The organism is Ulvibacter litoralis, from assembly GCF_900102055.1.
GTDB lineage: Bacteria > Bacteroidota > Bacteroidia > Flavobacteriales > Flavobacteriaceae > Ulvibacter > Ulvibacter litoralis.
Genome location: NZ_FNBA01000006.1, coordinates 57,672 through 115,342, shown reverse-complemented (window position 1 = coordinate 115,342; position 57,671 = coordinate 57,672). Strand labels below are relative to the sequence as shown.

Genomic DNA, 57,671 nt, shown 5'->3' with positions numbered 1-57,671 from the left:
CCGCATCATTACTTGCAACAACAAATCAATCATACTATTTCCCTGCCTTTTTCCATAGCAGAACAACACAGGAACTAGGGTATTTATAAGTAGTAAATCCACAAACTTCTTGGTCATTTTTTTACTTCTTTTTGCTGAAACGACGCCAAAATTATAATGTGTATCCCAATAAGAACTCGCAGCAACAGTTAGCAATGCATAGAGTTTTTTAATAATTTCTTCGGAAACTGCTTCGGAAGCGATTCCGACCACGGTCGAAAATAATTTTTTATGGGTTATATATAAGGTAGCCAATTGTGACAATCGTATCGTCGGAAAGTTTGGCGGTCGTAGTCGGAAGTATTTTGGCTGAATTACAGTGTGATTGGATACCTGAAACTTGTGCTTTATATATTCGTAGTTCTGCTGAAGGGCCTTGTAATAAACATCTTCCAAACCTCCTTCTAACAAACCTGCTTGCCCCAACAACAAGCTTTCTAAATCTATTTGATGGTGACTGCATTTCTGAATGACCGAAAAATCGACCGATTGCGCAATGCTCAAAAATGAAGCTCCGTTTACTTTTAATCCGAAGTTTTTACACAACAGCTCAAACAACACAGCTTCCCAATGATTGTGATGCGCCTTCAGTAGTTGTTCAATTTTAACTGCTTTTTGCTCTAAACGTTCTACATACAACCGTTCTAACCAATGTTTCAGTAAAAAAGAATCGATTTGAGCAAAGTCGTCTTCACAATTAATCCATTTGTGTTTTACTTTAAAGAGCTTCTGATAGGCTTCAAACACTTCCGAAGCAATACAACTTTTCACCTCTAAGGTTGAAATTGTAGTTTCATCCTTTCTGAATATTTCGGAATCATACTCCCAAACTACATGTAATATGACACTGTCGTAAGCCGCATCTTTTTGATGTTGATGCGCGTACCAATCTGAAGCTTTTATATGTATTTCTACATTTCCAGCCCATAATTGCTCCCCAATGGTAAGTTTCGCATTAAAAAAATCGGGACCCGAATTTAAATTGTGTTGCCCAACCGCAACCACAGAAATTGGCTCTCCAGAAATGGTTCTTAATTGCGTATTTGTAAACTTTTGAAACTTCCAGACGTAGTGAAGAAAATCCTCATTCATATCATACTCTATAATGAGGGAGTCGTGAAGTTATACTAAGATACTAAAAAAATGAGAATGACTCCTTTTTCAACAGAAAACGAAAGGGACGTCTTTATTTTATTGTTTTTCAACAACGTCACTTTGGTCTACTGACTTTTTAATTTCTTCAGAAGTAATCTCTGCAGATAGAACGCGGCTCCATTTATACAAGCGTCTTTTTAGCAAGATAAATCGACCGATTCCTATTGCTAAAAAACAGACACAAATAACCAACGCAGCATATCCCAACCAATGAATGCTTTCGAAATCCTCTAATTGTAGTAACGCCAACCCTCCAAGTAATAAATATAGAGAAGCCCTAATATATGCCAACAATGTACGTTCGTTGGCAAGTTTCGTGCGTTCCAATGCCAAAATTTCTCTTGTATTGATAGGAACTGGCTTGGTGCGTAAAAAGCGAAATAATTGAAATTTTTTATCTTTCATTTTTCTAAAAATAAAAAAATCCTGCGATTTGCAGGATTTTTTTAGTCTTTATTTAAGTCTTAAAGAGCACTTATAATATCGTGCTTTGTTATAATGTGATATTTCCCGTCGCCAAGATCTACAAGTACAGCATTGTTTTCCTTATTCATCAATTTTGAAACATCTTCAACAGACGTTGTTTTCTGAACAATTGGAAATGGCTTACTCATCACATCTTTAATAGGCAGATCTGAAATATTTTTATTCGCCATATACTCCCGAAGCAAATCAGTTTCATCCAAGGCTCCAACAAATCCAGTAATATCTTCTACAGGAATTTGAGAAATCTTGTATTCCTTCATACGTTCAATGGCGTGACCTACCAACTCTTCAGTACGAACAGTAATCAGTGGTTTATTGGCATGTTCTTTAATTAAATCGGCCGCAATTGTTGCTTCGTCTTCAATAAATCCGCGATCGCGCATCCACTCATCATTGTACATTTTACCTACATAACGACTTCCATGATCGTGAAATAACACTACAACCACATCATCTTTCGTGAATTGGTCTTTTAGTTGCAACATCCCTTTCATAGCAGCTCCTGCTGAATTCCCTAAAAACATTCCTTCTACTTTAGAAAGTTTTTGAGTGTAAATCGCCGCGTCTTTATCAGTTACTTTCGTAAATCCGTCAATCACTGAAAAATCTACATTTTTAGGAAGAATGTCTTCTCCAATTCCTTCGGTGATGTATGGATAAATTTCATTTTCATCAAAAACACCTGTTTCGTGGTATTTTTTAAAGACACTTCCATAGGTATCGATTCCCCAAACTTTAATGTTCGGATTTTGTTCTTTTAAGTATTTCCCAACACCGCTTATCGTTCCTCCAGTACCAACACCTACTACAAAGTGTGTGATTTTACCTTCGGTTTGTTTCCAAATTTCGGGTCCAGTACTTTCGTAATGTGCTCTTGCGTTACTTGGATTGTCGTACTGGTTTACATACCAACTATTTGGTGTTTCTTCAGCAAGACGTTTTGATGTGGAATAGTACGATCTAGGATCGCTAGGATCTACATTGGTTGGACATACCACCACTTTACTACCTACAGCACGAAGAATGTCCATTTTCTCTTTGCTTTGTTTATCGCTTATTACACAAATCATTTTATAGCCTTTAATAATCGCTACAAGTGCAAGTCCCATTCCCGTGTTCCCTGAAGTACCTTCAATAATAGTCCCTCCTGGTTTTAGGCGTCCATCTGCTTCAGCATCTTCTACCATTTTTAACGCCATACGGTCTTTTACCGAGTTCCCTGGATTAAAGGTTTCGTATTTCGCCAATACTAGCGCTGGAATTTCCTCGGCTAGTTTATTGATTTTTACCAACGGTGTATTTCCGATGGTTCCTAATATATTTTCTGCGTATTCCATGGTGTTTTTTTAACGGTGCAAAGGTATGGTTTCGCTGTGGATGCTACAACCATTTTTTCCGTTAGGGATAGCGGCGGCATCCCCACCTTCGCGGAGCGGTATGGTGGAATATAGCTGAAAGCCTACCTTTGTCGGCAGACAGGCCCGATCCGCCTAGTAACTGGGAACGCCCAACTACTCGAAACGAATTGCCTTTACAGGAGATATTTTTGAAATGATATACGACGGAATCAGTAACATTAACAAGCACAAAGCGAAAGTTCCTGCATTGAGAATTAATATGTAGCCGAAATCTAGATAAACAGGCGCTTCAGAAACGTAATAAGTATCTGGGTTTAATGGGAAAAACTTACCGTATTTCTGAAGCAACAGGAGTCCGATGCCGATTACATTTCCCCAAAATAATCCTACACCGATAAGGTACATAGCATTGTATAAAAACACTTTACGCACACTCCAATCACTGCATCCTAACGCTTTTAGAATTCCAATCATTTGAGTGCGTTCAAGAATTAATACGAGTAGTGCTGTAATCATATTGATCCCTGCCACGAGGATCATAATCCCAATAATTAGGGCGATATTGAAGTCGAATAAGTCCAACCATTCGAAAATCGCGTAGTATTTATCGCGAATGGTTTGTGTATCTAGTGTGCTTCCTGTTTCGTTGTAAACGGCATTTCCAATGGTTCCGATGTTATCAAAATCGTCTACAAACAACTCAAAAGCACCAATTTGGTCTTCTTCCCAATGATTGAGTCGTTGAATGTGTCGAATGTCTGCAATGATAAATTGCTCGTCAAATTGTTGAAATCCGCTATTGTATATCCCAACGATGGTAAAACCTCTGCTTCGGAAAGCGCTTTTGCTTTCACTATCCCAGAAAAACGTTCGAATGGTTTCGCCTACTTTTAAATGAAGTCGGTTCGCGAGGTATTCGGAAACAAGTACTTCTTCGTTTAAACCTTCTTGAAAATTCGGAAGTTTCCCTTCTGTCAAGAACTCCGAAAAATACTGCCAATCATAATCTTTCCCAGCCCCTTTAACAACTACTCCTTCAAAATCGGTTTCGGTTCTAATTACTCCTCCTTTTGAAGCGGTAATTTGTATGTGATTCACACCATCCACCATATTAAAATCTGGATAGAAATCTTGGTTTTTAGAGATTGGAATGTTAGAATCGTTCGAGAAATTGGTATCGAAATTGGTAATAATAATATCTCCATTAAAAGCAGAGACCTTTTCACGAATCTTTTTTTGAAGTCCAACACCCGTAGCGATAGATATTAGCATCATTATAAGCCCCAATGCAATTGCAGTAATTGCAATTTTTATTATTGGAGCCGAAATACTACTTTTATAATCTTTGGCGGCTATGATTCGCCGGGCGATAAAAAACTCGAAATTCACGCTTTGTCTATGAAATTATCTTTTGTCAAAAATACATTAATCTTAACGCTTTTGGTATGTTTTTCTTGCGGAAGTAAAAGTCAGAACCAAAACACAAAAAATCAATCGGAAGGATTGTTCCTAAAAGACGAAACTATTCCAGCGATGACGGAAGCTTCTATTGTGTTGGGAGCAGATCGTTTTCAAGAATACCTTCCTTTGCTCGCCAACAAAAAAGTTGGAATTGTTGCCAATCAGACCTCTGTAGTAAACAACACACATTTGGTCGATGTATTGCTTGATTTAAAAGTTTCTATCACAAAAGTATTTGCACCCGAACATGGTTTTAGAGGAACTGCCGATGCTGGTGAACTTATAAAAGACGGGATTGATACCAAAACGGGATTGCCTATTATTTCGCTCTACGGAAAAAATAAAAAACCATCGCTACAACAACTGCAAGGAATAGATGTGATAATATTCGACATTCAAGATGTAGGCGCACGCTTTTATACCTATATATCTACCTTACATTATGTGATGGAAGCGTGTGCCGAAGCAAACATTCCTGTAATTGTGTTCGACAGACCAAACCCCAATGGTCATTATATCGACGGTCCTATTTTAGAACCTGAACACAGTAGCTTTGTGGGAATGCACCCGATTCCTGTGGTACACGGAATGACGATTGGAGAATATGCAAAAATGATCAATGGTGAAGGTTGGTTACAAAACAAGGTTTTATGTGATCTTTCTGTGATTTCAATGGAAAACTACAACCATCAAATTCCCTATTCCCTGCCTATTAAACCTTCTCCTAATTTACCCAACGACACGGCTATAAATCTATATCCAAGTCTTTGCTTTTTTGAAGGCACATTTGTAAGTGCTGGTCGCGGTACCGAACTACAATTTCAAATTTTTGGAGCACCTTCTTTAGATGCAAAATTATATCCTTTTTCGTTTACTCCAAAAGCAAATGAAGGGTCGAAATATCCTAAATTTAAAGACGAAAAATGCTACGGAATGGATCTTCAGAATGTTGAAAAATTGCATCAAATAAACCTTGACTGGCTTATAGACACGTATGCGAGTAGCCATGAAAAAGAAACCTTTTTTATTCCGTTTTTTACAAAATTAGCGGGAACAGAAAAACTTCAGAAACAAATTGAAGCAGGACAAACTTCTCAAGAAATTCGGAAAAGTTGGGCTGCCGACTTGCAAGCTTACAACCAAATGCGCCAACCGTATTTGCTTTATAAATAAGTTGCAATTACATTGCCCCTACTTTTTCAATCTCTTTTTCATTTCCTCAACAATATTATACGCCGCAGGACAAATGGCGACATTTTGTAAGGTAAGGTCTGTAATTTGCTGAAATTTCTTTCGGTTGGTGTGCGGAAACTCGCCACATGCTTTTGGTCGCACATCATAAATACTGCAATAATTATCGGCACCCAAAAAAGTACACGGCACTTGCTGCAACACAAAATCGTTATCTTCATCTACACGCAAATAGGTCTCGATAAATTTTTGCTCTTTCATTCTAAAATGTTTCGCAATACGTGCAACATCTTTATCGGTAAACAAAGGTCCAGTCGTTTTACAACAATTGGCACATGTTAAACAATCGGTGCGCTCAAACTCATCGTCATGTAGCTCTTGCATCAACACATCGAGATGTTTTGGCGGTTTTTTCTTCAACGTATTGAAGAACTTTTTTGTCTCGTTATGCGTATCTTTGGCGCATTGTGGGAGTTGTTTTAAAATTTCGTCCATACCAATTTCAAAAGTAATCATTTCTTCTCAATGAAAGATATATTAGGCACCGCATTGCTCGATTTTTACCACGGAAAGTATACCGAGGACATCATCACTGAAACTAATATTAGTGAAGAAGACATATTACCGCTACCCTATTTTTTCAGAACGCATGCTGAAATGCCTCAGATAGAGCGAAAAGCGTTGCAATTGTCTAAAGGAAAAGTACTCGATATAGGTTGTGGTGCTGGTTGCCATGCGTTGTACCTTCAAGAAAAAGGACTCCCTGTTACTGCCATAGATACATCTGAAGGTGCCGTAGAAGTCTGTACGCTTCGCGGAATTAAAGATGCGAGATGTATTGATTTAATTCGTTTGGAAAACGAGAAGTTCGATACCATTTTACTCTTAATGAACGGAACTGGAATCTTTCAGAAGTTAGAATTTATCTCCGTATTCTTAGATCATTTAAAGTCATTACTTACACCTAAAGGTCAAATATTAATCGATTCTAGCGACTTACGATATATGTACGACGAAGGAGAAGACGGCGGAATTTGGATCCCTGGCGATTCGTATTACGGTGAACTTGAATTTTCTATGAAATACAAAGGGGAAGAAAGTGATGTCTTCGACTGGCTGTATTTAGACGAGCGTATTTTTGAAACCGCTTGTATTGCAAGTGGCTTACATTTTGAAGTACTTACGCGCGGTGAAAATTTTGATTATTTAGCTCGAATTACTGTTGCGGAGAATAACCCTGCTTAATTAAATCACCCATTTTAGCGGCAAACAATTCACGACTCCAGTGTCCAGATATTTCTGAAATATCTACTGAAAGTTCAGCACGTTTACCTTCAATTTTTCGCCCCAATTCGCTATCAAAAAAGGCTGTCACCTTATCGTTATCTTCTTGGGTTGTTTCTGGCGATCTTGACACCATTCGCTGCGCAGCTTCACTTTTATAGAAGGTTGCCATTTTTTTAATTTCAGCTTCGGTAAAGTGCTTTCTGTAAGCAAATGTTAGAAAATTTACTATTTCCTCTATACTTTCAGCTTTATTATTTTTTAATTCAGCCCAAACTGAGGCAGGAACATCGGCAGTAGAAAATTGATTTTTTAATACATCAAACATTTGGTCGTACGCATCACTATATTGCGCTTTGGTTCCGTTGTTATTTAAGTAATCAATAATATTTTCTTGAAAGGAATCAACTTGTCCTGAAACAGAGATACTAATTGCACAAAAAAGCGTTAAAAAAAGTGTACGTATTTTCATAATGAACATATTAAAGGTATGTTTGTTGCTCGCAAATTTATAATAATGAAACATTTTAACCGCACTTTCTTTAGTTTATTATTCGTCTTTTTATTGGTAATCTCCTGTAAAAAAGATGATAACACTAGTTCTGTTGAGGACTTAAAAGCGGAAAACAGAAAGGCGTTAGGTGTTTCTGCGGAAGATATTTTATCGGACGATACGTATTCTAGTCTTAGTGTTGAATTGGTCTATCCTGAATTTTCGAAACCCACAGATGAAGCTATCGCTAACTTTAGAAGTTTTTTAGAAGAACGATTGAATAAGCCTGGCGGGATTACTTTTACCGAAACCCAAATTACAAGTCCGACAGGCACTCCGTACGACATCGATGAGATCAAAACCATTGAGGACGAAAACAGAACTCTTTATACAGAAGGAGACGATATTTCAGTGTATATTTTCTTTGCAAATGGGAATTCAACTAATGATACCAGTACTTCTGTAACATTAGGAACTGCTTATTTAAATACTTCTATCGTTATTTACGAACGTACTCTCCAAGACTTTGCTGCCAACAATCCAACGATTAATCTAATCGATTTAGAAACGGTAACTTTAGAGCACGAGTTTGGGCATATACTAGGACTGGTAAACATTCAAGGAGACGATATTCACTCAGACCACGAGGACCCTGCTCATGGGAAGCACTGTGTTGTTGAAGAGTGTTTAATGTATTTTGAAAGTAATACAAATCGACCAGCGGCTATTGTTGAATATTTCTCAAACCAACGCAGAAGTGTTTCTGGCTTAGACCCACTATGCATTGCCGATTTACAAGCAAAAGGAGGAAAATAGCTAAAGCTACAATCCCCTTTAAATTCAATAAAATAGCAGATAATTCTTGTTTTTTAGTTTTATTTTTTGTGTTAAGGCACTTTCTTTCTTTTTCGAATAAAAACTCGTTGAGATTTGTATTTTGGCTGAATACCATAGTTGCGTTAGACATTTTTCTCACAATACTTTAATTTAAAGTATGAGGAAATTCCCAAGTAATAATTAACTATCTTTGCTTCGGAAAATAACACTACCCTAAACTGCTAAATCATGCATCACACTGTGCATAACAAGCAATAACAAATCCCCTAACCAACGCTATTATGGAAAAGAACGAATTTTTAGAGAAACATGTTTTTGTAGATTTAAAAAACACCAACGATGGTTTTAATTCTGAAGAAATTCATCACTTTTCTGAGTCCGATTTCGGGATCCTTTTGAAAAGAGCTGCTAAGTTCGGAATAGGAATCTATAAAATTGAACCTTGGTTGAATGGAAAAGTCTTTGGTTCTAAAACAAACGAAGATTACAACAAAAAAGCCACCAATTCGAAATGGTATATTAGTGCCTTTTCAGATTTTAAAAGAGAAGAATCTGATCTTCAATATTCAGCAACATTTAAGCTTTCTGAAAAACTACTCAACAAAGAAAATTTAAATTTTTAAAGTTCGAGCACGTTTAGCTTCAGAAGTAATAACTGATATTTTAAAAAACAATTGAAACGACCCCATGTATATTTCTTCATTGAAATAGATATGGGGTCGTTTTTTATTTCGATAAAACGAAAACCTTTCCGAAGTAAAAAAATTACTCTTTACTATACACCAAAGCTCCGTTTACAAAAGTTGCAATCACTTTCACTTTCGGGATGCTATCTTCAGCAATGGTCATAATATCTTGATTTAGTATGGTGAAATCGGCAAATTTACCTGCTTCAATACTTCCTTTTTCGTTTTCTTCAAAATTAGAATAAGCTGCCCAAATCGTCATTCCTTTTAGGGCTTCTTCTCGACTTAAGGCCTCTTCTTTTCTGAAACCATTTTCAGGATACTGTTGCAAATCTTTACGAGCTACAGCCGCGTAAAATGTGTACATCGGATTTACTTGTTCTACAGGAAAATCGGTTCCTAATACCACAATTCCAGCTTTATCTAATAACGTTTTATAAGCATACGCACCTTTTATGCGCTCGGCTCCTACTCTATCTTCTGCCCAATACATATCGCTCGTTGCATGTGTTGGTTGCACCGACGGAATGATATTATTCGAGAAATAATCGAAATCTGAAGGACTTACAATTTGTGCGTGTTCTACTTTCCAACGGGCATCTGTTTTCCCTGTCAGTGCTTTTTTATAGGCACGTAATACCGAAATATTTGCCGAATCCCCAATAGCGTGTGTGTTCATTTGAAAACCAGCCGCTGCAATTTTCTCAGCTAAAAACGCCAAGCTATCCGCATTTGTAATCATCGCTCCAAAATGTCCATCTTTATCGCTATACGGCGCACGCATAGCAGCTCCTCTCGATCCTAAGGCACCATCGCCATACACTTTTACCGAACGTACATTTAAACGCTCTGTTTTTACAATTCCGTTGTTTAAATAGTAGTCTAAATTTTCAGGAGTATTTGAAACCATCGCATAAACCCGCAACGACATATCTCCTGCTTGTTGTAAGCTATCAATCAATTCAATAGTCATTCGGTCGAGTCCTGCATCGTTTACAGTGGTAAGTCCATTCTCTAGGCAGATTTTTTCAGCAGCTAGCAAGGCTTCAGAAGCTGTTTCACTTGTCATTTCAGGAAAGGTGTTCCATAGTAATTCCATCGGACTGTCAATTACAATTCCGCTAGGCGCTCCGTTTTCTAACACTACTTCGCCACCTTCCATCTTGGTTTCTGCAGTAATACCTGCCAATTCTAATGCTTTTGTATTTGCAAGTAATGCATGGCCATCTACGCGCCCTAAAGCAACAGGAGTGTCTGGAAATAAAGAATCTAGTTCTTTTTTGGTCGGGAATTCTTTTACGTCCCAATCGTTTTGATCCCAACCACGACCTATTATATAGTCTCTATTTTTTTCTTTCTGAAAGGCCACTACACGCGATAAAACCTCATCATAACTCGTGGTTCCTACTAAATCTACATGTTGAAGCATCGCTCCTAAGTTGAATAAATGTGCATGCGCATCAATCAATCCAGGGACAATTGTTTTTCCTTTGGCATCGTAGGTTTCAGCAATTGCATATTTCAACTCAAGCTCAGGTTTTATGCCTATTTCTAGAATCTTTCCATCTTTAACTACAAAGGCATTGGCTGTATCAAAATTTTCGTTTACCGTATAAATAGTAGCGTTTTTTACGAGCAAATCGGCAGGAATCTTTTTAGGAGCACAAGAGATGACACTAAGTATCACAACAAGAAGTAGAAGGTTTTTCATCTGAATATATTTTCAGTAAAAGTAAAGAAAAACCGCTCTAAAAAGCAAGAATTAATCAATTTGTAAGGTGACATTGATTGAGTACGATTTAAAAAACGCACTAGTGTGAATACTTAATCTGTTTGTCTGGACGAGCCTGCCTTTATCATCAGACAGGCGCAGTCGAGACCTATTGGGTATATTGTTTTACTTACACGTTCTCGACTCCGCCCGAACTGACAGTAATACTACCAGTCAAATTTATAGGTCGCACCAAGCAGTCCTTGTATGCTTTGTACCTTGTAGTTTGCCCATTTTTCATAGCTATCGCTTAGCAAATTGCTTCCTTTTACAAAAACAGACAAGCGATCACTTACTTTATACCCTAAATGTACATTTGCATCAACGTACGCATCAAGGGTGATTTCTGTTGCTACACTACTAATTGGGTCGTATAAAGGTCCGCCCTCAGTATATAAATCTTTACGCTCTCCCACGAAAAACAACGAAGCACCTCCGTATAATTTTTCTGTAATACTGAATGTAGAAAATACAGACGCTTCAAGTTCTGGTAGGTTCCATGCTTCCATTTCTACTTGAGTGTTGTAGTTGTAATAACTTGCGTTAACCCCTAAGGTAAATGCATTCGAAACCTCAACCTTCAACTCACCAAACACAGACAAGGTTTTAATATCGTCGTACACCACTTGAAACGAATTCCCATTTTCGTAGCCTTCGTTTGCTTCCGAAAAACCTCCAAATCGATTCAATCTGAAAAGTGCTTTGTTTTCGTCTTTTCCGTAGGAAGCACGAACGTTATACCCTACTGAGTTTGATAACTTTCCTTTCAATCCTCCAAAAGCTTCGTACAATGCGCTTGTTGGAGCTACTAATAAGGTTGGTGACACATACGGATTTTCTTCTTTGAAGTTATAGTAGGTGTTTTGCTCTAACGACCCTTCGGCACCTCCGTAAGCGATTAACAACTCATCGATCAAGCGATACGAAACGGCAAGTCGTGGGTAAATAAAGAAATCTGTATTGCTATTTTCACTATCCAATCCTAGGTAAGCTGCAGCACCTATAGACACAGTTAAATCGTTGTTTATGTAATCGATGGAAGGAATAATTCCGGCGTTTAAAAAGCTGTATTGATTTGCTCCATCTAAGAAATATCCTTTATCAAAACTTCCTGTTAGGTAATCGAAATCGGCTCCTACTTTCAATGTCATATCCGATAGTGGAAATTGAAATTGTGGCTGAATTCGAGCGTTAAATTCTGAACTCGAATATGAATCGGTTAAATAACGAAGGGTTGCAGATACCTTTTCGAAATACGAATCTTCCACAGAAATACTTCCGCCTACATATCCACTAATATAATTTTGGGATGAGTCTATGGATTCTAGAAGTTCGTCTGAAGCAGTTTCAAACTCTTCATTCAATCCATACCAATTAAATAGTTGATGCGACACGCCTGCATCTAGTCGATAGGCAACATCACGCTGTCTGCTGGTATAATTTGCATCCAAACTAGTGTCGTAAAATTTATCGTCTAAAAGCACACCATCGATTCCTCCTTGTGACGAATTATGTTTAAAGAAAAACCCAGCATTGTCGGTTCTACTGATTTCAAAATTGCTGTACAACTCGCCTAAAATACTGGTATAGTTTCCGAAGCCAAGCGTCGCATAATTATCGTACAATTTAATCGGTTTCACTTTTTCAACAGCAGTTGCTTTTCCTTTCGCTGGTGTAAATGTAGAAGCTACAGGAACAGAAAAAATACTGTACTCCACCTTCTTTTTTGCCGTAGTAATTGAATCGTTAAGCACAGGCGTTTCTTTTACTTTAAACGCATCTGAAATCGTCGGCGTGTACGGTTTTACAATATTTACTACTTCCGATCCCAAATCGTCTTCTTGTCCGAACAGGGTGGTCGAGCTAAAGAAGAAAAGAATGCATATCGTTGCTCCTGTCCACTTCGGAAGGAATGCCGTAGCCATTATATTTGAGAAACACTGTTGCATATTTTTTACTTGCTTATGTTGCATAATGAGGTTTTATTTCTGAAAGTTGGGGTTGTTAGTTTTCTTCTGTTTCAACAGACGAGTTTGTTTTAGCTTCTGAAGCTTTAATCACAGTCAATTCTGCTTTTGCTTCTTCTACAACTTCTGGATATTCTGTAAAGTTTGAAATTACACTTTCCAAAATGTATGTCGCTTGATAGGCATCTTCTAGTCCATAGAAATTTTTCGCCATCAACACCAATCCTTTGGCTCCATAAAATTTATAACCAGAATAGTTTTTAGCCAATACTTGGACCGACTCATTAGAGCCAGCAAAGTTTCCTTCTTTGTTTTTAAAATATGCTTCGTAATACAAAGCTTCCGCAGCCAATTGCCCTGTTGCTATTTTGGCAACCTCAGCATAAGCAGTTTTTGCTTTCGGTTCGTTATTGGTTTTAATAGCAGATCGTGCGATGATGATTTGCGCATCACTTTTAATAGCATTGTCAATTTTAGTATTTGCTAATACTTTATCGGCATAGGCAACCGCTTCTGCATATTGCTTTAACTCATAATGCGCTTTCATACTATTGGTTTGCGCAAATATGATGTTCTGCGGAAAGTCAGCTTCGGTTTCTAAACGAGTTAGATACGTCAAGGCATTTTTGTAATCTTTTTTCGCTAAGTACAATTCAGAAATACGTGCCAAGCCTTGTTCTGTAAACTCGCTGCGTTCTTTTGAAACCACAAAACTGTAATGCGGAATCGACTTGTCATTCTTCCCGTCGGTAAAGTACATCTCTCCTAAATAGAAATGTGCTTGCAATGCGTGATTCCCATTCGGAAATTGCTTTAAATACGCTTCAAATCGCGTAATTGCCTGACTCACCTTGTTTTCTAAATACGGTTGCTCTGCAGCTTGATACGTAGCATCGTCCAACTCGGCATCTTCCACTTCCACAAAATCTAAGGTCTTTACCCAACTTGCGTATTCATTCACCTTTCCTTGATCGATGTAAATAATTTTTGCTGAAGAAACCGCTTGCATCGCTTCCGGTGTCGATGGATATTCGTTGGCAACCCGCTTAAACAATCCTAAGGCTTCACTACTTTTCCCAGTATTGTCTAAAATCAACGCCTTTTTCAGAAGTGATTTAGACACAAAACTACTTTTTGGCAATTCTCTTGTTAACTGATCGTAGGTTTTAATCGCCTCGTTATTTTTGTTTTGAGACACATAGGTATTTCCTAATTCGTACAACGCGTCATCTCTGTACACCGATTTTTGATATTTTGAAATAAATGCGGTCAACTCCGATATTTTTGTGTCTGTTCTATCTACAAAACCATAACTAATGGCTTTCTGAAACTGTGCATAATCATTGTCTGAAGCACCCATCTCAATCGCTGCATTGTAGTTTTCCATAGCAGGCCAGTACTGACTTGTTACAAAATAACTATCTCCCAAACGCAAGAATGCATCTTTTTTACGAGCAGCATCTGTATTCGATTTTGCTACGTAGCTTTTAAAATTCTGAATGGCTTCGGAATAGTTTTTTAATTTGAAATTATTGTACGCTACATTATACGAACTGTTCGCAAATTCAGGGGTTGCTGAAGCGCCTGGCAGTTGCAAAAACTGTTTATATCCAATTAAAGAAGCTTCAAAATTAGACAGTTGAAAATCACTTTCTGCCTTCCAATAGGTCGCTCTTGCAGTAAAAGCGCTATCGCGAGGTTCTTTTAACGACTTGTCGAAAAACACAATCGCCTCTTGGTAGTTTGCTTCGTTGTACAATTCGATTCCGCGGTAAAACGCCACCTTCTGATACGCCAATTTATTCTCAAACGACTTGTTGTTCTCTAACAAGTCCATCGCTTCTTTGTAATTCTTGGAAGTAATGTACGAATCAATCAATAAATCTTTTAACGCTTCGTTGTTCTGATTGTTTGGGTATTTTTCAATAAAAGACAACAATACCTGCGGAACACTTTTATAGCTATTTCCAATTTCATAACTCAGCTTGGCGTAATTTAACCACGCATCTTCTTGGATTTCGGCACTGAATTCCATTTCTGAAGCATTTTTAAATGCATTTAACGCCTGTGGTTTTTGATCAAGTTTCACATACGACTCGGCCAAATGATAGTATGCGTTTTGCGCTACAGAATTACGTCCATCCACAATTTTATTAAATTCATTGATGGCATTTTGATACTGTCCTTGCTTGTAATACGCATATCCCAATTGATAATAATCAGTGTTGTTCCACTTGCCACGCTTTCCTTTGTATTCTTTTAGATACGGAATGGCGTCTGCATATTTCTGAAGGTTGAAATAACTTTCTCCTATAATTTTAGACAATTCACTTTTTTCTGAAGGATTGGAGGAAGTGTATTTCTCTTTCCCAAGTTCAATGGCTTTTTCAAACTTTCCGAGTTTAAAATTCATATCTGCTTGGTAATACGACAACCCTTCCGAGTAGCGTTCTTCTCCTTTTACTTCTTCAAAAAGCTCATTCGCCTCTTCGTACTTATCGCCTTCATATGCGATAAAACCTAAATAGTATTTCGCTTGCGACCCGTAGGTTTTAGAGTCATTTACGCGATTGAAGTATTTTTTAGCTTCCGAATAGCGCTGTCCTTTAAAAAACACATACCCTTTATTGAAATTGAATTTCTCTGTTTCACTTCTACTCAATCCGCTTTCATCTACTTTGTCGTACCATTTTTGAGCATAGGAATACTTTCCGTTATCGAAATAATAATTCGCAACGTCTATGTAAGCAGAGTTTCGTTTGATACTTGTTGGGTAGGTCGTTACAAACTCCTCCATTAACTGATCGGCATCTTGCTGATTTAAACGAACGGCACAATTGGCAATGTAATACGAACAATCACTTTTTACAGTTTCCTGTTGGGCGGTTTCTTCTATCTTGGTAAAAAGACTTTGCGCTGCCAAAAATTGATTGTTGTTGTACAATTCTAAAGCTTGGTTGTAAGCTACCAAATCGTTTGTATAAGCCGCTGTTTGCTGCGAAAATACTGGAAACGAAAGAAGTAGGTAAAGGGAAACGATTATGAGGTTTTTAAACATTTCTTTTAGTGTTTTTGAAAGTATAAAGGTATTGCATTTATGCTTTAACTTAGAAGGAAGATTTATGAAAATTAACAATTTATGAACGGGTTATTAAAAGAAAAAACGCGCTGCATTTGCATCATAAAACATAGTGCCGACTAGTCCATAAAACGATGAATCGCGTTTTTTATTGAAACGTTTGTCAAAATAATATGCTAAATAATTGCTAAAAAAAGACAGGAAAGAGGTTTCTAATTTTCAAGGGGAAGATTTTATAAGAGAAAGTTGCTATTTTTTTCTTCGGAAAGGGCTTCTTTCAAAAATAACTGTAATTTTAAGGCTACATCGTATCGTAACACCTCCTATTATGAAAAACATACTATTAATTGCCCTTTTATTACTTTCAACAATAAGCTTCGCACAGCGTAATAAATTTAAGAATCTTACTGAAAAGGATGGAAAAATAGGAATTGGCACCGAAACCCCCGACCAATTACTCACAGTAAAAGGAACCATTCACACCCAAGAAGTTGTGGTCGATTTAGAAGGGGCTGTGGCTCCCGATTATGTTTTTGAGTCGTATTTTGAAGGTGTTTCAACATTAAAACCAACATACGAGGTTCCCACTCTAGAAAGTATCGCCGCTTTTATTGAAGCGAACTATCACTTACCTGGCGTTCCTTCCGCAGAAAAAATGAAAGAAGAAGGAGTCGCTTTAAAAGAAATGAATTTACTCCTTCTCGAAAAAGTTGAAGAGTTAACATTATACACCCTTGCACAACAAAAGGAATTAAATACGTTAAAAGAGAAGGTCGCGGCACTCGAAAAAACTATGGAAGAATAATTCTTTTAGAAGTATTGCCGTTTGCCGAATTCAAATTACTTTTGATTATTATTAAAACTCAACTCCAAAATCAATGTCCGAAACTGTTTTAAATTTAAAAGATGCTTCTATTTTTCAACGTGAAAACCTCATCCTTTCCGATGTAAACGTATCTATTGAAAAAGGTGAATTTGTCTACTTAATTGGAAAAACAGGAACCGGAAAAAGTAGTTTTATGAAAACACTTTACGGAGATTTACCGCTTACCAAAGGAGAAGGGAATATTGTAGGTTACGACTTGCCAAGTCTGAAAGAGAAAGACATTCCGTTTCTTAGACGGAAATTAGGTGTTGTTTTTCAAGATTTCAAATTGCTCAACGACCGAACCGTAAAAGACAATCTACTTTTTGTGTTGAACGCTACCGGCTGGAAAGACAAATCTGCGATGGAAACTCGAATTGACGAGGTCTTGGACAAGGTGGGAATGAAAACCAAAAACTTTAAATATCCGTATCAATTATCGGGAGGAGAACAACAACGTATTGCCATTGCAAGAGCGTTATTAAACAATCCTGAATTGATTTTAGCCGATGAGCCTACTGGAAATCTCGATCCACAAACAAGTGTGGAAGTGATGGAAGTGCTGCAAGAAATCAACAAAAACGGAAACACCATCTTAATGGCGACGCACGATTACGCACTATTATTAAAGCACCCTTCAAAGACGCTAAAATGTGATGCGAGTCAGATTTTTGAAGTGGTTCAAAAGACCATGTAGGTTTCGACTGCGCTCAACCAGACAATAGCTAAACTCTAACTCTTGTTAGCTTTTGCAAAAACGCGCCAGTTTAAGTTTGTCCGTTCGAGCCGAGAACTAATCATTTACTATACTAGGATCTCGAAGACGTAATTCACATTCTTTTTGAAGCGTCGGATCTATGGAAAGTTTTATGTTACCTGAACTATTCGGCTTCAAATTTGTATTTGCGCTTAATACAATTTGCTTTCGTGCATTTAACGATAGTGTTGCCGCATCGCTAAAGGTTTGGTTTTTCAGCACTACTTTTTCAGAATAAGAAGTCAGTTTAAAATCCCATCGAGAAAACCGCTGATTTTCAATTGTAACTGTTTCCTTTTCAGAATACAACTGATACACCATTTTTACAGCTCTACCTGTGTGTAACATTCCAGATCCGTACATCCCCGCATAAGGTTTATTCACTTCAATATCATCAATATTAGTAGAAGTCATTTTTAAAATACTCTCTACTTCGGTCGCTGGAAGACAAGGAGCTAACGAAAACATGAGTCCGACAGTCCCTGTAATTAAGGGAGCTACACCAGATGTTGGTGAGTCTTCGCTCACATCTGTCAAATTATTATTTTCAGGCTTTTCGCCATAACGATACAATCCAACAGCAGGTCCTAAAATATCTATTTTAGAATTAAAATTTCGAATACTCTGCGGATAAATATAGGGTGTTTGTGTAGTGTCATTATCTTTAAATCCAGCCGTTCTCCCTACATATCCACGAATATTTTCAGCATAAAAATTATTCTTACCCGCTTCTAATAAAATATGATCGTTGTATTTCTCATAACGGTGCATGACCGAAGATATAGCAATTACATTATCTAATGAGGCTGGATAATAAAACAGGTTCCCTTTCGATTGTGAAAATGACATATTATGTCCAATCGCCACCACAACCGTTCCATTGTCTAACATTTTATTAATAGCATCTTGCGAAGATTGGTAGAAACCAGTTCTTCCCCAGCTACAATTTATCACTTTAACGCCAGCCTCTGAAAGCTCTAATAATTGTTCATACGTTCTAGGGTTATCGTACGTTGTAGCGTAAATACTACAATCAAAACAAACACCTGCAATTGCATATCCATTATCCCCTTGCCCCGCCGCTGTTTCAGAAACAGAATACCCATGTCCTTTTGCAAAACGCGACTCTCTAAAAATTTTAGATTTTCCTTTCCATTCAACATCTGTAGTATCTATACCTCCATCAGATATTCCGATAATAATATCACGAGAGCCTGTGGTATAATACCAAGCCTCTGGAAGTCCTAGGAAGTCTAAATAATCCAAATTTACTTGCGCTCCAAGGTTTTCTCCAATCGTGCTTGTGAGTCCGTAGTCATTCGGTTCGTATATTTTTTTTTCTTCTTCGGAAATAAGGTCGCCCGACTCGAATAAGTGCGAAACATTTGAAGTTAAATCGTCCAGCAATGAAGCATCTTCAGCTTGCACAAAAAAGGTCCTTTTTAAATATGTTGGTTTGGCTTTACGATAGGTCTTTTTGAAAGTGTACACCTTGTGCCTATCTAATACCTGTTTCAATTTCGGGTCATCCCCTATGTACACCAACTGTTCATTTTCAGATTTAAATTCTGGTAAAACAAGTGTGTCTGTAGCTCTTAAATAGAACCAAGCAGCCTCTTTTTGAGCACTACTCACAAAAGAGAAACAGACTAGAAATAAAAAACAGCTAAATACTTTCAAAAGAAATAATAATGGTGTTAAAGAGTTTAAGACTTAAACAAATTTATACATTTGTTTCTAAGGTACTATAAACTTTCAAAAAACAGCCTTTAAATTGTAAATTAACAGTTATTTCGCTGCAGACAACCAACATGCTTTCAATACTTATACCTACATACAATTACAATGTTTCTGCTTTGGTGAATGCCTTACACTCACAATTGGAAGGTATTTCGACGCCTATTGAAATCATTGTGTTGGATGATGGTTCTTCTTCTTTTATCAAAGAACATGAAGCATTAAATGCGCTTCGCAGCACGCGATTTATAATTTCTGAAAATAATGAAGGCCGAACAGCCACTCGAAACAAACTGGCAAAACTCGCTTCTTATAATTGGCTACTGTTTTTGGATGCAGATGTGCTTCCGTTGCGTCAATCGTTTTTGAAAGCGTACATCGCTTCCGCAGAGAACACAACCGCAGCTGTTATTTTTGGAGGAATCTCCTACGAAGCCGAAAAACCTTCCAAAGCACAATTATTTCGTTGGCATTATGGAAGACACCGAGAAGCCAAACCTGTTTCCGAACGTGAAAAAGCGCCGTATTTTATCATCTCTCAAAATTTATGCATTCAGAAAGAAACCTTTTTAAAGGCAAATAACATTCAAGGGAATTACTATGGTTTGGATAACTATTTTTCGAATCAGTTGGAACGAATGCAGGTCGAAGTGAAACATATAGACAATCCTGTGATTCATTTGGGATTGGAAACCACCAAAACATTTATTACAAAAGCATTGAAAGCTGTTGAGACAACTGTTATTCTTGAAGAAAAAGGCGTGATGGATGTAGATGCAAGACCGCTTCAGAAAAGTTATTTAAAACTGAAAAAGTTCGGACTTGCAGGTATCTTTACCACTGTAATGACACCTTTTAAAGGAATGATGGAACGCAATTTTGAATCTTCTAAGCCTAATTTATTTTGGTTTGATATATACCGTCTTGCCTATTACACTGACTTAAAACGCAAAAAAAATGCCTAGATTTTCTGTAATTATACCACTTTACAATAAGGAGAACTACATCGCGGGTACTATTGCGAGTGTTTTAAATCAGACGTTTTCCGATTTTGAACTTATTATCGTAAACGATTGTGCAACCGACAACAGCTTGGAAATTGCACAAACCATCAAAGACCCTCGAATTCAAATTATACAACATTCGGTAAATAAAGGACTTTCAGCATCGAGAAATACTGGAATTAAAAAAGCACAATCTGATTTCGTTGCTTTTTTAGACGCAGACGATCTTTGGAAGCCGACGTATTTGGAGAAAATTGATTTCTTAATTACAAACTTTCCGGAAGCTTCACTGTTTGCTGCCAAGTATGAAGTCTTGCTCAGCAACGGAAAAACGCTCGTCCATGATTTTAAAATTACCGATTATAAAAGCCCTGGAATCGTTCCTAACTTTTTTGAAAATAATTTGAATCAGAATTTATACTACCCATCGTGTCTAACCGCTCGTAAAAGCGTGTTTGAAAGTGTTGGGTATTACAACGAAGCGATTAATTTTAGTGAAGATGTCGATTTTAATATTCGAGCGCACGAAAAATTCAAATTTGCTTATTGGAATGAAGCACACGTTACATACGTTCTAGATTCTGAAAATCAGATTACACAAAATGGGCTTTCTGGCAAAACGATTCCCGACTACGATTTTTACGAAAAAACCTTCCCCGGAAGAAAAGACATTAAAACGTATTTAGACTTTCAGCGATTTGTAAAAGCCAAGCTATTCAAACTCTCTGGCGATACCGAGCGCGCTTCAGCACTTATAAATCAGATTGATCCCGAAAACCTCAACAGAAAGCAAAAGCTCTTGCTTAGAACACCTAAACCCCTTTTGCTCGGAATAGGTTTTATAAAGAAGACCCTTCAGAAACTAGGGATTGAATTAAACAGTTATTCGTAATTACTTTTCGTCAATTTTCAGGAAATCTAACCACGCTTTTCCGATGGTTTCAAAATTAAATCGCTCCACACTCGGACGAGCTTGCGCTTTGCATTTTTGATACAATGCAGTATCAGAAATCATTCTTGAAAGTGCCGAAGCCATTGCCGAAATATCTTGATTTTTGACTAACAATCCGTTGCTTTCGTTTTCAATTATCTCGCTAGGGCCCGACTCACAATTGTAGGCTACAACGGGAGTTTCGCAAGCCAAACTTTCAATCAAGACATTTGGAAAACCTTCATTTCTACTCGTTAAAGCCGTTACCAATGCATTTTTAAAGTACGGAAACGGATTGGTTTGGTGCGACACAAAAACTACATTGTCGGTGATATCCTTTTCAGCAACCAAACGCTCTAAGCCTTGTTTAAACTTTCCGTCGCCAATTAACACCAATTTGATGCCGTTTTCTTTGGCAATAGAAGCGTCATAGGCTTCAATTAAATGATCAAACTGTTTGATGTCGTTCTGCATGCGTCCAATTCCGAGAATGTATAGAAAGTCGAAGGGAACAAACGCTTTTGAATCTTCTGAAACTTGTTCTAATAACAACGGATTGTAGATGGTTTCCACATTTTGGTATCCATATTCTGTTTTTATCCGTGCTTCCAATGCTTTTGAAACTGTAACGATTCCGTAGGCATTTTTATAAATATTTCGTGCTAAAAAGGTATTCTTCGGAAAGTAATACAGCGTATTAAAACTACGAATGCTCATAATATACTTGGTCGTATACACCCATTTTGCAATAAGAAACTCCTGAAGCGTTTTATTTTTTACCCTAAAATCGATAATGTAATCAAATTCGTGTTCCTTTAAATAGCTACGGAATACACTTAGTCGTTTGTATTTATTTGAAAAACCATTTTTTGTATCTTTTAGTAACCCCATATTAAACAAGGTTCCTGCATACTCGTATGTCACAACATCGCGCACAATAATATGATGTACCTCAATGTCTTGCGCTTCAAAATAAAAAGACAATCTTGCTTGTACTCGTTCGGCGCCACCTTCTCCAAGCGTGTCTCCGACGAAAGCAATTTTTTGTCTTGGTTGTTTCATACTATTAAAAAGTTAACTTTGGTACAAATATAACTTTTATGAAGGTTTTATTGTTAGGCGAGTATAGCAGATTGCACAACACCTTAAAAGAAGGCTTGACTGCCTTGGGACATGAGGTTGTACTTGTGGGTGATGGCGACGGATTTAAAAATTTTCCGGTCGATATTTCTATTCGACCAACATGGGGAGACAAGTCTATTCTAAAATGGGTAAAACTGGGACTGTACAAAGTTTTCAAGTTAGATATCTTAGCGCTGGAGCGAGGACTTCGATTTTGGATAAAAATGCCTGCACTGAACGGTTTTGATGTTGTCCAATTAATTAATGAAAAGCCTATTAAAACCCTTCCTGCCTTTGAACGGTTTTTGCTGAAAAAGATTTTTAAGAACAATCAGAAGACGCTTTTGTTATCCTGCGGAATAGATGTTATAAGCGTCGAATTTATGCTTCAGAAGAAATTTAAGTATTCGTTGATGAATCCTTTTTTTGAAAATCCAAAACTGGCGAAAGAATACCAATACATTTTAGATTATACGAGTGCATCACATCGAAAGACACATGACTTTGTTTTTTCAAATATTGAAGGCGTGATTGCTTCCGATTTTGACTACGTGCTTCCGTTAGAAGGACATTCAAAGTTTTTAGGACTTATTCCAAACCCTGTAAATTGTGATGAAATTCCGTTTGCACCGCTTACTATTCAGCAGAAAACAATTATTTTTTTAGGAATAAATAGAGGCACCTATCACAAAAAAGGGATTCCGTTGTTTGAAGAAGCGTTGGTACAGCTTCAGAAAAAATATTCAGAAAAAATAGAAATACGTATTGCTGAAAATATTCCGTATGCCGAATACCTGCAGCAATATAATGATGCACATATCATTCTAGACCAAGTGTATTCGTACGATCAAGGCTATAATGCGCTAGAAGCGATGGCGAAAGGAAAAGTTGTTTTTACAGGCGCCGAAGAAGAATTCACAACCTACTACAAACTAGAAAAAGATACCGTTTGCATCAATGCACTTCCAGAGGTAAGTAAATTAGTGGAAAAATTGAGTTGGTTAATTGAAAACCCAGCACAACTAACCGCTATTGGAAAAAATGCACGGGCTTTTATTGAAAGGGAACACAATTACATAGAGATTGCTAAAAAGTACGAAAAAGTGTATTGTAACTAAGAGTTTACATACGTTTTAAAATCGTCGTACTCACGAATGTAATCATCTTCGTCGTAGGTTTCACTAACTAAAGACAAGCAAACAGCTCCTGCAGAAAAATTTTCTAACTCCCTCCATACACCGCTTGGTATTAAAATACCTTTGTAAGGGCGATTTAAAGTAATCACCTTACGCGTTTTCCCATCGTCTAACACGACATCGAAACTTCCACTTAGCGCAATTAAAAACTGCTGTAGGTCTTTATGTGCATGACCCCCACGGGTTGAATCGCTAGGAACATCATACAAATAGTACACACGCTTGATGGTAAAAGGCAAAATGTCTTTTTCTAGTACCGAAAGATTTCCGCGACCGTCTGGGTCACTAATTTTAGGAATATCAATAATGCGAATGTTTTTCAAAAGCGATCCTTTTAGGTAAACAAATATACTTTAATATTATAAATACTGAATTTAGTGAATGTCATTAAATTCAATAACGTTGGATTAATTATTTTATTGATTTTTCATTTTTTCTGAAATAGCGCATGACTAGAAAAAAGACCACTACAAAATAAATTACATATCGTATAAAATGCGCCATTACAACACCCTCTACTCCATAAAAATCGGTAAGATAGCGCGCTAATCCATAAAACAAAGCAAGTGATAAAAATTCTGAAAAAATAAAGCTTCGAACCATTTTCTTTGCCAAGAATTGATGGGCTAATACCAACGAAGCCAATCTAAAAAAATCACCACAAAGCTGCCATTTAAATAAAGGTTCCATCCCGAAAAAGTTAGGGTATACAAATTCAATTATATAATTTCTAAAAAAATAAATAAACAGCATTCCTATCCCAAAAAGAGGAAGTAATGTTTTATAAATCTGAAACACTTCTTTCTTAAAATCACTTTTAGAATAAATTCCTGAAAACTTAGGAATTACATAGAGCGTAAATAAAGAACCCGAAAAAACCATGTAGTTTTTGGAAATGTTTGTCATGGTGGTCCAATATCCAGAATCGTCTATGGTAATTTTGTTTTCAATCATGTTTCGAACATCAATATTGATATAATTAAACAAGATACTTGACGCAAAAGACATTAATGAGAATGCTAAAAATTGCTTAGCATACGGAGCCTTAAATGTAATATCTTTGAACTTAAGGTACTCTTTTAATACTTTCCCAAAAACGTACAATAAAATACATAATTGAATAATTGGAGTTACCGCAATAGCAACTAGAATACCGTCAAGTTGAAAATTATACATACAGAACACCAATAATCCTGTAGAAAACAAATAACCAAACAGTTCTATTTTAGCAAACTTCTTATAGGCAGACAATCCGTTAATTACTCCATTAAAAACACGTTGTAAACTTATAGCAGGCACTACAACTGCTAAAATTTTAAACAGGTATTTAAAATGTAAATTTCCAAAGACAGCTTCACTGAAATAAGACGCCCCAAAAAACAAAGTCAGTGCTGTTACACCACTTGCAACAACAATAAAAACAAAACTGGTAGAAAATATTTTCTTAAGTTCCTCTTGATCTTCTTTATACTCTGAGACATACTTTACAATTCCATTAAAAACTCCTAATGTAGTTAGCGACATTAGCATGGCAAGCAAATCGCGAAGTTGTCCTATTTTTGCATGTCCAGCAGCTCCTAATTGATCTGAAATTAGGCGCTGAATAACAACTGTAATAGCCAATCTGATAAAAATAACCCCAGCATTTAATGAGGTCATTTTTAATAACAAATTGGTCCGAATAAAAGCTGGTATTTTCACTTAGTATTCGTTTAGGGTTTTAATAACACTCGTAACCTCATCATCGGTTAACACAGGACTCATAGGAATGCTTACTACCTCTTGATGCAATTTTTCTGAAATAGGGAAGCGTAACTTGGCAAATTCTGGAAGTGCTTTTTGCTGATGCGGCGCAGTAGGATAATGTAGTAAAGCTCCGATATTATTTTCAGTTAAATAAGTTACAAAATGCGTTTTAGTAGCAACTCGTACTACAAAAAGGTGGAACACATGATTGTCACTTCCATCATAGGTTGGAAGTTGTATTTTATCATTTTTTATTTCAGAAAGATAGCGTTTGGCAATCTCCCTCCGTTTCGCATTATCTTGATCTAAAGTTGGTAATTTTAGATTTAAAAAAGAAGCTTGAATTTCGTCGAGTCTTGAATTGATTCCAATGTATTCATTTTCGTATTTTGACGATGTTCCATAATTCCGAAGCTTCTTTACAACAGCTGCTAGTTCGTCATTATTAGTCGTAATGGCACCGCCATCTCCTAATGCTCCTAAATTTTTTGAAGGGTAGAAACTAAACCCAGCTCCATCTCCTAAATTCCCAGCTTTTTTAGTTGATTTATAAACAGCCCCGTGTGCTTGTGCAGCGTCTTCAATAACAAGTATTCCTGCTTTTGAAGCAATCTTATTAATAGCCTCCATCGGGGCAATTTGCCCGTACAAATGCACTGGCATTATTACTTTCGTCTTGGCTGTTATACGATTTTCTAAAGCAGAAATATCAAAATTGAATGTAGTAGCATCACTTTCAATTAAAACAGGAACTAATTGAACTTGCTTGACTGCTAGAATGGTTGCAATAAAAGTATTTGAGGCCACAAGCACTTCATCGCCATCTTTCAGCTTACCAAGAATTTTATAGCCTTCTAACAGTAAACGCAACGCATCTAAACCATTTCCGACACCAACACAATGTTTCACTCCACAATAGGCTGCAAACGCACTTTCAAAGGCACTTACATTAGTTCCTAAAATATAATATCCAGAATCTAAAAATTTAGAAAACTCTGTTTTAAACGCATCCTCAAAACGCTCATTAATTTTATGTAAATCTAAAAATGGAATCATAAAAAAACATCGTTTAAAAAGGTTTGATTCTTCGTGTCAATCTCATAAAAATCATGCTGTATACTTCGCGCTCCAAAGCTTTCTTTCCATGACAACAACCCTTTGTTTATATTTTCACCTCGATTCTCATTTGAGATCCCGAAGTCGAAAAACAGCTTCGAAGCAAAAGCTTCGTTTATTAAGTAGTTGAATAAAAAATCTAATGATCCTAATTGTTGTTTGTCTTTATTTGCTGAAATATATTGTGCGTGCGCAACGTGCTTTGTTTCAAAAATTGTAACCCCTGCAACTATTACATTTTCTTTATATAGATTAAATTGTTGAATCTGCTTCGGAAAGCTTTTCTTAAGGAATACTATTTCTGCTAAAGAATGAACTGGTGCAGTTTGATGCGTTTCTCTCAAATTCGGAATTAAAATTTCGTTCCAAAAAGCATCAAATTGATCGTTTGCCACAACCTTTAACTCATTTTTAATGCCTTTTTTAATGCCTCGTTTTCTATTTGAAGAAGAGATTCCTAGCTTATTATTTAAACTAATTAAAGACGTTAAATCACGTCGTGTCAGCTTTGCTTTTAGTTTAAACAAAAGGTATTCAATTTCGTCACTTGGCAACGAGTTGTAATGCTTTGGAAGAAGCTTAAAATGTATTTTATAAACTTCCTGTTCTTCTAAATAAACCAATAATTGTTTAAAAGCCATGTATACGGCTTCAAACTTAGCACCTTCCTGAAGCACTAACCCTCCATAGGTTAACCCTTGATGAGAATAGAGCATCCCTTCAGAAATATTGGCCGGAAGCACCGCAATGAGTTCTTCCTTATTATAAACAAGTAATGAGTAATCTTCAAATCGATCGGAATGATACTCCATAAAATCACGATAAAACAAAAAGGTCGCATTTTTTGCCGTTGCAATAAAAGCGTCCCATTCTCTTTTGGCATTTGAATCGTATTTTTTAATGGTTATTTCCAACGTATCGTTTGTTTTTATTGTTTTTCGTACACTTTCGCACCGCTATCATCAATCACCTTGACAACCTGATTGTATAACGGATTTCCGATGCTCAAATTATAACTAGAATTATCTTCTAGGTTTTCAAGGTAACTCTTGTTTTCACTTAAGACCGAAAACAAGACTCTAAATAAATTTACATTCGATTTTAACTCTGTATCGTATCCTTCATTTAAATGACCGTTCCATTTTATGGCTGCAATTGCTGAATATATTGAAGCAATTTTAGCTTCATCTTGAGTGCTAAACATTTCATTATAATTCTCAATTCCAACCCAACCACCATGATCTGCTAGAATAATAATGATGGCAGTGGGATCTTCTTTTTGAATATAAGAAACTGTTACTTTAAGCCATTCTGAAACTTCATCAATTTTTTCAAGATACTCTTTTCTTTCTGCAGCCACTCTATCGCTTGGAGCATAAAAATGTACGTGGTGCGGTAATAATTTTTCAACAAAAAAGAATTTTGGCTTATTTAAATCATCGACCTTCATCGCCTTTTTCAAATCTTCAAAAACCACTTTTTTCACCATATTCCCATTACAAAAACTAGGAATCTCAGACTGCTCTATATTATAATAATCATAACCTTCTTCTCCTTTATTTTGCTGAAAATACTCGTCTTGCACCACAAAGTAATTAGAATATCCATTCCTTTTAAATACGTTAGTTACCGGACTCTCTCCTACTATCATATCTCTTGCTCTCGGCACTTCAATAGTATTTATTAAACTCCCGCCAAAGTAGTGATGTTTCATCGCGAACATAGACGAATTGGAGGCCAAACTTGCTGGGTAATTACTTCTAAAGTTATCATACACTTTAAAACTATTTGTTTCCAGCCAATCATATAAATCTGTAGTGTGATTGTAAAGATCGCTTTTCATCATCTGAGGTCCTACATAACCGTCGGGTTGAATCAAATAGACATTAGGCGATTTTTTAAACGTTACGGTTCCAATATCTTCTGGAGCAGTTAGCCATTCTGCATTTTTAAATTGATCGTATAAATGCACTCCATTTTTTAAAATGGGCAAAATTGTCATCAACAATACTAGTACAATTAGTTTTTTATACTGTTGATGTAGTTTTAATGAAAGTAATATACTCACCACTAAAATTACAACAAGCGCTTTCTTTTTATAGGTAAGATAACTAGCATAAGACATTAACGTACAGACACACATTATAATCGTAACAAAAATAACATGAGTTTTATACTGCCGTAGTGTATTGCTTATTGTAAAAAGAAGTTGTAAAACTCCAAACACGAGGTAGGGAATTCCGAAGAAATAACCCAGAAAATAAAGCAGATGAGAAGCTGAGTTGATAGACGCAAAATTGTTTGAATAGTAAAACAAGAAGGGATACAACCCAATAAAAAAAGGGAGAACCCAATAACTATACTTAGAATTAAATAAGGCTGTTACAATTGATTTCAAATGAAGCTTAGATTTTATAGATGCAATTGAAAATAATTAAAATTATTCTCAATGTAAACTTACGCATTTACGATATATTCTTAAACAAATACAGTATTCGTTTCGTCCCAGAGATAATGCTCTTTTTTTCAAGACTAAAATATTTTTTATATCCAGCTTCAAAATTAACTTCATTATAAAAATCGAAATGGTTTATAAACTCCCGTTTTCTAACGAGTAATGATTCTACCCAAGAATCTTCTCTCGTAGGAAACTCGATAATTAACTGATTGGAAAATTTCGCAAAAAACGCTGCCGATTTCTCAAAAGGAACATTCCCCGATAACGTAATATGATGAATTAAAGCGAGTGCCATGGTAACATCTGGCTCAAACTCATGCAGTCTTTCAATCAATGAAGTTCTTTCTGTATTATTAAACCCTATTCCAGGAGCAGGTTGCAATACATCGCACACAAAAGGCAACATATTTGTTTCTTTATTTTTTCGTGATTGGAGGTAATTTAATCCTACAGCTTTGTTATCAATATCAGTTACTATCACTTGGGGTACTTGATCTAAAATAGCTCTAGCAAACGTACCGTCATTGCCACCTACATCAATTAGTTTTTGAGGCTTTAATGGTGAAATCCACTCTTTAATTAGTGCTTTCTTTGCTTCAAAAGCTGCAGCTTCATAATTGGTTTTTGTATAATAATTTCCCCATTCAGAATCTTCTTTTAGGGTCAAATTTTTAATGTAATCATACAAACTATCAATAATATTGTTTTGAGCTTTTAATGATAATTTTGCGACTTTCGTTTCAGCTTTATAATCTTCACTATGTTTACTCTCCATTTTTGCCAATAAATGGATATTGGTATACAATGTAGAACTCAACTTCGTTTTTGAAGGCAACATAGAAGCAATCAAAGAAACAGGAATCCCATCAATATGTGTTTGCAGCATTTTAAACACTTCTGTTCCGTGGTACTTCACTAACACCAATGGTCCGAAAAAATGCGTTATAAACTGCTTATACGCCCTCCAAGGAGTGTTTTCTTCATAAAAATCGAAAGATAAGGTATCGATAAAAATTGGTGCTCCTTTATGAAAAGTAACATTGTAAGCCGATGCGTCTTTCAGAATAAAACCTTTAGACAACGCAAACTTCTGAATCTTTAAAGTATGAAGTGCTGCATGTTTAAACTGATCAAAACTCCATTCGTAGGGATTCGTAATGAAAGGAATTTTCTCTGGAGTAATTATTATTTTTTCTTCGGAAGCCGACGTCTCTTCATGAGAAATTAAGAGTCCTTTAGAAATAAGGGTTTTAAAAAAGCCACTTTCTTTTAGTTTTGAATACTGCGGAAAATAGATTGGATGAATGACTCTTCGTAAGATGCCATTATCGTGAAAAATATAACCTGAAGGATCTCGAAAAGAGGCTTCATGTGTACTATTTGCTTTCTTTGTCATCTGCATCAGAATCTTCCTCTTCAATATCGATAGAATCGTAATTGTCTTCTTTTTCTTTCACCAAACCAAAAAACATTTTCACCTTATACATTACTCCTTTTGAAAAAAGTAATACTCCGGCGGCGGCGGCAACAACGGCTTGTACAATCATAGCGCCTAATCCTGGATCAAAATATAAAAAATTCATAACAAAGTCGTTTAAACAAGATTGCTAAGTATAAGCAACCGCGCACAAATTAACTAAAAAAGGAGCGTTTTAGTACGTTAAAACTAAATAATATTAATGCATTTACAATCCTATAAAACAAAACTAAAAAAACCACCTCTTAATTTTTAGAAAAAAGGCAAAAAAAATCCCGCAATTAGCGGGATTTTTAAATTGGTATATCAATACTTACAGTTTGTATCTTTTTCTATCAGTTTCCTTCAAGTAAATTTTACGAATACGTAAGTGATTAGGAGTTACTTCAACATACTCATCTTTTTGGATGTATTCTAAAGCTTCTTCCAAAGAGAATTTAATCGCTGGAATAATTTTCGCTTTATCATCTGCTCCAGACGAACGTACGTTACTCATCTTTTTCGTTTTCGTGATATTCACAGTCATATCATCCTGACGTGAATTTTCACCTACTACTTGTCCTTCGTAGATATCCTCATTCGGATTTACGAAGAAACGACCTCTATCTTGTAATTTATCGATAGAATAAGGAATTGCAGAACCATTCTCCATAGAAACTAAACTTCCGTTTTGTCTTTCAGGAATACCTCCTTTTAAAGGTTGGTACTCTAAAAATCTATGGGTCATAATTGCTTCACCAGCTGTAGCTGTTAACAATTGGTTACGCATCCCGATAATTCCACGAGAAGGAATGTGGAACTTACAAATCATACGCTCTCCTTTTCCTTCCATGCTCAACATTTCACCTTTTCTGATGGTTACCATGTTAATAGCAGTACCACTTACCGTTTCTGGCAAATCGATTGTCATTTCTTCAACTGGCTCACATTTAACACCATCAATTTCCTTGATGATTACTTGTGGCTGACCAATTTGAAGTTCGTATCCTTCACGACGCATTGTTTCAATTAAAACTGACAAGTGCAATACACCACGACCAAATACCATAAACTTATCGGCACTATCTGTAGGATGTAAACGCAATGCTAAGTTTTTCTCTAACTCACGTTCTAAACGATCTTTAATATGACGAGAGGTTACAAACTTTCCATCTTTTCCGAAGAAAGGAGAATCGTTAATTGTAAACAACATACTCATCGTAGGCTCATCAATTGCAATTGTTTTAAGAGCTTCAGGATTTTCAAGATCAGAAACAGTGTCTCCAATTTCAAAGCCTTCAATTCCTACCAACGCACAAATATCACCTGCTTGCACAGACTCCACTTTTCTACGTCCCAATCCTTCAAACGTATGTACCTCTTTAATTTTTGATTTTACAACAGTTCCATCACGTTTTACCAACGCAACTTGCATGTTTTCTTTCAACTCACCACGTTGTAAACGCCCAATAGCGATACGACCTGTAAATGAAGAGAAATCTAACGATGTAATTAACAACTGAGGGGTTCCTTCTTCAATTTTTGGCGATGGAATGTGCTCCAATACCATATCTAATAAAGGCTCAATATTTGTGGTTTCCTTTTTCCAATCATCACTCATCCAGTTGTTCTTTGCAGAACCATATACCGTAGGAAAATCTAATTGCCACTCTTCAGCACCTAATTCGAACATCAAATCGAATACAGATTCGTGCACCTCATCTGGAGTACAGTTTTCTTTATCTACTTTATTTACAACCACACAAGGCTTCAATCCTAAATCGATTGCCTTTTGCAATACGAAACGTGTTTGTGGCATTGGTCCTTCAAAAGCATCCACCAACAACAAAACACCATCTGCCATGTTCAATACACGCTCTACTTCACCACCAAAATCGGCGTGACCAGGAGTATCGATAATATTAATTTTAGTTCCTTTGTAAACTACAGATACATTTTTAGATGTAATTGTAATTCCTCTTTCGCGCTCTAAATCATTGTTGTCAAGAATAAGGTCACCTGTATGCTCGTTTTCACGAAACAAACTACAGTGATGCATAATCTTATCCACCAAGGTTGTCTTACCGTGGTCAACGTGGGCAATAATAGCGATGTTTTTGATATTCATAATGTAATTGTTTTTAAACGGAACTTGCTCATTGTCAATTTTTTAAACAGCATATCATCACCGTTTTTAGAGACCTTTTAGTTCGCGGGTGCAAAAGTAGTGTTATTTAATTGAATTCTAGAGTCTATTTTGTATTAAAATTTTGGGCGTTACCCTTTTACGCTCTTCGTGCCTCAAAACTTCAAAGGGTCAGGCTATTCGCTATATCTCTCCTTTACTCCCAACAAAGAGCAAAGGAGAGGATGCCGCTGCTATCCTTAACGCAGCTGCTAATCATCTGCTGTACATCATTAAAACCATGAAAACTGTTTGTTTTAACAGCTTATTTTTTATACATTTAACACACTATTAATCATGTAGAACGAATCTAGGCTTTTGCTTGCCCCTCAGCAATCCTTTTTAACACAAACACTCATGAAAACAACGCTACTCCTTATTACATCCTTGTTTTGTATATCAGCTTACGCTCAATTTGGGCCACAGCAAATAATAAGCTCTACAGATAAAGCTTACTACAGCATTCCTTTAGATATTGACAACGATGGATATATCGATGTTTTAAAAGCTACTTTAGATGATTATGAGTTGCTTTGGCATCGTAACTTAGATGGTACTGGAAATTTTGGACCAGAGATTTATATCGATATTACTTCTGCCTTTTATACATCTATACACTTTGTAGATCTAGATTCCGATGGCGATAATGATCTCTTATTTCAAGAAAATAATCCAAGAACCATTTCTTGGATTGAAAATCTTGACGGATCTGGCTCTTTTGGTCCAAGAACAGTAATTTTAGAGAATCAAGCCGATTTTATTTCTAGTGTGAGCGCTTCAGATATTGATAACGATCAAGATTTAGATTTAATCGTAACATATACCAATACTACTGTCGATAGGCTAGTATGGTATGAAAATCTGGATGGATTGGCCAATTTTGGCCCTGCAAATACAATCCTCGAAAATCAAATTGAAATATTCCCTCCTTTACTAGTAGACCTTGACAATGATGGGGATCTAGACATTTTAACCTCCAATGAAACGACTAGTAGTGCTGCTAAATTAGTTTGGCTTAAAAATTTAGGGAATGCTGTTTTTGATGATGAAACTGAATTATATCAATTCCAGTTTCTTTTATCAGATTGGACCAGTATTGTAAACATTCAATCTGTAGACATTAATACAGACCAAAAAAATGATATTGTAATTTCAACACATAATGACGACACAGGTACTTTTGATTATTGGCTTGAAAATATAGATCAACAAGGTAATTTTAGCTCAATTCAATCACTACCTGTATCTGGTAAATTTGTCGATATTGATGCAGATGGAGATAATGACATACTCACTGGCAATAATTTTACAAATAGGTTGTATTGGGTTGAAAATTCTGATGGACTTGGAACATATACAACCGAACGAACCATCACTACAGAAGTTGATTTCTTAAGATATTACGATACGGCAGATTTTAATGGAGACGGTCTTTTAGATGTTGTTTCTAGCTCAATAGGAGATAATAAAGTTGCTTGGTACGAAAACCTAGGAGTGGCTGGTATTTCTGAAAACCTAGAAAACACATTTGTACTATTTCCAAATCCTACGCAAACTAAAATCACGATACTTTCCAACACCGAAGTTGAGACAATCGAACTTTACACCAGTCTGGGGCAAAAAATAAACACCTATAGCCATACAGAAACGATAGACGTAAGTGCTTTTGCTTCGGGAATTTATACTGTCCATATTATAGGAATAGATGGTACTTCCGAAACTCAGAAAATCGTGAAGCAATAAGCAAAAATCATTCATAGCTATGAAGGTTTAGTTGTGCCTTCTTTTTAACTATCTTTACAGCCTTAAAACGTAGCTATGAAACTTGATTTAATTCCGAAGATAAAACATACAGATGCAAACAATTTCTTTCTACTTGCTGGCCCTTGTGCTATAGAAGGAGAAGATATGGCAATGCTTATTGCCGAAAAAATTGTAGCCATTACCAATCGTTTAAAAATTCCATTTATTTTTAAAGGAAGTTTTAAAAAGGCAAATCGAAGCCGTATTGATAGTTTCACCGGAATTGGTGACGAAAAAGCATTACAAATTCTAAAAAAAGTTTCCGACACCTTCGATGTTCCCACCGTTACCGACATTCACGAAGTAAGTGATGCTGCATTAGCCGCAAAATATGTAGATGTATTGCAAATACCTGCATTTTTAGTGCGTCAAACCGACTTAGTGGTAGCCGCCGCAAACACAGGAAAAGTGGTAAACCTTAAAAAAGGGCAATTTATGAGTCCTGAAAGCATGCAACACGCCGTTAAAAAGGTAACCGATTCTGGAAACACCCAAGTAGCCATAACCGATCGTGGAACCATGTTTGGCTACCAAGATATGATTGTCGATTTTCGCGGTATTCCTACCATGAAACAATATGCGCCAGTAATTTTAGACGTAACTCATAGTTTACAACAACCCAACCAAACAATTGGTGTAACTGGCGGGCGTCCAGAAATGATAAGCACCATTGCGCGTGCCGGAATTGCAACTGGAGCAGACGGAATTTTTATAGAAACGCATTTTGACCCTGCGAACGCAAAAAGTGATGGCGCCAATATGCTTGACCTTCATTTATTAGAAAAACTACTAACAGATTTAGTTGCCATCCGAACAACAATAAATCACTTATAGTATTTTTTATCTTTTACGGAATAGGCTTCTGTTAAAACCGCTATCAAAATAGTTTCATCTATTTCTGAAAGGGATTTGTAACGGAGTGATTTCATATGCTTTCTACCTTCTGAAACCAATGCTGAAGTGTGTTGTGTTAAGTGTGTCCCATGCCAAAAGCAAAGATCTACATAGCCTTTTGTAACATTCAAATAACAGAACGGCTGCTTTCCTTCAATATAATAAAATGGTATTCGATATTTATAAAGTAACTCCGCAGTAGGAACCACACTTTTAATCACAACTTGAAGATGCAGCAATACAGACCTATAGGGTTCTGACTGATTTAATATGTATTGTTCTGCAGGATTCACGAAAACTAAGATACTACAAATAAGAAACCCTATCGAAAAAAATCGATAGGGTTTCTTGGCTATTTCAAATAGTTAAGAACTTGGTTAGTTAGTTCATTTTTTTGTTTGGTGTCTTTTTACAACACCGCTTTAACTATTTGCTTTATTAACTCCCCAATTAATTAGCTATACAAAGATGTAACTTACTAAGAGACTCTACAAGAGGTGTATAACGGTATTATAAAAAGGGTTTTTCCTATAATATTCAACCCCAATTTTATAAAACGAAAAAGACCGCCCTTTTACAGAACGATCTTTTACATATTTGCTTTTATTAACTCCCCAATTAATTAAGCTATACAAAGATGAGGTTTATATACATCTCTGGAAAGAGGGATATAACGGATATTAAAAGGGGTTTTTCCCCTTTTAAATATGCACCCATTCATTATCAAAAAAATTAAAATAAAAAAAGGCCGTCTTTATGGAACGGCCTCTTACATGTTTGCTTTTATTAACTCCCCAATTAATTAAGCTATACAAAGATGAAATTTATAAAGAACCCTCACAAGAGGGATAAAACGGTATTATAAAAAGGGTTTTTCCTATTTACAACCCCAACCCATTTACAAACAACCATTTAAACTAAAAAAGGCCACTCAAAAAGAGTGGCCTCAACATATTCGCTTTTATTAACTCCCCAATTAATTAAGCTATGTAAAAATGCAATAAAGTGCTAATATAGTGCAACAGGGTTTTTCCTGTAATAAAAAAAGGGTTTTTCCTGTATTTGTAATTAAATCCCCACAGTTGCTGAAAAACAAATAACAAGTTCTATTAAATATTCCCTAAAATTTGAAAATTCAGTTTGAAAATTCAATGTTTCTTTTAACTTTGTAACTCAAAGTACTTTTTTATGAGTGATACAGATTATTTAAAAGACATCGGTGAAATTAAGAACCTCATGAATCGTTCTTCCCGTTTCATCTCTTTAAGTGGAATTTCAGGTGTATTTGCGGGTATATATGCCATTATTGGCGCATTAATTGGTTATTTCTTTTTATTTCCAGAGCAAGGGGAATACCTAACCTTACACAGTTGGAATTTTAAAATGTTACTCGTTTTACTTGCTTCCGTAGCAATGTTAAGTATAAGTACTGCTGCCCTAATCACCACACAGAAAGCCAAGAAAAATAACGAAAAAATTTGGGACCCTACAACACGTCGTTTGTTAATTAACTTTTTAATTCCCCTAGTCTCTGGAGGGATTTACATCTTAATCAAACTTAATAGTCAGCATTACGGATTAACTGCCTCCTTAATGTTATTGTTCTATGGATTGGCTTTAGTAAACGCTTCAAAATATACCGTAGGAAATATAAAGTACTTAGGGTATATTGAAATTGTACTCGGACTATTATGCGCCCTTTTTCCAGGCTATGGTTTTTGGTTCTGGGTGGTTGGTTTTGGTGTAACACACGTTATCTACGGAAGTATCATGTATCTTCAAGAGAAAAAAAAGTAACGTGGGAATTATAGACAACATAAACAAACTATTTGATCACCGCATTAGATTAGGCATTATGTCCATACTAATGGTAAACGATGACGCCGACTTTAATCGCCTAAAGGAATTGCTTGACCTTACCGATGGTAATTTGGCCAGTCACATTAAAGCCCTCGAAAATGCCGAATACATTTTAGTCGAAAAATCGTTTGTAGGCAGAAAACCAAATACCCGGTACAGTGCCACAAAACTTGGAAAAAATGAATTTAAAAAACATATAGAAGCGCTAGAGAAGTTATTGAAAAAGTAACCACTTAAAGCTTCAAAATAAAAGCAACTATTTTTTTATCAACTTACTTTGAAAAACAAAGTACTTTACAATTAATCACTAATAGCTCAATTATGGAACAGAAAAAAGGAAAATTTGGAAACTGGATTCGCAACTCAATCTCTGCAAGAATGATGATTGTTGGATTTTTATTACTTGTATTATTAATTCCCCTAGAATTTGTAAAAGACCTCGTAAGAGAACGATCGTACCGCCAAACAGAAGTGGTGCAAGAAATAAATAGCAAATGGGGAAATGAAGTATTGCTCTCTGGTCCTATTGTAAAAGTTCCGTACAAAACCTTCAAAGAGATTCGTACGTATAATGAAAAAGAAAAAACATACGAAACCACAAGCAAAGAGTCGATACTCTACGCATATTTCTTTCCCGATGCACTCGATATTGCTTCAGACGTAACCAGCAAACCTCTTAACAGGAGTATCTATGAGTCTGTGGTTTATTCCGCAACAATGAAAGTTACGGGTCAGTTTCCGAAGATAGACTTTTCGAAATCAGACATCGACCCTAAACATATTATGTGGGAAAAAGCGTCCATCATCATAAAAACATCCAATCTTAAGGGAATTCGCAATACTCCTCTAGTAACACTTGGCTCGCAAACCCTCGAAATGACGCCTCGTTACGACAAAAAATACCTCAACACCATTGAGAGTGGCTTTATAGAAACTCCAAATGAACTCGTTTCTAAAAAGGTATCATTTTCGTACGACTTAACCATTAATGGTAGCGAAAGTTTAAAATTTTTACCGATTGGAAAAGAAACGACAGCTAAAATGACCTCGAACTGGCACTCCCCTAGTTTTGATGGAAATTTTCTTCCAGACGACGAATCGAAAGAAATTTCTAAAGACGGCTTTCATGCATCCTGGAAAGTACTTCAAATTAACCGACAATTTGAGCAATCGTTCTTCGGAAGCTTACCCAATTTAGAAGATTTTGCCTTCGGAACATCCTTTATTGTTCCAGTGGACGAATATCAAAAAAGTGAACGCGCCACTAAGTACGGATTTATGGTTATTGGATTAACGCTCTTATTATTTTTATTAATCCAACTAGTAAGTAAAATTCACATTCACCCCTTTCAATACATCATGATTGGATTAGCATTGGTGATGTTTTACACCTTACTGATTTCAATTTCGGAACACAGCACATTTTTAAAAGCCTATGCAATCGCAGCATTTGCAGTACTCGCACTTATAACCCTTTACTCGCGAGCGATCTTAAAAGGATTTAAGTTTCCGGTACTCGTCTGCGGGTCGCTAGCCTCCTTATACGGGTTTATCTACGTTATTATTCAGTTAGAAAACTATGCGTTATTAGTAGGAAGTATTGGATTATTTACCATTCTAGCCATTGTAATGTTTGCTTCTCGAAAAATTGATTGGGGAACAGATTAAATTTTAAATTAAGAACCTTAAGTCGTTTAAATGCAAATGACTTAAGGTTTTATAGAACCCTAAGTATCTCATGAAAATTCATAAAAAACATTCATTATACACAATACTGTTACTTGCAGTAGAAATCACAATTGCAATCGTTCACTTTCATCCATTTATTCGAGGATTTGTAGGCGATGTATTGGTCATTATTTTGTTATACCATTTAGTATTGAGCTTTTTTTCAATTTCTTCGGAAAAACTTATAGTAGGGTTGCTGCTGTTTTCCTTCGGAATTGAATTGCTTCAGTTAGCAGGTATTTCTGAAGCTTTTGAGAATACTCCCACTGTAATCAAAGTCATAACAGGAACCACATTTGATCCTTGGGACATAGTCGCATACCTAACAGGAGGCTTCTTACTGTATGTGTTTCAGAAAAAAAGAAAAAAAAAATAGTGGCTAAAGGTATAGATTTTATTAATTTTCAAAAAAAAATGTAATTCCCCAAAACTTACATCTACATGCTACAATTAAAAACTATTGCGAGTACTTTATTTCTTTTAATCTCAATAACACTCAACGCTCAGCAACGAAACATGTCTGTTTTTGGAGAACCATCCATTGAAGACTTTGCTGTAAAAAAATATACAGAAGACCCTGAAGCTACTGCCATTATACTTTACGAACAAGGATATTATCATTTTGAACTTATTGAAGATCGTTATATTAGAATTGTAAAGGATGTATACCAAAAAATTAAGGTATTAGACGCTAAAAAATTTGATGGTGGTGAAATAGAAATTCATTTATTAACCAATAGTGCAAGTCAAGAAAAATTAATAAACCTTACCGCACTCACTAATAATGACGGGATAAAAACGTATGTAAAACAAGCTGAAATTTATACTCTAAAAGGAACTAACGGCTATCACACCAAACGTTTTGCATTTCCAAATATAAAAGATGGAAGTATTTTAGAGTATAAATACAGCGTTGAAAGTCCTTTTTTCTTTGATTTAAAAGGATGGATTTTCCAAAACAATTACCCGACAGTTTATAGTGAATTTACTACAAAAATTCCTGGCAACTTTAACTACAACAAAAGCCTTAGAGGTGAATACAAACTAGAAGTAAACGATGCTGATATAAAGAAGAAGTGTTTTCATATTGAAGGATATACTTCTGCCGATTGTGAAATTGCAACCTATGCCATGAAGCACATTCCAGCCTTTAAGCCTGAAATATACATGCTCGATGAAAGCAATCATCGTGCAGCAATAAATTACGAACTTCGAGATGCATTAGACTATAGCGGTTCTAAAAACTTTTATTCTAAAACGTGGAAAAATGTCGACACCGAATTTAAAAACGACAAGGATATGGGAAGGCAACTTTCTTATAAGGGATACTTCAAAAAAAACCTTCCTGAAAATGTTTTAGCGATTGCAGACCCCTTAGAAAGAGCTAAGGCAGTTTACGCCTTTATTCAAAATCACTTTACATGGAATGGAGCCTATCGAATTTTTTCGGAGATTCGTGTAAAAGACGCTTTTGAAGAAAAAACGGGAAATATCGCTGAAATTAACCTAGCACTCATCAATGCTTTAGAAGCTGCAGATTTAGACGCTAAAATAGTACTTTCATCCACACGTGAAAATGGAATTCCAACAATGAGCTATCCTGTGCTTACAGATTTTAATTATGTAATGGCACACTTAACAATAGGACAAAACAAATACATTTTAGATGCGACAAATAAATTTACTCCTTTTGAAGTAGTTCCCTATAGAGCTTTAAATGTAAAAGGACGCGTCATGGATTTCAAAAAAGGAAGTTATTGGCAAGATATAGAACCATACGCTAAAAACATAAAATATACCAACACACGACTTACCATAAATGAAGACGGAGAATTAAAAGGTAAATTGAGCGATTTATATTCTGGATACATCGCAGTAAACGAACGAGAAAAACTAGACAAATCGAACAACGAGAGTTATTTTAAAAACAAGGAAGATGAAAATGTTGAAATTGAAAATTTTACCATTTCAAACAAAAATGATCTTACCCAATCTTTAAAAACAGGATATGATATCACAATCACTCCTGACGTTGTAGGTGATAAGATTTATGTATTTCCTTTCTTAAAAAGCAACTTGTACCTCGACGAAAATCCATTTAAAGAAGACACTCGAAAATACCCAATAGACATAGGCTATCCTTTTGCAAATACCTACTTAGTTTCTATCGATTTAAATGATCAATATGAGGTTGTAGAATTGCCAAAAAGCAGAGTTTATAAAATACCTCAAAATGGTGGTGAATGTAGCATAGCATACCAAACAGATGATAAAAAAATTAGTGTACGCCTATCTACTAAACTTAATTTGTATCGTTATAGCCCTGAGAGTTATTCTATTCTGAAAGATTTTCTTACAAATGTTATGACGGTTCAAAGCAAAGAACCAATTGTGCTAAAGAAAAAATAACTTATGCCTCTGTTCTGTTTTTTTCTTGAATCTTCCGAACAATAGCAGTAGCTGTATTTCGAGAAAGAAAACGTGGTAATTTTGATATAAATTTATTTAATGCCCCTGGGATTACCACTGTTTTTCCCTTCAGCATTGCCTTATACCCACACAAAGCGACATCGGCTGGGCACCCCATGTTAAAATGTATTTTATTATCCGTATTCCCTTCGGAAACTACCTCTTGAAAACATGTTTTAGTTTGACCTGGGCATAATACGGTAACCGTGACACCTGTTCCTTTTAATTCATTGGCAATCGCTTCAGAAAAAGAAAGAATATACGCCTTAGAAGCATAATAGAGTGACATTAAAGGTCCTGGCTGAAAAGCTGCCAATGAGGCCAAGTTTAAAATTTTACCGGTTCCTCTTTCTACCATACCTGGTAAAAGAAGTTTTGTTAAATGTGTGGTCGTCATTACGTGCAACTGAAGCATTCTAGACTCACGCTCCCAATCGGTATTATCGAACGTCCCAAAAACACCAAAACCTGCATTGTTAATTAAAACATCAATTGGTGTCCCGTTTAAAGCATCAAAAATATCCTGTGCTACATTAGGGACGCTTAAGTCCTTCGTTATAATAGTAACCGGAACATCAAACTCTTTTTGTATGGCTACTTTGGTCTGTTCAAGATTCTCAGCGTCAATATCTACTAAAATAAGTTGAAATAAATCTTTTGCGAGTAGTAATGCTAATTCATATCCCAACCCAGAAGCAGCTCCTGTAACCAAAGCTACTTTAGTCGATGTTTTTTTAATTTTCAAAAGATGGTTTTTAATAATATACTTCTAGATAACACTACAAATATGCAAATCTTTTAGCATTTGACTATTGATAAATAAAGAGATATTAAACAACGATTAAAACTAAATAAATTGAAGACAGAATAAACATAAAAAAAACAAGTGTAATTATTTTACATCAAAACACCTAACCAATTGATTAACAGTTTTAAAAAGAAATAATAACCCCTCAATCAATCATATATATAATCTAAAGGAGTATTCTTAAATTATATAAATTTTTCATATATTTAGGTCCCAACTCTAAACCAAAATAATTGAGACTATTCCTACTTATTCTCTTTACCAATCTTCTTTGCACTAGCGCTTTAACCGCTCAAGCACCTCAAAAAGAGGTGACTGATACCGTGCAACTGACTCCAAAAGAATTAAAAGCTAAAAAAATTGACTCCTTACTGAAGTACACTAGAAGTCAGTTTTATAAAAATAACTATGACCTTACCATAGAAGTTGGCCAAGAAGTTATAAAACTCGCCAGAGAAGAAAATGACTATGCTTCCATTTTCAAAGTCTCTAGTTTAATTGGAAATGCTTTTATACAAATTGAAGACACCATACAAGCCAAAAAAATATTAACCGAAACTGTAAAAGAAGCAGAAAAGATATTAGCTTCTAGAGTAACTTCAACCTTAATAAGTGAAGAAGATAAATTAAAAGATTACAAAAGTGTTATCACTGCTAAAAATGATTTAGGGAACTATTATGCTCAGCAGGAAAGATTTGAAACTGCAATTTCAATTCACAAAGAAAATGTTTTACTTGCTGAGAAAATAAAAGATACTGGACATTTATTTATTCTCAATTTTAATTTAGCCGAATTAAATATCTCTTTAGGGGAGAAAACGAGGAAAGATTATTATATAAAAGAAGCAGAACACTACGTAAACAGCACCAACAATTACATTCGAGAAAAGACTAGAGATCCGTATCGCGCAGTTGCCAAATTAAATGTAGGTAAACTACATTATATAAAAAAAGAACCCAAACTTGCAATTGCTAATTTAAAAGAGAGTATTGAGCTTGCACAAAAATCGGGTTATGTAGATCCAATCATTGAAGGCTATGAAACCTATGCCAAAGCTGAAGCTTTGCAAGGCAACTACAAGGAAGCTTATTTAATGGCTCTAAAAGCAGATACTGCAAAAATTGAAAAATACAAAACTGATAAAATTAAAGCCATTGAAACGGTTACTGCCAAATTTAAACTGAATGAATACGAACAAGAATTAAAGGCACAAACAATACAAAACGAATTTAATAAGCAAGTAGCCAAAAGAGAAACTACTATTTTATGGATGAAAATAGCAGGGGCTATTTTAATCGTTTTTTCTATTTTCCTTTATGTTTCGTATCGCAGAAGAAAGAAACTGGTTGTCGATTTAATTGAGAAAAACAGACAGTATCTTGAAGCCAAGGAAAAAAGTGACGAGTATGCCAAAGCAAAAACAATTTTATTCTCCAACATCACCCACGAACTTAGAACCCCAATGTATGGAATTATAGGAATTTCTTCCATTCTCATGGAAGATAAAAAGCTCATAGCACACGAAGAAAACTTAAATTCTCTAAAATTTTCCGCCTACTACTTGCTTTCATTAATTAACAACGTATTGCATTTAACAAAAATTGATGCTACGAAAAAAGAAGACCTTAACCAGGTTGAATTTAATGTGCATAATATCATTCAAAACATTGTAAAATCTTCTAAATACATCAATACTAAAAACCCAAACACTTTTACTATTGAAATAGATCCGTATGTCCCAAAAACACTCATCGGAGACGATGTGAAGCTAATGCAGATACTAACAAATCTAATTGGCAATGCAGCTAAATTTACCGATAATGGTAACATTACAGTAATGGTTAACAGAATTACAGATGTAGAAGGAAAATCATGCCTACATTTTTCAGTCAAAGATACTGGCATAGGTATTTCTAAAGAACGTCAAGTGCATATTTTTAATGAGTTTAGACAAGAGGATTCAAATGACAAATCGATTCAAGGTACAGGATTAGGACTTCCTATCGTTAAGAAAATTCTAGATTTATACGATAGTGACCTAAAAATTGACAGCACCGTTGGAAAAGGAACAGAAGTGTCATTTACGTTGTGCTACGATCAACTTATCAAAAAAGAAATTAATTATAAAAAGCTAAGTGAAGAAGACCTTAAAAATGAGCGGAAACTCCTATTAAAAGGCAAGAACATACTCGCGGTAGATGACAATAAGATAAACTTAATAGTAACCCGAAAAACATTAGAATTGTACGGCGCTAACGTAAAAGTCTCTGAAAATGGACCCGATGCTATTGAACTTGTTAAAGAAGAAGTGTTTGACTTAATCCTAATGGATATTAACATGCCTGTAATGGACGGATTTGAAACGACACGACTAATAAGAGCTTTTAACGAGCACATTCCTATTTTAGCACTCACTGCTGTAGAAAAAGAAAAAGTAACTGGAGACCACGCCTTTAACCTCATGAGCGATATCATTATAAAGCCTTACAAGAACGACGTCTTTGTAGGAACTATTACTAAATATATCAATATGTAATGGTCAGTTAAAAATAGGCAATACCCCATTTTAAGCCTCTTTTTTCTCTTACTCTCTACGTATAGAAACTCCTGCAGTTTTAAATATAAGCTGTAACTCTTTTTCTATAGGAAACGATTTTAAAGGAGGCACATTAGCTCCACCAGGATTCCCAATTGGAATGGTCCCGACAAAAGACTTTACCCCTCCAAAAATAAGGCGAGGTATTTGCCCTACGATTTCTTTTCTGTTTTTAATTTTAATTCCAAATAGCAACATCTTCCAATGTACAAGTGTATGTGCTGATGGGTACTGTTGCCCTAATATATGCGCCCTTTCTAAATGGCTCCAAGCATTTAGAAAATTCCCTAATTCGTATTGAACTTTATACTGCGCCAATTCCTTAGTAAAATAAGGTTTTAATCTTTCGGAAAGTGAGGTGTTGAATTTCATATACGCTACAAGATTAATTTAAAAAAAGTTGTACTTCTAGACAAAAGTAATGATTTTAAGACGTACTATTTATTAAGAATGAGGCCTTCCATTTCACTTAGAATAAATTAACGGCGAGACATCTTTTTTAAATAGTCACAAATTTAAAGTCCTCGACCACGCCTGTCTGCCGACAAAGGCAGGCTCGAACAGACACAAAAACAAACTTCACAAACCGTCGGTTTAGACCAAATAGATTCATAAAAAAATGCGCTACAAATTGAAATTTGTAACGCATTTAAATTAATAGATAAGAAAGAATATTTTATAAGCCATTAGCCATTGGAATCCATTTATTACGGCTTCCATCATACATTAACTGTAGCATTTCGTAACGTTTTACTACAAAGTTAGTAGACCCTTCAATTCTGTTACCGAATAGAGACAATATACTATTAGGAAGTATTGTTAAATCACTCGTTGTAGGATACAACCAAATGGTTTGTCCATCAACACCAGGCATAATACCCGTTAAAAACATAAACGGTAAGATACTCGACATTCGAATTACCGATGCACGTTCGTTTACCTCACCTGGCAGAAGAATTAAGTTAAGGTCACTTAATACAGGTATGTTATTTGTACTACTAGCAAACTCAACAGTTCTATCTAGAGCACTTAATTTATTATTTTCTAAAATAACATTTTTATCAATTTCAACTTCTACAAAATTTCCTAATTCGTCAATACCAATAATTTTTTTGGCTTCTAAATTATTAGATTCTGTAAAATTTTTCACTCCACGTACACGAAGTCCTCCGTTAACATCTAGAGTTGCAGTAGGTTCAATGGTATTAATACCTACTTGAGCATTGCTACTAAAACATATAGCTAAAAGTAAAATAAAGGGGGCGAGATTTTTCATAGTTAGTACTTTAGAAGGGGAAAGTAATACTTTTATCTATATTAAACAAAAAATAAGTAAGATAAATCTTATACTATTTTACATTTTATCTAACATAAAAGGCATTACAACTAAACGTTTTTCCTCTAATCCCTTTACTAGCCTACTGTTTCAGTGTCAACCACTTACTCAGATACATACTCCTCTAAATACGAAAATCTTTTTGTTAATGTCCCTTCTTTGGTCGTCATTTGAGCTCTTGCTAATACACCTGCTTTGTCCTTATTAAAAAATGCAGGAATCACATTTGCTAGAAACATATCTCCAAATCCTTCGCTTGCATCTTTGGGTAATTCGCAAGGCAAGTTATCTACCGTCATCATTGTGATGGCTCCAGGAGCATCAAAAGCGGTTTCTTTTTCTGTTTTAGGATCATACCCAAAAAACGGATCGGCAATCGTAGAAGCCTTAATCGTACTCGCTACAGGACCATCGACATCGCACGAAATGTCTGCAACAAGATTGATATTAAAATCTTTTTGTTTCGCATCCTTTCGTGTAAACAAATAAGGAGCCCCAGTTCCGTAATAATGTCCTGCTATAAAATAATCGGTTACCTTGGCAAAGCGCATAAAATCACTTTCGTAACCTGAAGGATCTTTATAGAATTCTAGTTTATTACTTTCGCCTCCATCTTTTCGTTTATTATAATCCAATACATCAATCATACAATACACAGGTTCGTCAAACTTTTGAGAAAGGTATCGAGTAATAGAAGCCTTTTTTACTTTAAGATGTTCTAAAATTTCTTTAGCGCCGTGGGCTACTTTTCCAGCACCTGTAAGTAGTATTTTTATGTGCTTCGGAAGAGTGATTTTATCCAATTCAGCCTTCATAGCATCTAAATCGGCAAGCGTTTCCACTTTAGGCAATTCGAATAACGAATCGCGTAACCCTAGCGCTCTAAATCCGTTGTAAGCTCCTACCAAACCTGCATACCGTCCAAAACCAATCAATCTAGCACCACTTTTCTTTACAATGGTTTCGTGGTCTACTAATTCTATTTTATTCGCAAGAATTGCCTGAAGCAATTTTTTATTATAGGGTTGTTTTTTGATGGTATGACTGAAAAAGAAATATTTTTTATTCGGAATCAATGCCGCAATCGGAACTTCTTTTACGCCTAACATAACGTCTGCTTCGGAAACATCCTCTTTTACCTCAAATCCGGCCTTGCGATAGGCATCGTCTGGAAATATTCGCACGTCTGAAGCTTCTACAATTATTTTAGCGTCAGGGAATTGACGAATGACTTCTTGACATTTCTCTGGTGAAAAAACGACACGACGGTCTGGTGGATTTTTACGTTCTTTTATAATTGCAAAGGTTACTGACATTTGGTATACTTTTTGCCCCATTAGTAATTCGGGATATTGGGTGGTAAAGATAGTGTTTTTAGTGTATCTTTGCCGACCGTAGAATGAAGCATTTTTTATGTTTTCATCTTGCGTTAGGGATTGAGGCAAGCTACCGCGTAGCGCCGAAAGCCCGACCCTCTGAAGCTTGAGGAACGAAAAGCGAAAGAGGGTAACGCCCAAATGATCATTGAAAATACTCGTATGATTGAAATTTAATCATAAGATCTCGCTATAAACGCGGGAATATTGGGGCCGACTGGTTTTGACAGCGGGTCTAATTGTAATGTAAGCATGTCGAGCGCTGGGAAACAGCTCGTTAATCTCATTTTTCACACTTTTTAAACGGCGAGAATAACTACGCCCTAGCTGCATAATCCGAATCATAGTAGGATAATGCCTCGGTCCGCAAGGCGGACAAGCAGGAAGTCTCTCGATTGCCTTGGTTTGCGGCGATTGATATAGAGACTTCGTAAAAGTAAACCTAGCCGCAATAGTGCTTTGATGTTGCGGTGAAACTCAAGTAAAGATAAGGGGTGCGTTGGTAGTTTTCGACCGGCAATCTCACGAAAACCTAAATGAAAACTACACATGTAGAAAGCGTTATAATTGCTTGTTTGGACGAGGGTTCGAATCCCTCCGGCTCCACGATCACTCACAACTGCGCTGTGAGTACTAATATAAAAAACCCGACAAGATTTTCGCTTGATCGGGTTTTGTTGTTTTTAGACATTAAAATTATCCATCCTTGTTTTGCTCATAACAAAGTAACCATTTAGTAGTAGTATTAAAAATACACCGCACACTCCGGCAATGCTTCTATAATGCGCTCTTGTTCTGTTTTACTGAAATTATTGTTCGTTAAAATAAGTGTCCTTAATTTCTTTAATGCTGAAATGTCTGCGGGTAAACTTTCTAGTTTATTATTAGACAGAATCGCCAACTCTAAACTTTCTAAATTTGAAAAGCTTGCAGGTAATTCTCTCAAGTTATTATCATTGAGAATCAAGGTTTTTAAGTGCTTTAGAGCGCCAATGCTATTAGAAATTTTCTGCAATCGATTGTGTTCCATATTCAACTCTTGCAACGTTTGTATGTGAGTCCATTGGGTGTCTAACTCATAAAATTGATTGTAACCAACGTGTAGTGTTTTTAAAGAAGGCAAAGCAGCTATTGAAGACGGCAAATAACTTAATTGGTTATTATCCAGTTGCAGTACCTGTAACGACCTGCATTGGTCGATAGTAGTAGGGAGTGATACCAAACTATTTCCAGAAAGATATAGGTATTGAAGGTTGTTCAGCGCTCCTATGTCTTCTGAAATTTTAGTGATTTTATTATCTGCTAAATCCAGTTTAATTAGGCGTTTCAATTGTTTAATTTCTTTTGGGATATAAGCTAATTCGTTACCCTTCAAATTTAGTATTTCTAATTTTTCAAAACTGAAAAGCGCCTCATCCCAGCGTTCAAAATGGTTGCCCATTGCGTTCAAAAAAACCAAGGCTGTTAATTGATCAATGTTCTCAGGAAGCTGAAACAATTGCTGATCGCGCAAATTTAGTTGGGTTCCCTTTTTGTTTTCAGCCAGAGCAGTTGTAACATTATAAAACACTTCTTCAGTGATAGGATTGGCATTTTGAGCTCCTCCTTGAAGCGAAGCTATTCCGAAGAAAAAAATAAAATAAAACCTAGTCATCATTGCCTACATATTTATATAAAAAAAGACTGGCGCAATAATATTACACCAGTCCTTTCCTTATTTATTGAAAAAATTAATTTTGTTTCACGATTTTATAGCTACCAGAGTTTTCACCCACGGTCACTTTTATCACTAACATTTGGTTCGCTTGTACATACGGAGCCAAATCTAGGGTTACCGTTCTTGTGTTACCAAAGGTTGTTGCATCCTTTTGAGTTACTACATTTTGACCTAACATATTAAATACCTGAACAGTAATTTCACCTTCTTGATCCGCTATATCTACATTCACAATACCGCTTGTTGGATTTGGATATACTGACACAGCCTCAAGTAACACATCGTCTACTCCTAACACTTCTTGTACTAGAATGTATTCTTCTTTTATTACCTCAGTTCCTGTTCCAGCAACGTTTGCAACTGTAAGACTTACATTAAAGTTTCCTTCTTCCAAATACGCCACTGTTGGAGAGGCTTCTGACGAGGTTGCTGGAATACCTCCTTCAAAAGTCCAGAACCATGAACTTGGATTGTTTTCACTTAAATCGGTAAACGTAATTGCTGTTCCTGGAGCAGTCGTTACTTCCGAAGCAACAAAATCTGCCACTGGAATCTGCGCTCCTAAGTTTTCTTTCAAGGCAAAAACTACGGTTGCGGAAGCATTAAAAGTTATATCGTTAAAAGTTGCATCCTGCTGTGGTTCGTTAGATCCACTTGGGTGTTGTACAGAAAAGAAACCGTATTTAAAATCTGGCGTAAAAGTCAGTCCTGTTGGTTCAGACCCATTAGGCATCGAAGCAAATAACTCGATATTTGGAGTTGCTTGTGTATGGTCTGGACGTACTACCCATATATAATTATTTCCACCATCTTGTAAAACCCAAAGGTTTCCTTGATCGTCAAACGTTAGGTTGTCATTACCACCACCCCATGCTTCGTTATACACACCAGATTCTGTCGTAATATCATAAGACGTTCCACCTACAAATGTTTGGAAGTTTGTGATTGTTGAACCATTATCTGTAAAGCTGTACACACGACTTTTTCCTTTAGATGTAAAATAAATCTCACCTGTTATTGGATTAATCTCACAGTCTTCTACCCCATTAAAATCTGTTCCACCCAAAGCAGCAGCTGCGGCAGTTACATTGTTACGTTCTGCAGGCGTGTTATTCGGTACTTGCACCCAAGTTGCTGTTGGAGAAGTAGGATCATTTCCTACCAATGGCGTGTCTAATTTTAACACATATAAAAATCCGCTAGAAAGATCTCCTGGTGTGTTTGCAACAAATTTATAGACACAGTCTGTACCTCCATCTTCACCGTAATACGCAGTTCGCATATCCTCAGAAACTACTACATTTTCGTGTTTCATTCTCCCCATAGCCCATAGCTTTTCTTGTCCATTTCCATAATCCACCACCTGTGCTGTTGCTGGATCAATCTCTACTAGCCAACCTACATCTTGGTATCCATCTGCATTAACGTCTCCACTGTTTGTAGACTCTTCTGCAGTGATAATAGTTCCCCAAGGAGTTGTTCCTCCAGAACAGTTACGGGTTGTAGTTACTAACGCACTATTAAAGAAATCTACTGGTTGTGTTTGAGTTACTTCCCATAACAAAGTGTCTTCATTAAGATTCACATCGGCAATTGTAACCCCTCCAGGCGTAGTTTCGTGGTTGATTGAAACATACCCCAATGAACTTGATCCTTCGATAGGAATATATCCTGTAAAGTCATTGTTTCCACCTACGGTACCTGTTCCTGTAGAATATGGATCTCCTTGCTTTACGATTAATTGAAAACGGTGCTCGTCTGCGATGATCATTTTAGGAGTCTGTCCTGTTGGCTCAATTGAAGTAAAACACCCAATCGTTCCTGGTTCACAAGGTGCTGTAGTGGATTCATTCATCAAAAACATATCAAACTTTAAATCTGAACTCTGTCCGTCACGATTGTGCAACTCTACTGCAATTTTGTTGACACCTTCTACAAAGAAAGACTTTGCTACAGTGTGTGTAAAAAAAGCATTCTCGTCTGCACCACTTACTGTACTTTCAGCATTGGTTAAATAATCGGTTGGAGGCGCAGGCATATTATCTCTAAAAACCTCTACACCATTTACATACACAATAGCTCCATCATCACGTTTTAAACCAAAAATTACATTGTCTGTCAAATCGGCTAGAGCAATATTTACTTCTTTTGTAAAATATGTCGTGATGTATTTATTGTTAGCGTCTGGTCCATAAGAAACCTCCGTCATAACTGGATCTCCATACCCTAAAGGTGCAAAACCAGCAGACCAAGCACTAATGTCGTAGCCTGCTTCTGTCCAAGTTTCGGTATCTAAACTCACTCCCGTGTCTAGATAAGACCAAACAAGACCTGTTTCCATTGGATATGCTGCTGGGCTTGGTGTTGCAGGAACGAAAGCTGTAGCCATATCAAATCCTAAATCTGAACTACTCCCAGAACGTTGATGCAATTCTACAGCGATGACATTATCACCATTTTGCAATAAATTTGCAATGGTAAAATTAAAGAACGTATCCTCATCACCACCACCAACAGTACTATCTGCAAAAGTGTTATAAGTAATGGTACCCGCTGGCATATTGTCGCGGATAATTTCGGTACCATTAAGGTACACAACTGCTCCATCGTCTCTTAACACATTAAAGATAAGATCACCATAAATAGAGGCATCTACTATATTAAATTCATATCTAAAATAATACGTAGGATATTTATTATTCGCATCTGATCCATAAGAAAGAGTCGTTATCTCATCTCCGTCTCCATATCCTAATTGCGCAGCCCCAGTAGCCCAAGCACTATCGTCGTAATTAACTTCTCTCCATGCAGTGCCAAGATCCATTCCAGTATCATTGTAACTCCATATACTTCCAGCTTCAAATGGAAAATCGCCAGGCGCATTCATATTTGTTTCGCAACTCTTTGTTACGTTTCCTGTGTTTGCTAAGCCCGTAAAGCTTACAAACATAAGCAGTAGTGCTAAGGGTAAATTTGTTTTCATAATCAATAGTTTTTTTGGTGATTTATTTCTTCTTTTAAGAATTACTCAAAACTACTAAGACCGTTTTTCTTTGTGGAGAATTCAACTTTATGCCTACGTCATAGAACTGTTACGAATGGCCTCTTTATCTTAACTAAACATTACGTGCCCGCTTGAAAAACACGCTCACTATTAAGACAACTTTACTTGAATGTTAGCCGATATTTTAGTCCCCTGAAAGTGATACTTTTAGTCGTATGATTTCAAGTAGAAGGTTCTGTTTTTTAATTAGCAAAATGAAATTCGCTTCAAGAAAGAAGGCTCTTAAATTTCTTTAAGAAGGTAATTCGATTAAAATAAGGGACATTATTTAAAATCAGGATTGTTAGAAGAAATCGATTGCGCCCCTGCCGAGGTATCTGTAAGCGCATTCATAAAAACAATTAAGGCATCTATTTCCCTTTGCGACAACTCAAGAGGTGTGTCTGCAAGCGTTTGGTTGGTTACCTTCACTCCCATTCCAGCGCCGCCGCCTTGGTTGTAAAAATCTAACACTTGGGGTAAGGTTTCGTAAGCTCCGTTATGAAAATAAGGAGCTGTTTTTTCAATATTTCGAACGGTGGGAGTTTTAAAAGATTTTTCATAAATCCAAGCAGCTTCACTAGCAATTCCGTTTTTCCAACGCCCTTCATCGGTATCTAGTTCTTTTTCTTCGGAAGTCGGACTTTTTAGAACCCCTAGAATTTCAGTTTCGGTTTCTATGAATAACGGAGGAACCAAGCCAGAGAATGTGGGTGCAAAATGGCAGGTAGCACAGGCTCCTTTTCCCATAAAAACATTAAAACCTTCTTTTACTTCGTTACTTATGGAATTGATTTCTCCTCGTGTATATTGATCAAATTCGCTATTGAAAGATTGTAACGAAAGCACAAATGAAGCCAACGCTTTTGCTAAGTTTTGACGATTGATGTTTTCTTTTCCGAAAACCTCACCAAACTGTGTACGATAGGTTGTTGACTTTTTTAGTTTTTCTAGAATTTCAGAATAAGCGGTATTGAATTCTTTTGGATTGAAAATCACGTGCTCTACTTGCTGCTCTAAGGTGAAGGCTCTCGAATCGTAAAAAAATCGTTTTGCATAAACGGCATTTAGTAATGTTGGCGAATTCCGAAGTACGGTGACGCCTTCAATACTACTAAGAGATTTGGTTTCTCCGTCGGTAAAAGCGAGATCAGGATTGTGGCAACTTGCGCAACTCATTGTATTATTCCCACTTATCAATGTATCGTAAAAAAGAGCTTCCCCTAATTTTTTCAGTTTTTGAGAATCTTCCCCTTCCTTCAGTTGTGTATAGAAATAAGGATCTAAAAAGTTTGGCGCAAAAATACTGGTGCTTTTAGGGTTCCAAGCGGTATGATTTTTTAAATTTTCAGTGTCAATTTCAATAGGTAACTCGCCCAATGCTGCGTATAATGGATCAATATACTTTATAAGGAATGATAGTCTATCAAAGGTTTCAAAAGATGTATTTGCTTTCAACTGAGCGATGGCACCTTCAAACAAAGCAAGTATCTGTTTACTTTTTGCATATTTTTGACTAAGGGGTTCGTCTTCAATAAGTGTTTTCATTGCAACCAACGACACCAAAGCTTCCTGCAGTCCATTGGCAGAACCAGGCGTATCGAAACCAGTTACTCCTAAGGTAAAAATACGCACCAATTGCAATCGTGCCGCCAAAATTAAATCTTCTGGAGTCGGTTTCGTTTGGGTTAGCGCATTTGCTAGTAGGTTATATTCAGCTTTTACTTTTTTGGAGAGTGCTGCGATCTGTACTTTTTCTTCGGAAGGATTTTCAGCATAAATTAATTCGTCCAACACTTGTAATCCTTCAGGAGGAACCACTGTTGGCTGATTCCCAGATTTTGAAATTTTCAGCAATGGAGCTCCGTTTAAATGTTTCCCCGTAAATTCTGGATTGTAGTAAGCTACGTAAAATTCAATTCTTTTGTAGGAGAGTCGTGCCTTGGTTAACACTGCCTGAAGCGAGTCTGCCGACACTTGACCTCGTTTAAAAGCGGTGGCCGTTTTATCTAACTTTTCTAGTTGAAGGCTGGTCGTATTTAAATAAGTAATTAATGTATCAGGGTTCACAGTATATTTCTCTCCGGAAGTACAACCGCCAAGTATCATACTCACAATAAAACCAAAAATAAAAATAGAAGAAGGGTAATTTTTATGCACAGTGAAGTAAATTTCTCCAAACTTAAAACTTCTCCCCTCTAGGATTGTTACCTATACATTATGAAATGTTTATTTGAGTGTTTGCGGTAACAGTTGAAGCACATCTCTAAATCATAAAGGCAAGCATAGTTCCTGATATACAAAAGAATGGGAATGTGCTGGAAGGTGTCTACACGAAACATCAATAAATACTTACTATCGCATCAATGATGAGAGGTCTCTTTTACGAAAGTCAGACTAGCTGAACCACTGGCACCCTTCTTTTTATTTATAACAGAACAAAAAGCCTATGATTTTGAATGTTATTTAAAATTTGGATTGGGTATGCCTTCAGAATATGTGATACGTATAAAATTGTAGGGATGGTAATTCGTTTATCACTTTTTTTTGGATATACTTCACAAGTTGGGTTTCTATTGGGGGAGCATTATTTGGGGAAGAATACCTAAAACCCCCATATTTAAAGGCATTTCGATATATTTTGAGGCGTAAAAAATTATTCCTTATGTGCCTAGACTAAGGCTCCTTTTAGGTCTATGAGGTTTTATGGGCTTATCCATGGCTTATCCATGGCTTATCTAGGGGGTATCTAGGGGGTATATTGGCGAACCACTACTTTGTTATACTTTTGGCATTAGTAAACGAAATCTAATACCCCCTTGCATTAGCCTCTCCCTCTTTTAACACCTCCTTTTACCCCTTTTTTACATGTTAGCGATTCGGATTATTGATGGTATGTAGCTTCACTATTTAGTGTTGTCTGATATAGGGAACTTGTTTTACAAATAAGGATTTAAACAACTGAATTTTCTGGCAATGAGTATTAGGAACGGTGCTTATGGTGTTGTTGGCAACCGTTTTTAATTATCGTAATATTCTTTAATGCTGTAATTTTTATCTTTTATCCTTTTTTTCAACTCACTTACAATATAATATCTGTGCATAAACCCGCAGAGTACGACAATTTTTTTACCTTGATGCTGTTCAGAAATTCGCAGTATATTTTTTGCCATAGTTTGATTTCTTAGATCCCAAAAATCTCCCGCCAATTGAAACCCATCCTTATAGCTTATTTTCTCTCCATTGGGTTTGGTGTGAAAATGGGTGTTAAATTCGTCTCTTTCATTCGTTATTTTTGTGAGCATTTTATATTGATAGTACTGTCGTTCGGCACAAATACTATCGGTAGTAGGATTGTTGAAATTTTTAGGATCTTTAGAAGCTAGTATTAGTAATGGTTCTAAAAGAGCTTTGTACTTTTTGTAAATTTCAGCTTCAGAAGCAGACAATACATCGGCGTTATATAGGCTATCTAGGAGCTTTGTTGTTAATCCATCTGTAGGTCGTGAACCCGTGTTTATTCTGTATTCATTTCGACCTTCAAATTCATAAGGTCTTATCTGAGTCGTGGGATATTTTTCAACATACTTTTTTGACGCCATACCTTCATTACTCTTTGGAACATTTTTATGTCTAAAATCGGGAGTGAAAAATGAAGAATCCAGTTCCTGTACTATAAAATCAGGTTGGATGTCTTCTAATATGCCAAAAAGAATCTCTGCATTAAAATTAGGCGCTGGTTTATGTACCGTTCCAATAACAATTATTTCAGTGGGCTTTTCTGTTTTACAAGATATAATGGCTATTAAAGTCAGAAGTATTAGTAGGGTTTTACTCATTTTTTAAATTGTTGTCAACGGGTTTTGTATGACTATTGTTAGGTTTGGCATAGCGAAACGAAGACAGCAACGATGCCTTTTACATTTCATTTTTAGTTTCAACATACAGAACTACGCATGACGCTGCAGGTCAGACACAACCTATTTTTCGTGTGACTAAGATAGTTAATTGTTGTGCGTTTTCTATGAATTTAAAAGGGCCCGATGGAAATATGTGTTATTCCCCTAGCATTATAGCAATTCTTCGCATTCAAACCCGTCTCTTTGAAGGTTTAACTGAACTAATTTTGTTATATTTTTTTTGCTTTCTACTCTTAAAATATGGTCACAATCTTCTAAATCAAAATTCCAAGAACTTTTAGGAATTACTGACCGAAGTATTGAATTAACAAAACTAATATCTTGTGGGCTTATAGAGGTTTTAAAAATATAGACATTCATTCATTCAATGTTTTATGTAGCGGTTTAAGTATGGTCTGGTCAATGTAAAATGTGCCCAATGGAATGATGCAAGCAATTAGAACTTTCCAAGTTGTTTTTTTAAATTTCCAATTATATTCAGTTCCAACGCTAATTGTTGTTACAACAAATAGTAAAAAAAGGATTCCGTGAATAGGTCCCAAAATTGAAGACAACTCCGTTACTCCGTATAAATATTTTAGAGGAACTGACACAAAAATTAATACGAGTAACGAAAGGCCCTCTAATAATGCCACTAATCGTAATCTGCCGACATTTGAATTGAAATACGTGTTCATTTAGAATGTTCTTAGGTATGGCCTACTGACCAAAGGTGAAAATGGCCAAGGAATGGCTATTATTATGATCGCAATTGCAATAGAAAAATATACAAGCATAATTTTAAATTTTCCAATATCCGTTATGTTCCTTTTAGCCTTCGCTGAACCGATGGTAATAACAACAATTGCTGTAATCATTAGAACAACATGAAATAAGCTGAAAAACGTTAAATCCCAATCGGAAATCAAATTTTTAAAATCAGAAAAAAAATATTTAATGATTGGACTTTTTATATAAACAAGAATGCCTAATATTAATTGAATATGAGCGATGGTGGCTGTCCAATGTCTAACTTTATTATCTAATTGTGAAAATTTAGCTTTAGTCGTATATCCTTTATACGCGCGAAAAATAGCGTAGAGCAATGTTATAAGCACAAGCCATCTGAATATAGAATGAAGAATTAAAACGGTTGAATACATTTGCTTTGAATTTTCAAATGCAAATGTCTATGTTTCCATAAAGCTTGAATAGAAAGTATTATGCTATAATTAGGACTTTTCAATCAAAGCTCTAAACTTCGTAGGTGACATGTTTTCACATTTCCTGAAAAACCTTGTAAAATAAGATGGATCCAAATACCCCATTTTATAAGCTATTTCACTAATCGATAAGCTCGATTGGTATAGCAAAAATTTAATTTCAATAAGTTTCGTTTCTTCTATAATTTTTGATGCGGATTTAGAGGTGATAGATTTCACCGATTTGTTTAAATGATTCGGACTCATATTCATTATTTTGGCGAAGTCAGCTACTTTAAAATTCTCTTTTACCTTTTCATGTACCAATAATTTAAATTGAGACGTTATTTGATAAGAAGCGCTTTGACTTCCAACCTTATTTTGTCCAAACAATATTTGCAATTCAGTAAGTAAGGTGTAGAGATACGAGTGAACAATATTGGGATTGGGTACGGAATCAGATTTAAACTCAATTAACAACCTTTCAAAGATGTTTTGAATGGCTAATTTTGAATGTGGTGTTACGTCTATGATGGGGTGATTTCCAGTATTTAAAAAA

50 protein-coding genes and 1 other RNA gene (2 of these 51 cut by a window edge) are annotated in these 57,671 nt (G+C 36.0%); 19 read left to right on the top strand and 32 right to left on the bottom strand.

Annotated elements, in window-relative coordinates:
• The 4 genes from BLQ00_RS15280 to BLQ00_RS15265 form a co-directional block, all read right to left on the bottom strand.
• On the bottom strand, window positions 1-1,131 hold the 5' portion of the coding sequence (locus BLQ00_RS15280) for a DUF2851 family protein (RefSeq protein WP_093145191.1). Its footprint begins 177 nt before the window's first position; only the first 1,131 of its 1,308 coding nucleotides appear in the window; it begins with the start codon at window positions 1,129-1,131; its stop codon lies beyond the left edge, outside the window.
• A 99-nt stretch (window positions 1,132-1,230) separates the two neighbouring features.
• Complete coding sequence (locus tag BLQ00_RS15275; protein ID WP_093145190.1) at window positions 1,231-1,599, bottom strand: DUF202 domain-containing protein; 369 nt, start codon at window positions 1,597-1,599, stop codon at window positions 1,231-1,233.
• Between the two features lie 59 nt (window positions 1,600-1,658).
• Window positions 1,659-3,017: a pyridoxal-phosphate dependent enzyme gene (locus BLQ00_RS15270; protein WP_093145189.1), complete on the bottom strand. Its 1,359-nt coding sequence runs from the start codon at window positions 3,015-3,017 to the stop codon at window positions 1,659-1,661.
• A 174-nt stretch (window positions 3,018-3,191) separates the two neighbouring features.
• Window positions 3,192-4,427, bottom strand: coding sequence for an ABC transporter permease (locus BLQ00_RS15265; RefSeq protein WP_093145188.1), 1,236 nt, complete (start codon window positions 4,425-4,427; stop codon window positions 3,192-3,194).
• 9 nt (window positions 4,428-4,436) lie between these two features.
• Here BLQ00_RS15265 and BLQ00_RS15260 point away from each other — a divergent pair, with 9 nt between their 5' ends.
• Entirely contained in the window at window positions 4,437-5,672 is a 1,236-nt protein-coding gene (locus tag BLQ00_RS15260) for an exo-beta-N-acetylmuramidase NamZ family protein (protein WP_093145187.1), read from the top strand.
• Window positions 5,673-5,690: 18 nt separating this feature from the next.
• Here the strand turns inward: BLQ00_RS15260 and BLQ00_RS15255 are convergent, their stop codons facing one another.
• On the bottom strand, window positions 5,691-6,185 hold the full coding sequence (locus BLQ00_RS15255; protein ID WP_093145216.1) for a YkgJ family cysteine cluster protein: 495 nt from the start codon (window positions 6,183-6,185) through the stop codon (window positions 5,691-5,693).
• A gap of 30 nt (window positions 6,186-6,215) precedes the next feature.
• Here BLQ00_RS15255 and BLQ00_RS15250 point away from each other — a divergent pair, with 30 nt between their 5' ends.
• The gene (locus BLQ00_RS15250) at window positions 6,216-6,935 is read left to right on the top strand and encodes a class I SAM-dependent methyltransferase (protein ID WP_093145186.1); all 720 of its coding nucleotides are present in this window, start codon (window positions 6,216-6,218) and stop codon (window positions 6,933-6,935) included.
• On the opposite strand, the gene BLQ00_RS15245 is transcribed toward BLQ00_RS15250, so the two are convergent.
• Window positions 6,907-7,446 (bottom strand): DUF2059 domain-containing protein, encoded by a 540-nt coding sequence (locus tag BLQ00_RS15245; protein WP_175445474.1) that lies wholly within the window; start codon window positions 7,444-7,446, stop codon window positions 6,907-6,909. The genes BLQ00_RS15250 and BLQ00_RS15245 overlap by 29 nt on opposite strands.
• Window positions 7,447-7,491: 45 nt before the next feature.
• Here BLQ00_RS15245 and BLQ00_RS15240 point away from each other — a divergent pair, with 45 nt between their 5' ends.
• Together BLQ00_RS15240 and BLQ00_RS15235 are read left to right on the top strand one after the other, a co-directional pair.
• A complete protein-coding gene (locus BLQ00_RS15240) occupies window positions 7,492-8,283 on the top strand; it encodes a membrane metalloprotease (protein WP_139149432.1) in 792 nt (263 codons plus the stop codon).
• Between the two features lie 302 nt (window positions 8,284-8,585).
• Complete coding sequence (locus tag BLQ00_RS15235; protein ID WP_093145183.1) at window positions 8,586-8,927, top strand: hypothetical protein; 342 nt, start codon at window positions 8,586-8,588, stop codon at window positions 8,925-8,927.
• Window positions 8,928-9,069: 142 nt separating this feature from the next.
• Here the strand turns inward: BLQ00_RS15235 and BLQ00_RS15230 are convergent, their stop codons facing one another.
• From BLQ00_RS15230 to BLQ00_RS15220, 3 genes are all read right to left on the bottom strand, one after another.
• Window positions 9,070-10,701: an amidohydrolase gene (locus BLQ00_RS15230; RefSeq protein ID WP_093145182.1), complete on the bottom strand. Its 1,632-nt coding sequence runs from the start codon at window positions 10,699-10,701 to the stop codon at window positions 9,070-9,072.
• A 227-nt stretch (window positions 10,702-10,928) separates the two neighbouring features.
• Window positions 10,929-12,734, bottom strand: a complete 1,806-nt coding sequence (locus tag BLQ00_RS15225) for a TonB-dependent receptor (protein WP_229792653.1) — start codon at window positions 12,732-12,734, stop codon at window positions 10,929-10,931.
• 31 nt (window positions 12,735-12,765) lie between these two features.
• The gene (locus BLQ00_RS15220) at window positions 12,766-15,786 is read right to left on the bottom strand and encodes a tetratricopeptide repeat protein (protein ID WP_093145180.1); all 3,021 of its coding nucleotides are present in this window, start codon (window positions 15,784-15,786) and stop codon (window positions 12,766-12,768) included.
• Window positions 15,787-16,135: 349 nt separating this feature from the next.
• On the opposite strand from BLQ00_RS15220, the gene BLQ00_RS15215 reads away from it, so the two are divergent.
• Together BLQ00_RS15215 and BLQ00_RS15210 are read left to right on the top strand one after the other, a co-directional pair.
• The gene (locus BLQ00_RS15215) at window positions 16,136-16,612 is read left to right on the top strand and encodes a tail fiber protein (protein ID WP_139149431.1); all 477 of its coding nucleotides are present in this window, start codon (window positions 16,136-16,138) and stop codon (window positions 16,610-16,612) included.
• Window positions 16,613-16,685: 73 nt separating this feature from the next.
• Window positions 16,686-17,369, top strand: a complete 684-nt coding sequence (locus BLQ00_RS15210; protein WP_093145178.1) for a cell division ATP-binding protein FtsE — start codon at window positions 16,686-16,688, stop codon at window positions 17,367-17,369.
• Window positions 17,370-17,465: 96 nt separating this feature from the next.
• Here the strand turns inward: BLQ00_RS15210 and BLQ00_RS15205 are convergent, their stop codons facing one another.
• Entirely contained in the window at window positions 17,466-19,109 is a 1,644-nt protein-coding gene (locus BLQ00_RS15205; RefSeq protein WP_093145177.1) for a S8 family peptidase, read from the bottom strand.
• 131 nt (window positions 19,110-19,240) lie between these two features.
• Here BLQ00_RS15205 and BLQ00_RS15200 point away from each other — a divergent pair, with 131 nt between their 5' ends.
• Window positions 19,241-20,131 carry a glycosyltransferase family A protein gene (locus BLQ00_RS15200; RefSeq protein WP_093145176.1) on the top strand — a complete coding sequence of 297 codons (891 nt, stop codon included), beginning with the start codon at window positions 19,241-19,243 and terminating at the stop codon, window positions 20,129-20,131.
• Window positions 20,124-21,062 carry a glycosyltransferase family 2 protein gene (locus tag BLQ00_RS15195; RefSeq protein WP_093145175.1) on the top strand — a complete coding sequence of 313 codons (939 nt, stop codon included), beginning with the start codon at window positions 20,124-20,126 and terminating at the stop codon, window positions 21,060-21,062. Before BLQ00_RS15200 ends, BLQ00_RS15195 begins: the two co-directional genes overlap by 8 nt.
• Here BLQ00_RS15195 and BLQ00_RS15190 read toward each other — a convergent pair whose 3' ends face one another.
• Window positions 21,063-22,163, bottom strand: a complete 1,101-nt coding sequence (locus BLQ00_RS15190; RefSeq protein WP_093145174.1) for a glycosyltransferase — start codon at window positions 22,161-22,163, stop codon at window positions 21,063-21,065. It abuts the gene before it with no gap.
• A 38-nt stretch (window positions 22,164-22,201) separates the two neighbouring features.
• Between BLQ00_RS15190 and BLQ00_RS15185 the strand changes: the two genes are divergently transcribed.
• The gene (locus BLQ00_RS15185) at window positions 22,202-23,341 is read left to right on the top strand and encodes a glycosyltransferase family protein (protein WP_093145173.1); all 1,140 of its coding nucleotides are present in this window, start codon (window positions 22,202-22,204) and stop codon (window positions 23,339-23,341) included.
• Here the strand turns inward: BLQ00_RS15185 and BLQ00_RS15180 are convergent.
• From BLQ00_RS15180 to typA, 8 genes are all read right to left on the bottom strand, one after another.
• Window positions 23,338-23,742 (bottom strand): sugar 3,4-ketoisomerase, encoded by a 405-nt coding sequence (locus tag BLQ00_RS15180; RefSeq protein WP_093145172.1) that lies wholly within the window; start codon window positions 23,740-23,742, stop codon window positions 23,338-23,340. The genes BLQ00_RS15185 and BLQ00_RS15180 overlap by 4 nt on opposite strands.
• Before the next feature lie 88 nt (window positions 23,743-23,830).
• Entirely contained in the window at window positions 23,831-25,078 is a 1,248-nt protein-coding gene (locus BLQ00_RS15175; protein WP_229792652.1) for an O-antigen translocase, read from the bottom strand.
• Between the two features lie 42 nt (window positions 25,079-25,120).
• A complete protein-coding gene (locus tag BLQ00_RS15170; protein ID WP_093145170.1) occupies window positions 25,121-26,221 on the bottom strand; it encodes a DegT/DnrJ/EryC1/StrS family aminotransferase in 1,101 nt (366 codons plus the stop codon).
• Window positions 26,218-27,195 carry a GNAT family N-acetyltransferase gene (locus BLQ00_RS15165; protein ID WP_093145169.1) on the bottom strand — a complete coding sequence of 326 codons (978 nt, stop codon included), beginning with the start codon at window positions 27,193-27,195 and terminating at the stop codon, window positions 26,218-26,220. Before BLQ00_RS15165 ends, BLQ00_RS15170 begins: the two co-directional genes overlap by 4 nt.
• 14 nt (window positions 27,196-27,209) lie before the next feature.
• A complete protein-coding gene (locus tag BLQ00_RS15160; protein ID WP_093145168.1) occupies window positions 27,210-28,406 on the bottom strand; it encodes an alkaline phosphatase family protein in 1,197 nt (398 codons plus the stop codon).
• Between the two features lie 340 nt (window positions 28,407-28,746).
• Window positions 28,747-30,135 carry a nodulation protein NoeA gene (locus BLQ00_RS15155; RefSeq protein WP_093145167.1) on the bottom strand — a complete coding sequence of 463 codons (1,389 nt, stop codon included), beginning with the start codon at window positions 30,133-30,135 and terminating at the stop codon, window positions 28,747-28,749.
• On the bottom strand, window positions 30,116-30,322 hold the full coding sequence (locus BLQ00_RS15150) for a hypothetical protein (RefSeq protein ID WP_093145166.1): 207 nt from the start codon (window positions 30,320-30,322) through the stop codon (window positions 30,116-30,118). The genes BLQ00_RS15155 and BLQ00_RS15150 overlap by 20 nt, the downstream gene beginning before the upstream one ends.
• Window positions 30,323-30,529: 207 nt before the next feature.
• The gene (gene typA / locus BLQ00_RS15145) at window positions 30,530-32,323 is read right to left on the bottom strand and encodes a translational GTPase TypA (RefSeq protein WP_093145165.1); all 1,794 of its coding nucleotides are present in this window, start codon (window positions 32,321-32,323) and stop codon (window positions 30,530-30,532) included.
• Window positions 32,324-32,737: 414 nt separating this feature from the next.
• Here typA and BLQ00_RS15140 point away from each other — a divergent pair, with 414 nt between their 5' ends.
• Both BLQ00_RS15140 and kdsA read left to right on the top strand, forming a co-directional pair.
• Complete coding sequence (locus BLQ00_RS15140; protein WP_093145164.1) at window positions 32,738-34,123, top strand: T9SS type A sorting domain-containing protein; 1,386 nt, start codon at window positions 32,738-32,740, stop codon at window positions 34,121-34,123.
• A gap of 75 nt (window positions 34,124-34,198) precedes the next feature.
• Complete coding sequence (kdsA, locus tag BLQ00_RS15135; protein WP_093145163.1) at window positions 34,199-35,017, top strand: 3-deoxy-8-phosphooctulonate synthase; 819 nt, start codon at window positions 34,199-34,201, stop codon at window positions 35,015-35,017.
• Here the strand turns inward: kdsA and BLQ00_RS15130 are convergent.
• On the bottom strand, window positions 35,008-35,370 hold the full coding sequence (locus BLQ00_RS15130; RefSeq protein ID WP_093145162.1) for a DUF1801 domain-containing protein: 363 nt from the start codon (window positions 35,368-35,370) through the stop codon (window positions 35,008-35,010). The two genes, kdsA and BLQ00_RS15130, sit on opposite strands and share 10 nt — an antisense overlap.
• Before the next feature lie 895 nt (window positions 35,371-36,265).
• Here BLQ00_RS15130 and BLQ00_RS15125 point away from each other — a divergent pair.
• The 5 genes from BLQ00_RS15125 to BLQ00_RS15105 all read left to right on the top strand — a co-directional run bounded on the left by BLQ00_RS15125 (window position 36,266) and on the right by BLQ00_RS15105 (window position 41,074).
• The gene (locus tag BLQ00_RS15125; protein WP_093145161.1) at window positions 36,266-36,874 is read left to right on the top strand and encodes a hypothetical protein; all 609 of its coding nucleotides are present in this window, start codon (window positions 36,266-36,268) and stop codon (window positions 36,872-36,874) included.
• Between the two features lies 1 nt (window position 36,875).
• Window positions 36,876-37,166: a winged helix-turn-helix domain-containing protein gene (locus BLQ00_RS15120; RefSeq protein ID WP_093145160.1), complete on the top strand. Its 291-nt coding sequence runs from the start codon at window positions 36,876-36,878 to the stop codon at window positions 37,164-37,166.
• Window positions 37,167-37,258: 92 nt separating this feature from the next.
• Window positions 37,259-38,605 carry a cell envelope integrity protein CreD gene (gene creD, locus BLQ00_RS15115; protein WP_093145159.1) on the top strand — a complete coding sequence of 449 codons (1,347 nt, stop codon included), beginning with the start codon at window positions 37,259-37,261 and terminating at the stop codon, window positions 38,603-38,605.
• Between the two features lie 70 nt (window positions 38,606-38,675).
• Window positions 38,676-39,041: a ribosomal maturation YjgA family protein gene (locus tag BLQ00_RS15110; protein WP_093145158.1), complete on the top strand. Its 366-nt coding sequence runs from the start codon at window positions 38,676-38,678 to the stop codon at window positions 39,039-39,041.
• Between the two features lie 65 nt (window positions 39,042-39,106).
• Window positions 39,107-41,074, top strand: a complete 1,968-nt coding sequence (locus BLQ00_RS15105; RefSeq protein WP_093145157.1) for a DUF3857 domain-containing protein — start codon at window positions 39,107-39,109, stop codon at window positions 41,072-41,074.
• A gap of 1 nt (window position 41,075) precedes the next feature.
• Here BLQ00_RS15105 and BLQ00_RS15100 read toward each other — a convergent pair whose 3' ends face one another.
• On the bottom strand, window positions 41,076-41,879 hold the full coding sequence (locus tag BLQ00_RS15100) for an SDR family NAD(P)-dependent oxidoreductase (RefSeq protein WP_093145156.1): 804 nt from the start codon (window positions 41,877-41,879) through the stop codon (window positions 41,076-41,078).
• A gap of 296 nt (window positions 41,880-42,175) precedes the next feature.
• Here BLQ00_RS15100 and BLQ00_RS15095 point away from each other — a divergent pair, with 296 nt between their 5' ends.
• Window positions 42,176-44,479: an ATP-binding protein gene (locus BLQ00_RS15095; RefSeq protein ID WP_093145155.1), complete on the top strand. Its 2,304-nt coding sequence runs from the start codon at window positions 42,176-42,178 to the stop codon at window positions 44,477-44,479.
• 48 nt (window positions 44,480-44,527) lie between these two features.
• Here the strand turns inward: BLQ00_RS15095 and BLQ00_RS15090 are convergent, their stop codons facing one another.
• The 3 genes from BLQ00_RS15090 to BLQ00_RS15080 all read right to left on the bottom strand — a co-directional run bounded on the left by BLQ00_RS15090 (window position 44,528) and on the right by BLQ00_RS15080 (window position 47,191).
• Window positions 44,528-44,911, bottom strand: a complete 384-nt coding sequence (locus BLQ00_RS15090) for a DUF3703 domain-containing protein (RefSeq protein WP_093145154.1) — start codon at window positions 44,909-44,911, stop codon at window positions 44,528-44,530.
• A 304-nt stretch (window positions 44,912-45,215) separates the two neighbouring features.
• Window positions 45,216-45,815: a hypothetical protein gene (locus BLQ00_RS15085; protein ID WP_093145153.1), complete on the bottom strand. Its 600-nt coding sequence runs from the start codon at window positions 45,813-45,815 to the stop codon at window positions 45,216-45,218.
• A gap of 164 nt (window positions 45,816-45,979) precedes the next feature.
• Complete coding sequence (locus tag BLQ00_RS15080; RefSeq protein WP_093145215.1) at window positions 45,980-47,191, bottom strand: NAD(P)-dependent oxidoreductase; 1,212 nt, start codon at window positions 47,189-47,191, stop codon at window positions 45,980-45,982.
• Between the two features lie 269 nt (window positions 47,192-47,460).
• On the opposite strand from BLQ00_RS15080, the gene ssrA reads away from it, so the two are divergent.
• Window positions 47,461-47,860: a transfer-messenger RNA gene (gene ssrA, locus BLQ00_RS15075) on the top strand.
• Between the two features lie 136 nt (window positions 47,861-47,996).
• Here ssrA and BLQ00_RS15070 read toward each other — a convergent pair.
• The 3 genes from BLQ00_RS15070 to BLQ00_RS15060 form a co-directional block, all read right to left on the bottom strand.
• Window positions 47,997-48,908: a leucine-rich repeat domain-containing protein gene (locus BLQ00_RS15070; RefSeq protein WP_093145152.1), complete on the bottom strand. Its 912-nt coding sequence runs from the start codon at window positions 48,906-48,908 to the stop codon at window positions 47,997-47,999.
• Between the two features lie 73 nt (window positions 48,909-48,981).
• The gene (locus BLQ00_RS15065) at window positions 48,982-51,951 is read right to left on the bottom strand and encodes an alkaline phosphatase PhoX (protein WP_139149430.1); all 2,970 of its coding nucleotides are present in this window, start codon (window positions 51,949-51,951) and stop codon (window positions 48,982-48,984) included.
• Window positions 51,952-52,296: 345 nt separating this feature from the next.
• Window positions 52,297-54,171, bottom strand: a complete 1,875-nt coding sequence (locus BLQ00_RS15060; RefSeq protein WP_093145150.1) for a cytochrome-c peroxidase — start codon at window positions 54,169-54,171, stop codon at window positions 52,297-52,299.
• 299 nt (window positions 54,172-54,470) lie between these two features.
• Here BLQ00_RS15060 and BLQ00_RS17650 point away from each other — a divergent pair, with 299 nt between their 5' ends.
• On the top strand, window positions 54,471-54,620 hold the full coding sequence (locus BLQ00_RS17650; protein ID WP_175445472.1) for a hypothetical protein: 150 nt from the start codon (window positions 54,471-54,473) through the stop codon (window positions 54,618-54,620).
• 411 nt (window positions 54,621-55,031) lie between these two features.
• Here BLQ00_RS17650 and BLQ00_RS15055 read toward each other — a convergent pair whose 3' ends face one another.
• From BLQ00_RS15055 to BLQ00_RS15035, 5 genes are all read right to left on the bottom strand, one after another.
• Window positions 55,032-55,850 carry a hypothetical protein gene (locus tag BLQ00_RS15055; protein WP_093145149.1) on the bottom strand — a complete coding sequence of 273 codons (819 nt, stop codon included), beginning with the start codon at window positions 55,848-55,850 and terminating at the stop codon, window positions 55,032-55,034.
• Between the two features lie 231 nt (window positions 55,851-56,081).
• Window positions 56,082-56,291 carry a hypothetical protein gene (locus BLQ00_RS15050; protein ID WP_093145148.1) on the bottom strand — a complete coding sequence of 70 codons (210 nt, stop codon included), beginning with the start codon at window positions 56,289-56,291 and terminating at the stop codon, window positions 56,082-56,084.
• A complete protein-coding gene (locus tag BLQ00_RS15045; protein ID WP_093145147.1) occupies window positions 56,288-56,608 on the bottom strand; it encodes a DUF3817 domain-containing protein in 321 nt (106 codons plus the stop codon). The genes BLQ00_RS15050 and BLQ00_RS15045 overlap by 4 nt, the downstream gene beginning before the upstream one ends.
• Window positions 56,609-57,073, bottom strand: a complete 465-nt coding sequence (locus tag BLQ00_RS15040) for a hypothetical protein (protein WP_093145146.1) — start codon at window positions 57,071-57,073, stop codon at window positions 56,609-56,611. It lies immediately after the preceding gene.
• Window positions 57,074-57,142: 69 nt separating this feature from the next.
• A protein-coding gene (locus BLQ00_RS15035) for a helix-turn-helix domain-containing protein (protein ID WP_189342880.1) crosses the window boundary here: on the bottom strand, window positions 57,143-57,671 show its 3' portion. Its footprint extends 248 nt past the window's final position; the window shows 529 of its 777 coding nt (coding positions 249-777); its start codon lies beyond the right edge, outside the window — the gene reads right to left on this strand; it ends in the stop codon at window positions 57,143-57,145.

Excerpts from the sequence above, each read along its gene's own strand:
- BLQ00_RS15230 (WP_093145182.1), bottom strand. The coding sequence starts at position 10,701 with ATGAAAAACCTTCTACTTCTTGTTGTGATACTTAGTGTCATCTCTTGT.
- BLQ00_RS15235 (WP_093145183.1), top strand. The coding sequence starts at position 8,586 with ATGGAAAAGAACGAATTTTTAGAGAAACATGTTTTTGTAGATTTAAAA.
- BLQ00_RS15240 (WP_139149432.1), top strand. The coding sequence starts at position 7,492 with ATGAAACATTTTAACCGCACTTTCTTTAGTTTATTATTCGTCTTTTTA.
- BLQ00_RS15170 (WP_093145170.1), bottom strand. The coding sequence starts at position 26,221 with ATGATTCCATTTTTAGATTTACATAAAATTAATGAGCGTTTTGAGGAT.
- BLQ00_RS15200 (WP_093145176.1), top strand. The coding sequence starts at position 19,241 with ATGCTTTCAATACTTATACCTACATACAATTACAATGTTTCTGCTTTG.
- BLQ00_RS15245 (WP_175445474.1), bottom strand. The coding sequence starts at position 7,446 with ATGAAAATACGTACACTTTTTTTAACGCTTTTTTGTGCAATTAGTATC.
- BLQ00_RS15260 (WP_093145187.1), top strand. The coding sequence starts at position 4,437 with ATGAAATTATCTTTTGTCAAAAATACATTAATCTTAACGCTTTTGGTA.
- BLQ00_RS15090 (WP_093145154.1), bottom strand. The coding sequence starts at position 44,911 with ATGAAATTCAACACCTCACTTTCCGAAAGATTAAAACCTTATTTTACT.
- BLQ00_RS15085 (WP_093145153.1), bottom strand. The coding sequence starts at position 45,815 with ATGAAAAATCTCGCCCCCTTTATTTTACTTTTAGCTATATGTTTTAGT.
- BLQ00_RS15080 (WP_093145215.1), bottom strand. The coding sequence starts at position 47,191 with ATGTCAGTAACCTTTGCAATTATAAAAGAACGTAAAAATCCACCAGAC.
- BLQ00_RS15065 (WP_139149430.1), bottom strand. The coding sequence starts at position 51,951 with ATGAAAACAAATTTACCCTTAGCACTACTGCTTATGTTTGTAAGCTTT.
- BLQ00_RS15195 (WP_093145175.1), top strand. The coding sequence starts at position 20,124 with ATGCCTAGATTTTCTGTAATTATACCACTTTACAATAAGGAGAACTAC.
- BLQ00_RS15215 (WP_139149431.1), top strand. The coding sequence starts at position 16,136 with ATGAAAAACATACTATTAATTGCCCTTTTATTACTTTCAACAATAAGC.
- BLQ00_RS15270 (WP_093145189.1), bottom strand. The coding sequence starts at position 3,017 with ATGGAATACGCAGAAAATATATTAGGAACCATCGGAAATACACCGTTG.
- BLQ00_RS15160 (WP_093145168.1), bottom strand. The coding sequence starts at position 28,406 with ATGTCTTATGCTAGTTATCTTACCTATAAAAAGAAAGCGCTTGTTGTA.
- BLQ00_RS15210 (WP_093145178.1), top strand. The coding sequence starts at position 16,686 with ATGTCCGAAACTGTTTTAAATTTAAAAGATGCTTCTATTTTTCAACGT.
- BLQ00_RS15275 (WP_093145190.1), bottom strand. The coding sequence starts at position 1,599 with ATGAAAGATAAAAAATTTCAATTATTTCGCTTTTTACGCACCAAGCCA.
- BLQ00_RS17650 (WP_175445472.1), top strand. The coding sequence starts at position 54,471 with ATGTTATTTAAAATTTGGATTGGGTATGCCTTCAGAATATGTGATACG.
- BLQ00_RS15250 (WP_093145186.1), top strand. The coding sequence starts at position 6,216 with ATGAAAGATATATTAGGCACCGCATTGCTCGATTTTTACCACGGAAAG.
- creD (WP_093145159.1), top strand. The coding sequence starts at position 37,259 with ATGGAACAGAAAAAAGGAAAATTTGGAAACTGGATTCGCAACTCAATC.
- typA (WP_093145165.1), bottom strand. The coding sequence starts at position 32,323 with ATGAATATCAAAAACATCGCTATTATTGCCCACGTTGACCACGGTAAG.
- BLQ00_RS15175 (WP_229792652.1), bottom strand. The coding sequence starts at position 25,078 with ATGACCTCATTAAATGCTGGGGTTATTTTTATCAGATTGGCTATTACA.
- BLQ00_RS15055 (WP_093145149.1), bottom strand. The coding sequence starts at position 55,850 with ATGAGTAAAACCCTACTAATACTTCTGACTTTAATAGCCATTATATCT.
- BLQ00_RS15125 (WP_093145161.1), top strand. The coding sequence starts at position 36,266 with ATGAGTGATACAGATTATTTAAAAGACATCGGTGAAATTAAGAACCTC.
- BLQ00_RS15185 (WP_093145173.1), top strand. The coding sequence starts at position 22,202 with ATGAAGGTTTTATTGTTAGGCGAGTATAGCAGATTGCACAACACCTTA.
- BLQ00_RS15220 (WP_093145180.1), bottom strand. The coding sequence starts at position 15,786 with ATGTTTAAAAACCTCATAATCGTTTCCCTTTACCTACTTCTTTCGTTT.
- BLQ00_RS15190 (WP_093145174.1), bottom strand. The coding sequence starts at position 22,163 with ATGAAACAACCAAGACAAAAAATTGCTTTCGTCGGAGACACGCTTGGA.
- BLQ00_RS15110 (WP_093145158.1), top strand. The coding sequence starts at position 38,676 with ATGAAAATTCATAAAAAACATTCATTATACACAATACTGTTACTTGCA.
- BLQ00_RS15045 (WP_093145147.1), bottom strand. The coding sequence starts at position 56,608 with ATGAACACGTATTTCAATTCAAATGTCGGCAGATTACGATTAGTGGCA.
- BLQ00_RS15255 (WP_093145216.1), bottom strand. The coding sequence starts at position 6,185 with ATGGACGAAATTTTAAAACAACTCCCACAATGCGCCAAAGATACGCAT.
- BLQ00_RS15140 (WP_093145164.1), top strand. The coding sequence starts at position 32,738 with ATGAAAACAACGCTACTCCTTATTACATCCTTGTTTTGTATATCAGCT.
- BLQ00_RS15040 (WP_093145146.1), bottom strand. The coding sequence starts at position 57,073 with ATGTATTCAACCGTTTTAATTCTTCATTCTATATTCAGATGGCTTGTG.
- BLQ00_RS15155 (WP_093145167.1), bottom strand. The coding sequence starts at position 30,135 with ATGACAAAGAAAGCAAATAGTACACATGAAGCCTCTTTTCGAGATCCT.
- BLQ00_RS15050 (WP_093145148.1), bottom strand. The coding sequence starts at position 56,291 with ATGAATGTCTATATTTTTAAAACCTCTATAAGCCCACAAGATATTAGT.
- BLQ00_RS15070 (WP_093145152.1), bottom strand. The coding sequence starts at position 48,908 with ATGATGACTAGGTTTTATTTTATTTTTTTCTTCGGAATAGCTTCGCTT.
- BLQ00_RS15150 (WP_093145166.1), bottom strand. The coding sequence starts at position 30,322 with ATGAATTTTTTATATTTTGATCCAGGATTAGGCGCTATGATTGTACAA.
- BLQ00_RS15105 (WP_093145157.1), top strand. The coding sequence starts at position 39,107 with ATGCTACAATTAAAAACTATTGCGAGTACTTTATTTCTTTTAATCTCA.
- BLQ00_RS15225 (WP_229792653.1), bottom strand. The coding sequence starts at position 12,734 with ATGCAACATAAGCAAGTAAAAAATATGCAACAGTGTTTCTCAAATATA.
- kdsA (WP_093145163.1), top strand. The coding sequence starts at position 34,199 with ATGAAACTTGATTTAATTCCGAAGATAAAACATACAGATGCAAACAAT.